This window comes from Cellvibrio fibrivorans, assembly GCF_031457055.1.
Taxonomy (GTDB): Bacteria; Pseudomonadota; Gammaproteobacteria; order Pseudomonadales; family Cellvibrionaceae; genus Cellvibrio; species Cellvibrio fibrivorans.
Genome location: NZ_JAVDVX010000007.1, coordinates 1 through 57,671 on the forward strand (window position 1 = coordinate 1; position 57,671 = coordinate 57,671).

General features: G+C 49.6%; 52 protein-coding genes and 1 pseudogene (1 of these 53 running past the window's edge). 26 read left to right on the plus strand and 27 right to left on the minus strand.

Annotation, left to right across the window (positions count from 1 at the left end):
• The 5 genes from J2X05_RS17210 to J2X05_RS17230 form a co-directional block, all read right to left on the minus strand.
• A partial coding sequence (locus J2X05_RS17210) for a transposase (RefSeq protein WP_310074818.1) occupies nucleotides 1-244 on the minus strand: 244 nt, incomplete at its 3' end.
• 218 nt (nucleotides 245-462) lie between these two features.
• Entirely contained in the window at nucleotides 463-801 is a 339-nt protein-coding gene (locus J2X05_RS17215) for a hypothetical protein (protein WP_310074819.1), read from the minus strand.
• A gap of 602 nt (nucleotides 802-1,403) precedes the next feature.
• Entirely contained in the window at nucleotides 1,404-2,579 is a 1,176-nt protein-coding gene (locus tag J2X05_RS17220; protein WP_310074821.1) for a glycoside hydrolase family 88/105 protein, read from the minus strand.
• A gap of 241 nt (nucleotides 2,580-2,820) precedes the next feature.
• Nucleotides 2,821-4,290: a M12 family metallo-peptidase gene (locus J2X05_RS17225; protein ID WP_310074823.1), complete on the minus strand. Its 1,470-nt coding sequence runs from the start codon at nucleotides 4,288-4,290 to the stop codon at nucleotides 2,821-2,823.
• A gap of 163 nt (nucleotides 4,291-4,453) precedes the next feature.
• Nucleotides 4,454-5,167, minus strand: a complete 714-nt coding sequence (locus tag J2X05_RS17230) for a protease inhibitor BamI-like protein (protein WP_310074825.1) — start codon at nucleotides 5,165-5,167, stop codon at nucleotides 4,454-4,456.
• 374 nt (nucleotides 5,168-5,541) lie between these two features.
• Between J2X05_RS17230 and J2X05_RS17235 the strand changes: the two genes are divergently transcribed.
• Complete coding sequence (locus tag J2X05_RS17235) at nucleotides 5,542-5,943, plus strand: collagen-like protein (RefSeq protein WP_310074827.1); 402 nt, start codon at nucleotides 5,542-5,544, stop codon at nucleotides 5,941-5,943.
• A gap of 126 nt (nucleotides 5,944-6,069) precedes the next feature.
• Here the strand turns inward: J2X05_RS17235 and glyA are convergent, their stop codons facing one another.
• Nucleotides 6,070-7,335, minus strand: a complete 1,266-nt coding sequence (gene glyA, locus J2X05_RS17240; RefSeq protein WP_310074830.1) for a serine hydroxymethyltransferase — start codon at nucleotides 7,333-7,335, stop codon at nucleotides 6,070-6,072.
• Nucleotides 7,336-7,760: 425 nt separating this feature from the next.
• Between glyA and J2X05_RS17245 the strand changes: the two genes are divergently transcribed.
• The 10 genes from J2X05_RS17245 to J2X05_RS17290 all read left to right on the plus strand — a co-directional run bounded on the left by J2X05_RS17245 (nucleotide 7,761) and on the right by J2X05_RS17290 (nucleotide 19,080).
• A complete protein-coding gene (locus J2X05_RS17245; RefSeq protein WP_310074832.1) occupies nucleotides 7,761-8,597 on the plus strand; it encodes a polysaccharide biosynthesis/export family protein in 837 nt (278 codons plus the stop codon).
• 12 nt (nucleotides 8,598-8,609) lie between these two features.
• The gene (locus J2X05_RS17250; RefSeq protein ID WP_310074834.1) at nucleotides 8,610-10,028 is read left to right on the plus strand and encodes a Wzz/FepE/Etk N-terminal domain-containing protein; all 1,419 of its coding nucleotides are present in this window, start codon (nucleotides 8,610-8,612) and stop codon (nucleotides 10,026-10,028) included.
• Entirely contained in the window at nucleotides 10,025-10,957 is a 933-nt protein-coding gene (locus tag J2X05_RS17255) for a chain-length determining protein (protein WP_310074836.1), read from the plus strand. The genes J2X05_RS17250 and J2X05_RS17255 overlap by 4 nt, the downstream gene beginning before the upstream one ends.
• A gap of 11 nt (nucleotides 10,958-10,968) precedes the next feature.
• On the plus strand, nucleotides 10,969-12,264 hold the full coding sequence (locus J2X05_RS17260; protein WP_310074837.1) for a polysaccharide biosynthesis protein GumE: 1,296 nt from the start codon (nucleotides 10,969-10,971) through the stop codon (nucleotides 12,262-12,264).
• Nucleotides 12,261-13,391, plus strand: coding sequence for a glycosyltransferase family 4 protein (locus J2X05_RS17265; RefSeq protein WP_310074838.1), 1,131 nt, complete (start codon nucleotides 12,261-12,263; stop codon nucleotides 13,389-13,391). Before J2X05_RS17260 ends, J2X05_RS17265 begins: the two co-directional genes overlap by 4 nt.
• The gene (locus J2X05_RS17270) at nucleotides 13,388-14,434 is read left to right on the plus strand and encodes a glycoside hydrolase family 5 protein (protein ID WP_310074840.1); all 1,047 of its coding nucleotides are present in this window, start codon (nucleotides 13,388-13,390) and stop codon (nucleotides 14,432-14,434) included. Before J2X05_RS17265 ends, J2X05_RS17270 begins: the two co-directional genes overlap by 4 nt.
• Nucleotides 14,435-14,498: 64 nt before the next feature.
• Nucleotides 14,499-15,680 (plus strand): GumK N-terminal domain-containing glycosyltransferase, encoded by a 1,182-nt coding sequence (locus J2X05_RS17275; RefSeq protein WP_310074842.1) that lies wholly within the window; start codon nucleotides 14,499-14,501, stop codon nucleotides 15,678-15,680.
• Nucleotides 15,677-16,444, plus strand: coding sequence for a WecB/TagA/CpsF family glycosyltransferase (locus J2X05_RS17280; RefSeq protein ID WP_310074845.1), 768 nt, complete (start codon nucleotides 15,677-15,679; stop codon nucleotides 16,442-16,444). The genes J2X05_RS17275 and J2X05_RS17280 overlap by 4 nt, the downstream gene beginning before the upstream one ends.
• 5 nt (nucleotides 16,445-16,449) lie before the next feature.
• Complete coding sequence (locus J2X05_RS17285; RefSeq protein WP_310074848.1) at nucleotides 16,450-17,526, plus strand: glycosyltransferase family 4 protein; 1,077 nt, start codon at nucleotides 16,450-16,452, stop codon at nucleotides 17,524-17,526.
• A 63-nt stretch (nucleotides 17,527-17,589) separates the two neighbouring features.
• On the plus strand, nucleotides 17,590-19,080 hold the full coding sequence (locus tag J2X05_RS17290; RefSeq protein ID WP_310074851.1) for a lipopolysaccharide biosynthesis protein: 1,491 nt from the start codon (nucleotides 17,590-17,592) through the stop codon (nucleotides 19,078-19,080).
• Nucleotides 19,081-19,159: 79 nt separating this feature from the next.
• On the opposite strand, the gene J2X05_RS17295 is transcribed toward J2X05_RS17290, so the two are convergent.
• From J2X05_RS17295 to J2X05_RS17305, 3 genes are read right to left on the minus strand one after another with little or no spacing between them, the layout of a single operon-like run.
• On the minus strand, nucleotides 19,160-19,975 hold the full coding sequence (locus J2X05_RS17295; RefSeq protein ID WP_310074853.1) for a polysaccharide pyruvyl transferase family protein: 816 nt from the start codon (nucleotides 19,973-19,975) through the stop codon (nucleotides 19,160-19,162).
• A gap of 38 nt (nucleotides 19,976-20,013) precedes the next feature.
• Complete coding sequence (locus J2X05_RS17300) at nucleotides 20,014-21,171, minus strand: hypothetical protein (RefSeq protein WP_310074855.1); 1,158 nt, start codon at nucleotides 21,169-21,171, stop codon at nucleotides 20,014-20,016.
• The gene (locus J2X05_RS17305) at nucleotides 21,161-22,618 is read right to left on the minus strand and encodes an undecaprenyl-phosphate glucose phosphotransferase (RefSeq protein ID WP_310074857.1); all 1,458 of its coding nucleotides are present in this window, start codon (nucleotides 22,616-22,618) and stop codon (nucleotides 21,161-21,163) included. Before J2X05_RS17305 ends, J2X05_RS17300 begins: the two co-directional genes overlap by 11 nt.
• Nucleotides 22,619-23,070: 452 nt before the next feature.
• On the opposite strand from J2X05_RS17305, the gene J2X05_RS17310 reads away from it, so the two are divergent.
• Nucleotides 23,071-23,574, plus strand: a complete 504-nt coding sequence (locus J2X05_RS17310) for a M48 metallopeptidase family protein (RefSeq protein WP_310074861.1) — start codon at nucleotides 23,071-23,073, stop codon at nucleotides 23,572-23,574.
• Between the two features lie 72 nt (nucleotides 23,575-23,646).
• Here the strand turns inward: J2X05_RS17310 and J2X05_RS17315 are convergent, their stop codons facing one another.
• The 7 genes from J2X05_RS17315 to minC form a co-directional block, all read right to left on the minus strand.
• Entirely contained in the window at nucleotides 23,647-25,311 is a 1,665-nt protein-coding gene (locus J2X05_RS17315; RefSeq protein ID WP_310074864.1) for a di-heme-cytochrome C peroxidase, read from the minus strand.
• Nucleotides 25,312-25,535: 224 nt separating this feature from the next.
• Nucleotides 25,536-27,077, minus strand: a complete 1,542-nt coding sequence (locus J2X05_RS17320) for a helicase HerA-like domain-containing protein (protein WP_310074867.1) — start codon at nucleotides 27,075-27,077, stop codon at nucleotides 25,536-25,538.
• A gap of 68 nt (nucleotides 27,078-27,145) precedes the next feature.
• Nucleotides 27,146-27,766, minus strand: coding sequence for a YceI family protein (locus J2X05_RS17325; RefSeq protein WP_310074871.1), 621 nt, complete (start codon nucleotides 27,764-27,766; stop codon nucleotides 27,146-27,148).
• Between the two features lie 37 nt (nucleotides 27,767-27,803).
• Nucleotides 27,804-28,454: a 3'-5' exonuclease gene (locus J2X05_RS17330; RefSeq protein ID WP_310074874.1), complete on the minus strand. Its 651-nt coding sequence runs from the start codon at nucleotides 28,452-28,454 to the stop codon at nucleotides 27,804-27,806.
• 107 nt (nucleotides 28,455-28,561) lie between these two features.
• On the minus strand, nucleotides 28,562-28,819 hold the full coding sequence (minE, locus tag J2X05_RS17335; protein WP_310074877.1) for a cell division topological specificity factor MinE: 258 nt from the start codon (nucleotides 28,817-28,819) through the stop codon (nucleotides 28,562-28,564).
• A gap of 3 nt (nucleotides 28,820-28,822) precedes the next feature.
• On the minus strand, nucleotides 28,823-29,632 hold the full coding sequence (gene minD, locus J2X05_RS17340) for a septum site-determining protein MinD (RefSeq protein WP_310074879.1): 810 nt from the start codon (nucleotides 29,630-29,632) through the stop codon (nucleotides 28,823-28,825).
• Between the two features lie 92 nt (nucleotides 29,633-29,724).
• A complete protein-coding gene (gene minC / locus J2X05_RS17345) occupies nucleotides 29,725-30,486 on the minus strand; it encodes a septum site-determining protein MinC (RefSeq protein WP_310074882.1) in 762 nt (253 codons plus the stop codon).
• Between the two features lie 210 nt (nucleotides 30,487-30,696).
• Between minC and J2X05_RS17350 the strand changes: the two genes are divergently transcribed.
• Both J2X05_RS17350 and J2X05_RS17355 read left to right on the plus strand, forming a co-directional pair.
• On the plus strand, nucleotides 30,697-32,319 hold the full coding sequence (locus J2X05_RS17350; protein ID WP_310074884.1) for a DUF3300 domain-containing protein: 1,623 nt from the start codon (nucleotides 30,697-30,699) through the stop codon (nucleotides 32,317-32,319).
• 293 nt (nucleotides 32,320-32,612) lie between these two features.
• On the plus strand, nucleotides 32,613-33,059 hold the full coding sequence (locus tag J2X05_RS17355; protein WP_310074886.1) for a hypothetical protein: 447 nt from the start codon (nucleotides 32,613-32,615) through the stop codon (nucleotides 33,057-33,059).
• 84 nt (nucleotides 33,060-33,143) lie between these two features.
• On the opposite strand, the gene J2X05_RS17360 is transcribed toward J2X05_RS17355, so the two are convergent.
• The gene (locus J2X05_RS17360; RefSeq protein WP_310074888.1) at nucleotides 33,144-36,092 is read right to left on the minus strand and encodes a TonB-dependent receptor; all 2,949 of its coding nucleotides are present in this window, start codon (nucleotides 36,090-36,092) and stop codon (nucleotides 33,144-33,146) included.
• A 155-nt stretch (nucleotides 36,093-36,247) separates the two neighbouring features.
• Complete coding sequence (locus tag J2X05_RS17365) at nucleotides 36,248-37,345, minus strand: site-2 protease family protein (protein ID WP_310074890.1); 1,098 nt, start codon at nucleotides 37,343-37,345, stop codon at nucleotides 36,248-36,250.
• 164 nt (nucleotides 37,346-37,509) lie between these two features.
• Here J2X05_RS17365 and J2X05_RS17370 point away from each other — a divergent pair, with 164 nt between their 5' ends.
• From J2X05_RS17370 to J2X05_RS17380, 3 genes are all read left to right on the plus strand, one after another.
• Nucleotides 37,510-38,340, plus strand: coding sequence for a CvfB family protein (locus J2X05_RS17370; RefSeq protein WP_310074892.1), 831 nt, complete (start codon nucleotides 37,510-37,512; stop codon nucleotides 38,338-38,340).
• A 31-nt stretch (nucleotides 38,341-38,371) separates the two neighbouring features.
• Nucleotides 38,372-39,361, plus strand: coding sequence for a Gfo/Idh/MocA family protein (locus J2X05_RS17375; RefSeq protein ID WP_310074894.1), 990 nt, complete (start codon nucleotides 38,372-38,374; stop codon nucleotides 39,359-39,361).
• Nucleotides 39,362-39,702: 341 nt separating this feature from the next.
• Nucleotides 39,703-42,741 carry a TonB-dependent receptor domain-containing protein gene (locus J2X05_RS17380; protein ID WP_310074896.1) on the plus strand — a complete coding sequence of 1,013 codons (3,039 nt, stop codon included), beginning with the start codon at nucleotides 39,703-39,705 and terminating at the stop codon, nucleotides 42,739-42,741.
• A gap of 65 nt (nucleotides 42,742-42,806) precedes the next feature.
• On the opposite strand, the gene J2X05_RS17385 is transcribed toward J2X05_RS17380, so the two are convergent.
• The gene (locus J2X05_RS17385) at nucleotides 42,807-43,370 is read right to left on the minus strand and encodes a DUF1415 domain-containing protein (RefSeq protein WP_310074898.1); all 564 of its coding nucleotides are present in this window, start codon (nucleotides 43,368-43,370) and stop codon (nucleotides 42,807-42,809) included.
• Between the two features lie 4 nt (nucleotides 43,371-43,374).
• Entirely contained in the window at nucleotides 43,375-43,857 is a 483-nt protein-coding gene (locus tag J2X05_RS17390) for a DUF1456 family protein (protein WP_310074900.1), read from the minus strand.
• Between the two features lie 74 nt (nucleotides 43,858-43,931).
• Between J2X05_RS17390 and J2X05_RS17395 the strand changes: the two genes are divergently transcribed.
• Nucleotides 43,932-44,468, plus strand: a complete 537-nt coding sequence (locus J2X05_RS17395) for a sugar O-acetyltransferase (protein WP_310074901.1) — start codon at nucleotides 43,932-43,934, stop codon at nucleotides 44,466-44,468.
• Nucleotides 44,469-44,538: 70 nt separating this feature from the next.
• Here J2X05_RS17395 and J2X05_RS17400 read toward each other — a convergent pair whose 3' ends face one another.
• From J2X05_RS17400 to J2X05_RS17415, 4 genes are all read right to left on the minus strand, one after another.
• The gene (locus J2X05_RS17400) at nucleotides 44,539-45,201 is read right to left on the minus strand and encodes a DUF4349 domain-containing protein (protein ID WP_310074903.1); all 663 of its coding nucleotides are present in this window, start codon (nucleotides 45,199-45,201) and stop codon (nucleotides 44,539-44,541) included.
• Nucleotides 45,202-45,269: 68 nt separating this feature from the next.
• The gene (locus J2X05_RS17405; protein ID WP_310074905.1) at nucleotides 45,270-46,442 is read right to left on the minus strand and encodes a glutathionylspermidine synthase family protein; all 1,173 of its coding nucleotides are present in this window, start codon (nucleotides 46,440-46,442) and stop codon (nucleotides 45,270-45,272) included.
• A gap of 3 nt (nucleotides 46,443-46,445) precedes the next feature.
• Nucleotides 46,446-47,030: a DUF1190 domain-containing protein gene (locus tag J2X05_RS17410; protein ID WP_310074907.1), complete on the minus strand. Its 585-nt coding sequence runs from the start codon at nucleotides 47,028-47,030 to the stop codon at nucleotides 46,446-46,448.
• Between the two features lie 27 nt (nucleotides 47,031-47,057).
• The gene (locus J2X05_RS17415; RefSeq protein WP_310074909.1) at nucleotides 47,058-47,471 is read right to left on the minus strand and encodes a DUF350 domain-containing protein; all 414 of its coding nucleotides are present in this window, start codon (nucleotides 47,469-47,471) and stop codon (nucleotides 47,058-47,060) included.
• A 193-nt stretch (nucleotides 47,472-47,664) separates the two neighbouring features.
• On the opposite strand from J2X05_RS17415, the gene J2X05_RS17420 reads away from it, so the two are divergent.
• From J2X05_RS17420 to J2X05_RS17435, 5 genes and pseudogenes are all read left to right on the plus strand, one after another.
• Nucleotides 47,665-48,636: an HlyD family secretion protein gene (locus J2X05_RS17420; protein ID WP_310074911.1), complete on the plus strand. Its 972-nt coding sequence runs from the start codon at nucleotides 47,665-47,667 to the stop codon at nucleotides 48,634-48,636.
• 46 nt (nucleotides 48,637-48,682) lie between these two features.
• Nucleotides 48,683-49,222, plus strand: a pseudogene (locus tag J2X05_RS21225) (ABC transporter ATP-binding protein); the annotation flags it as partial.
• A 51-nt stretch (nucleotides 49,223-49,273) separates the two neighbouring features.
• Nucleotides 49,274-49,603, plus strand: coding sequence for an ATP-binding protein DrrA1-3 family domain-containing protein (locus J2X05_RS21230; protein ID WP_445343910.1), 330 nt, complete (start codon nucleotides 49,274-49,276; stop codon nucleotides 49,601-49,603).
• The gene (locus J2X05_RS17430; protein WP_310074916.1) at nucleotides 49,600-50,709 is read left to right on the plus strand and encodes an ABC transporter permease; all 1,110 of its coding nucleotides are present in this window, start codon (nucleotides 49,600-49,602) and stop codon (nucleotides 50,707-50,709) included. The genes J2X05_RS21230 and J2X05_RS17430 overlap by 4 nt, the downstream gene beginning before the upstream one ends.
• 158 nt (nucleotides 50,710-50,867) lie before the next feature.
• Nucleotides 50,868-51,875 (plus strand): choice-of-anchor A family protein, encoded by a 1,008-nt coding sequence (locus tag J2X05_RS17435; RefSeq protein WP_310074918.1) that lies wholly within the window; start codon nucleotides 50,868-50,870, stop codon nucleotides 51,873-51,875.
• Nucleotides 51,876-51,978: 103 nt separating this feature from the next.
• On the opposite strand, the gene J2X05_RS17440 is transcribed toward J2X05_RS17435, so the two are convergent.
• Nucleotides 51,979-52,500: a hypothetical protein gene (locus tag J2X05_RS17440; RefSeq protein WP_310074921.1), complete on the minus strand. Its 522-nt coding sequence runs from the start codon at nucleotides 52,498-52,500 to the stop codon at nucleotides 51,979-51,981.
• A 14-nt stretch (nucleotides 52,501-52,514) separates the two neighbouring features.
• Nucleotides 52,515-52,949, minus strand: a complete 435-nt coding sequence (locus J2X05_RS17445) for a hypothetical protein (RefSeq protein ID WP_310074922.1) — start codon at nucleotides 52,947-52,949, stop codon at nucleotides 52,515-52,517.
• 199 nt (nucleotides 52,950-53,148) lie between these two features.
• Between J2X05_RS17445 and cysK the strand changes: the two genes are divergently transcribed.
• Together cysK and J2X05_RS17455 are read left to right on the plus strand one after the other, a co-directional pair.
• Nucleotides 53,149-54,060, plus strand: a complete 912-nt coding sequence (cysK, locus tag J2X05_RS17450) for a cysteine synthase A (RefSeq protein WP_310074924.1) — start codon at nucleotides 53,149-53,151, stop codon at nucleotides 54,058-54,060.
• Nucleotides 54,061-54,225: 165 nt separating this feature from the next.
• Nucleotides 54,226-54,912, plus strand: a complete 687-nt coding sequence (locus J2X05_RS17455; RefSeq protein WP_310074926.1) for a P-loop NTPase family protein — start codon at nucleotides 54,226-54,228, stop codon at nucleotides 54,910-54,912.
• Between the two features lie 55 nt (nucleotides 54,913-54,967).
• Here the strand turns inward: J2X05_RS17455 and J2X05_RS17460 are convergent, their stop codons facing one another.
• Nucleotides 54,968-56,521 (minus strand): alpha-N-arabinofuranosidase, encoded by a 1,554-nt coding sequence (locus tag J2X05_RS17460; RefSeq protein ID WP_310074928.1) that lies wholly within the window; start codon nucleotides 56,519-56,521, stop codon nucleotides 54,968-54,970.
• Nucleotides 56,522-56,744: 223 nt separating this feature from the next.
• On the opposite strand from J2X05_RS17460, the gene dinB reads away from it, so the two are divergent.
• Nucleotides 56,745-57,671: the 5' portion of a DNA polymerase IV gene (gene dinB / locus J2X05_RS17465; protein ID WP_310074931.1), read on the plus strand. The gene runs 204 nt beyond the window's last position; 927 of the gene's 1,131 nt are visible here — the first part of the coding sequence; the start codon lies at nucleotides 56,745-56,747; its stop codon lies off the right edge, out of view.

Consider the following 57,671-nt stretch of genomic DNA (forward strand, 5'->3'; position numbering starts at 1 on the left):
TTTCGCGGCTGGAAGTAATGCCTTTGGAGTAAGCGAACAGCACAACGCTCAATAAAATAGCCGGGTTATACGCAGGTCGGCCGCCATCTTTATTGCGATAAGCGTAATCAAAGATAGAAAGATCAAGCTTCTCGTGAATCAAGTAGTGAATGGCATGCTCGAAAGTGCCAGGTTGCAACTGATCGCGAAAATTAATCACTACCATTGCGTTTTGATCATGATTGTAAGGAATAAACTTTGGCATAAGCGCACTCCTGTGAGATTGCGCTATTTTAATGAAATTGAATCGAATTGTGGGGTTTTTCTACAGCTTCAACGCCGAGCTAAGCGGCAGTTTTTACGTTGCGGTTTTGTGGAATACTTTTGCGCAGCAAAACCACAAAACTGCGACTTAAAAACTGTCCAGCGCACGAAGTGCGCGGTGCTTGAGCGATTTGTTAGCCTTAGACAAAAATGCACAAACTAGCTTTTTATTTTTCGGTTTTTAATTTTGTAGTAAATGCGCGGCAAATAAAACCACCAAATAGTACCTAACAAGCCATGAATGAAATATGGCGGATATAAAACGTACTCTAGCGTAGGAAATTTTGCCTGCAATGATATTAATGGATTATATAAAACTATATTTAGAATAGAAATCGGGAAGTCAATTACAATCCATACACCCCAAACAAAAATGAAGCTCCAACCTTCGTTGAGGTTAGCAATAGGTATAGATACAAGGATGATAAAAAAATGCAAAGCCGCCATGAGGCAACAAAACTTAAGCATTCTTCTATCTTCACTCGTTTGCATATTCATTACTCAAAGTCCGTGAGGCTAACAGTTTATTACATTGCACCAACTATATAACCCGCAGAAAGTTATTCCAACTAATTTGGTGTAATGCTGTATAACTCCAAAAAAGTGGAGGAACCATCAATCGATTTAGTTCGTACTAAATCAAAGGGTTAACTATCACTCCGAATTAATTATGGAGTTATACGGCACAAGCAATCCTAATTAGTTACCGATCTCATTTGGCTGACTGTCCGCTTTGGTCATAAATCGAGCGCCTTGAATATCGAAACTCAATTTAATGTCATTGTTTCTTTTCCTTGCTAAAGAAAAGAACACTCGCACACATCAAAGCCAAAAAATGACTTCAATTGGAAACAAAACCAATTAAAGAGCATAGCAATATTCAACGTCAGTTTGAATTACAAGCCATTACCGACTCCGAGTTGACAACCCTTCCCTCATCCCTAACTTGCCAACGCTACGGAAAATTCCGTGACTGCTACTACTAACTCCGCTTCTAATAATTGTATTTCGCATGTGATGGACAGGATTGATGGGCACCTTAGGAAACAGACGTCCAAATAAAAAAGGCGGCTGTTGCCGCCTTCCGTTTTTCTTTCATTTTATAATTTGCTTACTTCAGACGCGGCAAGCAATAGTGCGCCTACGCCGTAGAGTTGTGTATCCTCCGGTAATATTTTTTCTGGCGATGCGCCCACCTGCTGAACCCAACCGAGTTTGCCCGTTTTATCGACCGCGCTAGCGAGTCCGTTCCAACCAGTATTTACTGCCGGTAAATATTCTGCTTTTGATAACAAACCATTGTTGATTCCCCAAGCAAGACCAAAGGTCATAAAACCGGTGCCGCTGGTTTCGGGCACATTGAATTCGTCTTTATCCAGAAGTGATGACGGCCAGAAACCGTTGGGTTGTTGGAGCTTGCGCAAACTTGCTGCCATGGTTTTAAATAGGTTTTCGTATTTTTGTTTGCGCGGATCATTCGCTGGAATTTGTTCGATCAATAACGGCAAGCCTGCAAACACCCAGCCGTTGCCACGGCTCCAGAAAATTTTCTTATCGTTTTTACTGCGGCGCTCAAAAAAGCGGCCATCGCGATAAAACAGGTGTTCGTTTTTATCAAACAAATAGTCAATCGTTGCTTGGTATTCTTCATCCACATAATTTAGATACGCAGGATTGCCGGTTAATTTCCCTACCGCTGCCCACACGGGCGGTGCCATAAATAAGGCATCGCACCAGCACCAGCGATGCTGGCAAGTTGCTTCGCCCTGGCCTGTTGGATCGGAGTTGTATTCCAGACTGTGAGTTTTGCGGTTTGCCAAAATTTCTTTAAACACTTTTTGTGTGGGTGCGATCAGGCTGAGATCATTTTTGCGCGCGGCGACTGCGGCGTAGGTGAAACCAATTACTTGATCATCGGCGTGCCAGCTTTTGTCGCCGAGCTTCCATTTATTGGCTTCGCCTTTTATAACCAAGGCTTGCAGATAATCTGCATTCTGGCTGTGCTCAGCCCAGCGATTTAATCCGACAAAAAATGCGCCTTGAATCCAGCCATGCGGGTTTTCGGTGTGGTCGCGGAAGGTGCGTACATAATCAAAATTGTCCATATGCGCCAATTGCCAATCTGCAGCGCGGTTGGCAACGTCGGCAACGGCTTGCGCTGCAGGGATTGTTGCAGCAGGTTTGTGTGCACAGCCACTGATTAGCAACAGACCCAATAATATTGCGCAAACAGTCACGAGGTGCGAGCGAAGGTAATGCAATAAAAAATGGTTCATCCAGATAACTCCTGTGTAAAAGTCCAGGGAATTTATTGTTATGTCAGGTCTGCTATGTGTAATTCAGTTGTGATCACTGATTATGGTTGTGCGGCGATCTTAGGCCAGGCGTTGGTTAAATAGAAGGGCTTTACGGAGTTTTACCTTTCTGCAAAAACAAAAAACCCGGCCAAAGCCGGGTGAAGACAGACCACTAAAACAACTAACAAAAATCAGCTGATGTGCGATAAACGCAGAAGAACTACACCGTACATTTACAGGCTTTCAACGCGGCCTTGTACTCGATTTCCAAGGTTTTTAACGTCGCTAATGCGCTGGTCACTGTTGCAGTCAGCCCGGCAGTTTTGGCTTTTTCCGCTGTAGTTGCAGCAACAGCGGCATTGTAAGCATTGGTCGCTGCATTGGCCGCTGTTGTAGCAGGAGCTATTTGCTGAAATGCAATATTGGCTGCAGTAACTGCGGCACTGATTTGCGCAACCAATGCATTATATTTAGCCACCAAATTGTTATAGGCGGTCAATTTAGATCCTTTGGCCGAAGCAGTAGCAGAATTGTAAGCAGCGAATGCCGTATTTAGTTGGGTTACCAATGGATTCACTTTTGCAACCAACCCATTGTAAGTAGCAACCGCTTTTTCATAATTTTTTGTAGCAGTGGTAAGATTTTTGGTGGCCGTCGTCAGCGTTGTTTTTGCCGCTTTCTCTACTGCAGTTTTTGCACTGATCGCCACTTTGTTTGCGCTTACCGCAGCCACTGCTGCAGAGTGCGCTGTGCGTGCTGCTTCCACCCGGGTTTTTAATGTCGCTGCGTCGACACTGCTAACACTGCTTGCCGAGCTGGAAGATCTGCTGGATGACAAGGCCACGCTGGAACTCGAATTGAGTGAAGAAGATGCAGCGCTGGATACCGAAGCGCCCGCATAATAACTGGCAATTTGTGGTGCAGTAATGCTCAAGGCGTGGCGAGCATCTGCCCCACTGGTGGTATTGGTACGAACCACGCCACAGGGCAAATTGTTTTTGCAAATAATGTCAGGATTGGAAAATTTGTACACTTTGCCAGTCCAGTAATCCACATTAAATTCGCTTTGGTAAGCCATTATTGTAGTAAATGAATTTGCTACTCCGTACCCCAATGCATAATGGAAAACACCACCCACACCATCTTGTTTGCGTGAATGTTTTAAACCCATGTTATGACCCAGCTCATGCGCCGTTACAAAATCTCCACAAGAATTTATTGCGACATGGGCAAACATGTAGGCTTTGTGGCCTGCACTCATGGCACCATTGCTGCCACCTATCCAGGCGATGCCACAACTGCCGTGTGAATTCATATAGGGGCGATACAAAATAACCATGTCCGCTCTAGCCTGTTCGCGTGCAGCGGCAACACCACTAAATGCAGTATGTTGATTGAAAGTAATATTATTCAACGCGGTCTCGGCGTTGTTGTCGTCGGTGTAATCCACCTGCAAGGTTTGGGCAACGCGAATTTCCAAATCCACGCCGCTGTCGGCATAAATTTGATTGGTGACCTGAAAAATTTGGTTGATACGAGTGGTGGGATCACCACCGTATAAATGGGCAGTGCCTTTGGTATACACAACAAGAACATCAATTACGGTGGAGGCTGCAAGCGCAGGAAAAGCGGCGGCTGACAATAATGTGATAGCAGAAGCACGGATAAAATTTTGAATAAAATTTTTCATAGAATTCTCTCGATTGACTTTACTTAAAACCCTCCGTGATTGACAAACTCAGATATAAAACCAAAATTTGCGCGTATCCATTAAAGTTCAACGTGTTGCTTTATTAACTGTGCATAACGACTCCGTCTGATTACAAATAATGAAAAATATGTTTTAAAAAGCACTAATGGTCGTGCGGTATTTCAAGAAAGTCATTAGCGCCTGGATGGGATAATTCAAACTCGGATGGATTTTTGTAAATCCATCCGCTGCCATTAACGGATTCCAATGTGTAACTGCCTTTGGGGGTTGTCACTGTGGCAAAGACCGAGTTGCCACCATAGGTCATCACAACCGGATACTCATCGCCGTGGCCATCCAGATGTCCGCGCCAACTGTAATCACCATTAGGATTCGTACCGCCAGATTCCACATTCACTTGCAATCGCTCTCCGCCGGGCAATATCACACTTGTTTGCTGACCCGCTTCGGGATAGGCAGGATTTTCCATATCGACCGATACCGGTTCATAAACCGAAACCCCACCTGGCAGGGGCATTGCCGGGGTAGCAGCGGTTGCATCTGCCGCGCGCCAGGCGTCGGGCACTACTGCAGTGGTTTCATTCGCCTTTGCCAGCTCAACCGGGGGGACTGGCTTCGCTGCGGCCGGATTCAACGCCTGCTGTGCGCGCGCCAGTTCGCTATTCGCCTTGGCTAACACCGGATTGACAGCAGGATCAGTAGTCAACGGCGACTGCTCATCGAGTGCCAGTTGTAAGCGCTGGTCTGGTTTCAGCAAGGTTTCTTCCCGTGTGATTTGATACACCAAGGCGGCAATCAAAATGGCGCTCACTGCCAGATAAAATCGCTTGATATTGACCGAGGAAGAAAGCGCCATTGAATGGAACCAATTTGCTATCAAAGTTGATTAAAAATAAGTCAATACGTCCAAAAAATCGAGTTTTTATTACCCTTCTATAAAAAATAATCTAATTTGAAGAAAAACTGATAATTAAAGTAATTAAAAATGAAGGTGTGGTTATGAAAGAGAAATTTTTAGATGTTGTAATCGGTGCCACTATCCGATCGCGAGAAAGCTTGGCGACATAAGCACTTCCGTTTTCTCTTTGTTCGCTGGCGCACCGCACTATTCAACCTCAGTGTTTAGACTGCACCCAACTTAAACGAATGTTGTTTACTTCCCAGCGCTGTCCAACAGGTTCTCTTGCCTTGAAAACTGCGGTTTTATCTGACTCATTAAAAAGGCATCCTATGAAACATCCCCTTCTTTTATTAACACTTATTGGCTCCATTGGCCTTGCCGCGTGCGAACGCCAAACAGACACTGTTGTACTCACAGTTCCCGGTCCGGCCGGCGAAAAAGGGGCTACCGGTGATACCGGCAATACGGGTAATACGGGTAATACGGGCAGTAGAGGTGCAACTGGCGTTGAAGGTGTACAAGGAGCAACCGGTAATACGGGAAACACTGGCAATACTGGCGACACTGGCGCAACAGGTGATGCAGGCGCAACTGGCGATACCGGCGCGACCGGAAATACGGGTAATACCGGCAATACTGGTGATACTGGTGCAACCGGAGATACGGGCGCAACGGGTGATACTGGCGAAACGGGTTCAACGGGCGACACTGTAATTGTGGTACCTAATTAATCGAAAACGCTATTGATGCTGGGGTAAGGATTATCACCAGAAACAAAAAGGCAGCCACTTGGGCTGCCTTTTTGTTATCTGAAAAACACCCCAAAGTCACACCTTGGAGCTTTATTTAGCCGGTTATTACTCTGCGTAAACAGGGAATTTCTTGCACAGATCAGACACTTTCGCTTTAACACTGGCGATAACCGCATCGGCGTTACCTGCTTCCAGCGCATCAAAAATATCGCAGATCCAATTGGTCAACTGCACACACTCTGCTTCTTTGAAGCCTCGAGTGGTAACCGCAGGAGTACCTACGCGAATACCAGAGGTTACGAAAGGCGAGCGAGGGTCGTTAGGTACCGCGTTTTTGTTCACGGTGATGTGTGCTTTACCCAAGGCTTCATCCGCATCTTTACCGCTGTAGGATTTGCCTATCAGGTCAACCAGCATCAGGTGGTTTTCAGTACCGCCAGACACAATTTTGATTCCGCGCGACAAGAAAGTCTTGGCCATTGCCTTGGCATTCACCACTACTTGCTTTTGGTAAGCCTTGTATTCAGGAGTCATGGCTTCTTTAAAGCTGACGGCTTTAGCGGCAATCACATGCATCAGAGGACCGCCTTGGCCACCGGGGAATACTGCTGAGTTGAGCTTTTTCTCAATCTCTTCGTTGGCTTTGGCAAGGATGATACCGCCACGTGGACCGCGCAGGGTTTTGTGGGTGGTAGAAGTAGTTACATCGGCAATTTGTACCGGGTTAGGGTAAACACCAGCGGCTACCAGACCGGCAACATGCGCCATATCAACAAACAGATAAGCACCTACTTTATCGGCGATATCGCGGAAACGCTGCCAATCCAATACTTGTGAGTAGGCTGAAAAACCGGCAACGATCATTTTGGGTTTGTGCTCAATCGCCAAACGCTCAACTTCATCGTAATCAACCAGGCCAGTCTCAGGATTTAGACCATATTGCACAGCATTGTAAATTTTACCAGAAAAGTTCACTTTGGCACCGTGAGTCAGATGACCACCGTGTGCCAGGCTCATGCCCAGCACGGTATCGCCCGGTGCGCAGAGTGCAGCGTAAACGGCGTTGTTCGCTTGTGAACCCGAATGCGGTTGTACGTTGGCATAATCGGCACCGAACAACTCTTTCGCGCGCGAAATCGCCAAGGCTTCAGTGACATCTACATATTCGCAACCACCGTAGTAACGCTTGCCCGGATAGCCTTCGGCGTACTTATTGGTCAGCTTGGTGCCTTGGGCTGCTATCACCATAGGGCTGGTGTAGTTTTCCGAGGCAATCAACTCGATATGCTCTTCCTGGCGCTTGCCTTCATTCTGGATGGAAGCCCAGATTTCGGGATCAAAAGAAGCAATAGTTTGGTTTTTATCAAACATAGATAAGTCCTGAGTTGACCTGCGGGCCAAAAAAGCTGGCCGAGGGTATGGATGGGAAGGAGGGAAATTTAGGCGCGCATTGTACACCAGGCGCCCAAAAAGCTGCCACGCAAAAAACTCATGCAGTGTAGCAATTACATTCATGACGACGGTCGCCTATGGAATGCTCCTCAAACACCTACCGTTGAATACCACTATGGCACCAAAAAAGGGCATTAATGGATACTTGATAGAGTTTTTCTCCGATTTCCCACCCTATTTTCACGCCAAATCCCGCATGGAATCTGCGCTGTAGCGCATTTTTACTTTTTTTTAGCGCCATTCCGCCGGATAGGCCTCGCTTTTGCACAGCTCAAGCTGATGACTATTCACACACCGGCTCGCGGGTTCACCCCGAACCGATTCAGGCTTTTTAAGGACAGCATATGGTTTTCCAGTGGTACGGGCAGTGCTACCGACAATTTTACCGATGGACGCTAGGCTTGGTCATGCTGGGGGCGCTAGTACAAGTGCATGCGCAAACAGCCAGCAATGCCAGCTATTTAATTGGCGCCGGCGATGAACTTCGTATCAGCGTGTACGGGCAGCCGGATCTGACTGCGGAAACTCAGGTCAGCGCTGATGGCATGGTGATGGTACCCCTACTGGGCAATTTGCCCATTGCGGGCAAAACCAGCACAGCTGCCGCTGCCCTGATCGCCAATCGCTACGAGCAAGACAACGTCCTTAAAAATGCCCAGGTAAATCTCTTGGTAACCAAATACCGCAGCCAAGTAGTCGCGATTCTCGGCAAGGTCAATAACCCAGGGAAGCTGGTATTGGAAGGACCAACCAGCCTGACCCAGGCGCTGGCCTGGGCGGGTGGCATAGCTGCCAATGGCAGTGAGCGGCTAGTGCTGATGCGCATGGCCCCGGATGGCCGTCAGGAGCGAACGGAATATGATTTACAGCAATTGCTAAATCAGGCAGCAGATCCATCGCCAACGGTGTGGCTGAAGGATGGCGATACACTCTATGTGCCCAACGCCGGGCGATTTTATTTGAACGGCGAAGTCCATACCCCGGGCATGTACAGCCTCGACCGCCCACTCAATGTGCGTCAGGCACTTAGCGCCGGGGGTGGTCCAACAGCGCGCGCCAGCGAGAGCAGTGTGAAAGTGTTCCGCCAGCGGGCAGATGGATCGGTTCAGGAGTTACGTGCCAAGCCCGATGACCGGGTATTGGATGGCGATGTCCTGGTGATTAAGGAAAGCCTCTTTTAACGGGAGCAATATATGAACCCTACTACTCTGATCGGTATTTTGCGTGCACGCCGATGGGCAATTATCGCCACCACTATTGCAGCTCTAGCTGCTGCCCTGCTGCTGATCTTACTCACCCCCAAATCCTACACCGCCGCGACCGACCTGCTAATTGACAGCCGGGGGCTAGATCCTATTAGTGGCCAAGCCCAACCCGGACGTATCACTGGCGGCTATCTGGCAACACAGACCGATATCATCCGCAGCCGCAATGTTGCTATAAAAGTCATCACCGACCTGCGGTTAACCAGCCACCCGGCGATGCTCAAAGCAGTCAAACTCACCGGCGATGCCATCCGCGACCAACGTCTTATACTTAGCTTTCTCGCGCAGGGTCTGGGCGTCACCCCCAAGCGCGATAGCAGCGTATTGACCATCAGCTTCAAGGCGCAAGATCCGGCGCTGGCTGCGCAGCTCGCCAATGCCTTTGCGCAGGCCTATATGATCACCAACCTGGAATTGCGCATTGAGCCCGCCAAACAGACTAGCCAGTGGTACAACCAACAACTGACCGGGCTACGCAATGAATTGATAGAGAAACAAAACCTGCTTTCCACCTATCAGGAGGAGCACAACATCCTCGCCTCTTCGGATCGGCTGGATTTGGAGTCAGCCAAGCTAGCTGACTTGTCTTCCATGCTGATTGCAGTGCAAAACGAGCGTTTGAACTCCCAAAGCCGCAGCGACCAGATTGCCAACACCGCGGCCAATCCCAAAAAAGGCCAATTAGATACCCGTGGGCTGGATAACCCACAAGTACAAAATCTGGCGGCTACTTTGGCGCAAGCGCAAGCGCGCTTGATTGAAGTGGCGCGCCAGGTAGGGGAAAACCACCCGCAATACAAGCAGGCACTGAGTGAAGTAGACACACTGAAAAAACAAATGGATCTTATGCTGGAGCTAATCAGCGGCAGCTTGCAGTCCTCGGTGGAATTATCCCAAGCGCGTGAAGAGCAGCTCAAAATCGAGTTGGCGCGTCAGAAAGAATTGGTGTTACAACTCAGCCGCAACCGCAACGAACTCACCCTGCTCAAACAGGAGGCCGATAATGCCCAGGCCGCCTATGACGCAGCACTGGCGCGCAGCGCGCAATCGCGCCTGGAAAGCCAGATCGCCACTACCGATGTTGCGGTACTCAATAGCGCTACACCTCCAGCGCGCCCAACCTCCCCCAAACCGGCCATAACGCTGGTTTTGGCGTGCGTAGCCGGGCTGTTATTAGGCACCGCAATTGCACTGGGTTGGGAATGGTTTGATCCACGAATCCGCCATCCACTTGACCTTGAACAAGGGCTGGGACTGGTGCTACTCGCACATATCCCTGCAACCTACAACCGTGCTAACTACCGACCCCGCAGAGGCTCTGCTGTATTGAAGGAGGCCAAGATATGAACGATCTCACAGCACAGCTCCTCAATGGCGATGGCCGGCTTGCCCATACCTTGCACTCCAGCAGCATCCCCACTAGCGCCAATCAATCTTCCACTCAAATGGGACCTATGCTGGTGGCGGCAGGCAAACTCGGCCAGAAAGACCTGACGCTAATCCTCGCCTTGCAAAAACGGGAAGGGCTGCGCTTTGGCGAGGCAGCATTAAAGCTTGGACTGGTGCAGGTAGAGGACATCAACTCTATACTCGCCGAGCAATTTGCCTATACACAAACTCCTGCGCAGTCGAGCCAGCTCGACCATCGCCTGAGCGCCCTATTCCAACCCGATAGCCCCCAAGCAGAAGCGCTGCGCAGTCTGCGCAGTGAGTTAATGCTGCGCTATTTCAACAACCAGTCGCAGCGTTCGCTGGCGCTGGTCAGTGCCGAAGATGCCGAGGGTTCGGCGCTGGCAGCCGCCGACCTTGCGATCTGCTTCGCGCAGTTGGGGCTGCGCACCCTGTTAGTCGATACCAACCTGCGTTCGCCCCAACTCAATCGCTTATTGCATCTGCCAGAGCATACGCCCGGTTTGTCTGATTGGCTCGCCAGCCGCACGGCGGTAGCTCCAATCAATATTGCGATGGTGCGCTCGCTATGGGTACTGCCCGCTGGCACGCGCGCGCCCAATCCCCAAGAACTGCTTTCAGGTAAACGTTACCAAGAGCGGCTTGCGGCATTGACGCAGCAGTTTGATATCACCCTAATCAGCACTACTCCCATGGATTCCAACCGCGATGCGCAGATAGTCGCTGCGCAGGCTGGCGCTGCCTTGTTACTCGCACGTCAACACCAGACCCGCTCCCAGGCACTGGCAGCCATTTGCCAAAGGTTGCGTGATCTGGGTGTGCGTTTGTTGGGCGCCGCCATGCTCGGCCAGGTAAAACAGACGTAGGAGACGCTTGTATGAACAACGGGCATCACCTTACGAATCCGCTCCCGTTGGCAACAACTGCTGCCAACCAGGATCAATGGTGGGTGACCGGCATACTGCTCGCCGCGGTGGCCTATCAAGCGGTGTTGTGCCTGCTGAATACCTTCGGTCTGCGCACATCGGTGGCGGTTGTGGGTATGACTGAGGCGTTGATAATGCTCGCTTGCCTGCCCATGCTAGTTCGCCGCCTGCGACCCGGGCTCATCATTATCGGTCTGGTAGCGGTCTCTTATTTCTGCATAGGGGCCATCGCCAGCGGCCAACTCAATCCCAAAACCTTCCGCGACCTTGCCATTCCCCTGTGCTTTTTCTGGTTGGGCTGCAACCTCGGCCGACCGGAGGTGGTGGATCGCGCATTGGTAAGCATTGTTACGGTAGTGCTTGGCCTGGGGTTATTTGAGCTGTTGATGCTCGATACCTACACACGTTTTTTCGATATTTTCAGCTACTACGTCAGCACCGGCAACCTGGCACCCATTACGGATTATGTGCGCGAGAGCAAACTGCAGCTCAACGGCACCCGCCCGGAGGGTATAGGGCGCACGCTATTGCCAGGCCTGCTGGGTAGCCACAGGGTGTCATCGGTATTTCTGGAGCCGGTATCCCTGGGCAACTTCGCCACTATCACTGCTGCCTGGGGGCTGAGCCGCGATCTACGCGATTGGCGCAAAGGCGTGTTTTTTGTGAGCTCAGCTGTGGTGATGATCATCCTGTGCGATTCCCGTTTCGCGCTCATACTAGTGCCCTTAATGCTGCTGACGCGCGTGTTTTTACACGGTGCGGCACTCAATCTGGCCTTGCTCGCTCCCTTCATTGCGATTGGGCTTGTCCTGCTGGTCGGGGTAACCACATCCGAATACGGCGACAACTTTATGGGCAGAATTGCCCTGAGTGGTTGGGCATTGCTGGAATTTGATGTTGAACTGTTGCTCGCCATAACCACACCTCGCTTTTACGGCGACATGGGTTACGCCTACTTGATCGCCGGTTTTGGCCTGCCACTATGCCTGTTACTCTGGTTTAGCATCTGGCTGCAGCCTATGCCCGACGAACGCGGCCGCCGCTTTCGTGCTTTTATCGCACTTTATATCTCACTCATTTTGGCCATCAGTGGCTCTTCGCTGTTTGCCTTCAAGACCTCAGCATTACTCTGGTGCATGCTTGGATGTCTGCTGCAAAACCCGGCGCGCCTGGCCACCCGCACATCGGTGCCGGGCTATGCCACTTCGCTGCCACTTCCCACTCCTAACTACCGAGGTAACCCATGACCGTCAGTGTCACCCATGTGGTACGTCAATATTTACCTTCGATTGGCGGTATGGAGGAAGTCGTGCGTAATATTGCCCGGCACCAGTTGCGCCAAGGGCACAAGGCGACGCGGATAATTACCCTCGACCGCTTGTTCCGCAATACTGACGAACAGTTGCCGGCGCGCGAGCTGATTGATGGTATCGAGGTTATTCGTCTGCCCTATCGTGGCTCCAGCCGTTACCCGCTCTGCCCCACAGTGCTCAAGTATGTTAGTGACAGCGACCTGATCCATGTCCACGGGGTGGATTTTTTTTACGATTTCCTCGCCGCGACCCAATGGTTACACCGACGCCCACTGCTGCTGTCCACTCACGGCGGTTTCTTTCACACCCGCTTCGCCTCTCGCGCCAAACTCGCCTATTTCAACACCGTCACCCGCCTCTCCGCCCATGCCTACAGCCAGGTAGTGGCAACCAGCGCCAACGATGGCCAGCTGTTTGGCCAAATCATGGGGCAGGACAAATTGCAGGTAATTGAAAACGGGGTAGATATCGAAAAGTACGCCAACCAGGGTGCAACAGCGTTACAACCGAGCCTGATCTACTTTGGCCGCTGGTCGATCAACAAAGGCTTGCTACCCGCGTTGGAGCTGTTTGCCGCTCTGCATCGTCAGCATCCAGAGTGGCGTTTCACTATCGCCGGACGCGAGTACGACCACACGGCCGCCGAGCTGCAACAGAAAATCGACAGCTTGGGACTACAGGGCGCAGTGCAATTGGCTCCCAACCCAAGCGATGAAGAAATCCGCCAGTTGATCCGCCAGTCGAGCTACTTCCTCTGCCTGTCACGCCACGAGGGATTTGGGATCGCCCCAATCGAAGCAATGAGTGCCGGCTTAACCCCCATCCTGAGCGATATTCCTCCCTTCCGCCGCCTGGTGGATGAATCCGGCCTGGGCAGCCTCACCGAGCTGGACTCAGCCCCTTCGGCATGTATCAATATGCTCGTGCAACTTCATGCCCAGGGTGATGCGGGTTATCAAGTGCGCCGTGCTGCGGCCATGGAATTTGCCCAGCGCTACGCCTGGCCGCAGGTAGCTGACCGCTATCTGGCACTCTATGAACAACTGGGGCGGCGGCCATGAACAGGTTTGGATGGATTCTTCTGCTCTCGCTGCTGATGCCTTTTGGCGTCTCGGCGGGCTGTTTGGACAACACCCGGCTCACTGGCGTGAATCTGGCCGGAGCGGAGTTCAACAGCAAAAAACTGCCCGGTGTGATCGCCAAGGATTACATCTATCCCTCCAATCAGGAACTGGCCTTTGTCGCCGCTCAGGGCGCCACTATCATCCGTCTGCCATTCCGCTGGGAGCGGCTGCAACCACGGCTGGATCTCGCGTTTGATGCAGCTGAACTCAGGCGTCTGCAAACCACCATCATCCAGGCACAAATGCACGATTTGTGTGTGTTACTGGATGTGCATAACTACGCCAAATACTACAGCGAGCCAATCACCAGCGCCGCTCAACAGGATGCGTTTGTGGACCTCTGGGTTAATCTGGCCAGCGCGCTGGGTAATCCGGATTATGTCGCCCTCGGGCTAATGAATGAACCGGCTTATATCCCGCTGGCCGACTGGGCAACACTGGCCAAACGTACCCTTGCCGCGTTGCGCAAGGCGGGGCTTAGCCATCTGGTGATGGTGGGTGGCGGTGGCTGGAACGGTTTGCACAGCTGGTTTAGTGAGCAAGATGGCGCCTCCAACGCCATAGCGTTTGCCGGGCTCAAAGACCCACTCAAACGCACCGTAATCGAAGTGCACCAATACGCCGACCGCGACTATTCCGGTACCGCGCAAGACTGTTATCCACCAACCCATTTTGACCTACCTTTTGCACGCATCAGCCAATGGGCGCGCGACAACGAACTGCAACTCTTTCTGGGTGAATTCGGTATGGCCGCCACCCAGCCCTGCATGGAAACGCTGGCGTACTTCCTGAAGCTCATGCGGGGGAACGAATGGAAAGGTTGGAGCTATTGGGCCGGCGGCCGCTGGTGGGGTGATTACCCCTTTGCGTTGAATAGCGATCTACTCAACCCCTCACCTCAATGGGCACCCCTGAAAGCCGCATTTTACCGGGGAGGCGATCTAAGTCCGCCACTGCCCCCGAAGGATGCAACAGATTGAACGCCCAGGGTCACCTGCAACCAATGAGTCACCTAAAGATCAACATCACTTTAAGGAGTGCATCATGAACCAGACTGTAAACGCCCCGGCACCTGCGCCTACACCGGCAAACACAGTAACTGCTGCCTCAAAACCCGTTTTTTTGGTGCTCTCCGCCCACGACTACCGCTCCCCGCGCCGGGCGAATATCCATTTTATTACGCGTGAGCTGGCCAAACTCGGCACCACCCGGTTCTTCTCGCTGCGCTACAGCAAGCTGTCGCGCTACACGCATGACCCGCGCCTGTCGCTCGACAATGAGGCCAATCAAATCGGCTTTTATTACGGTGTGGAGTGCTATTTATGGAAGACGCTTTATCACCCATTTAACACCCGCCGCCCCTGGCTACGCCCGCTGGAAAACCTGATGTACCGCCTTTACAGCCGCGGGCGCAATCCGGTCTTGCGCCGCTGGATCCGCGAGGCGGATGTGATTCTGCTGGAAAGCGGTGTAGCGCCGATCTTCTTCGATCTGATCAAGCAGCTAAACCCGTCGGCCAAAGTGCTCTACCGCGCCTCGGATGCGTTGGATACCATCAATGTGGCCGAGTATGTGAACCAGGCGTTTGCGCGCGCCGCGCCGCAGATGGATGCCATCGCCCTGCCATCCAAGGCGTTGGCCGAAGGCATCCCCAGCCGCCACAACCTGGCATTTGTGCCCCACGGCATAGACCATGCCGTGGCGGAGCAGGCCGACCCATCTCCTTATGGTGAAGGCATCCATGCAGTGTCAGTCGGCTCGATGCTGTTTGACCCGGAATTTTTTGTACTCGCCGCGCGCCGGTTTCCGCATATCCAGTTCCATATTATTGGCTGTGGGCAACCAGCACATCCGGATTACGGCCCCAATGTGCATCTTTACGGCGAGATGCCCTTTGCCCAAACCCTGCCCTATATCAAACACGCGCAGCTGGGGATCGCCCCCTATTCCAGTATCAATTTGCCGGTATACCTGCGCGATACGTCCATGAAGTTAATCCAATACGCCTTTTTTGGGGTACCGGCGATCTGCCCGCATTTTATCGCTGCCGATTACAGCAACCGCTTTGGCTATGATTTGGGGGATGCAGACTCCATCGCCGCTGCAATTGAGCGCGCACTTCACCCTGAACAGCCACTGCGCGCCCAACCGGTACTCAACTGGGAGCAAGTAGCCGAGCGCATGCTCACCCCCAATGCCTTTGCCGATACGGAGTTGGTGGTATGAGCCAAGCGGACAAGTACCTCGCCCTCGGCGGTTTCAAGCTGCTGCGCACCACAGGCAATGAGCTTGAACAGCAATTGCAAGGTCATCTGGAGCATGGTGAGCAAACGGCGCTTTTTTTTGCCAATACCAATTTTATTGTGCAATGCCAGGGGCTGCAGGAGCAGATGGCACAGAGTACCTTGATCATCAATGACGGTATCGGGGTGGATATAGGCACCTGGCTGGTACACCGCACCCGCTTCCCGCAGAACCTCAATGGCACCGACTTTATCCCGGCGTTCTTGCACAGTATCCAGCAGCAGGGGCGGGTGTACCTGTTTGGCGGCAAACCCGGTATCGCCCTGCGTGCCGCCCATACCCTGCGCACGGAATTTGGCGTGAATGTGGTAGGTGCCAGCGATGGTTATAGCCAGGGGCAGGACACACAAGCCCTGGTAAACCAAATCAACAACAGCGGTGCCAACGTGCTGCTGGTGGCTATGGGCAACCCATTGCAGGAGCGCTGGATATTGCAGCAGCGCGCTAATTTGCAGGTGAAATTATTGTTTGGAGTGGGCGCCCTGCTGGATTTCCTGGCCGGCGATAAACCGCGCGCTCCCGACTGGATCCGCCGCCTGCGTCTGGAGTGGTTCTATCGCCTTTGCCTTGAACCCGCCCGACTCGCCCGCCGCTACACCCTGGATATCGGCTTGTTCCTAGCCCTCTGTCTGCGCACCGGCAAGCGCACCGGCCAGTACACCAACAGTGGCTCCAGCAAAGGTTAATGGTTATGCGTATTCTCGCCGCACCTGCGTTCAGCAATGAAAAGGTCAACCCCTACAACGCCCTGCTCTATCGCGAGCTGCAAAAACTGGGGGTCGGGGTGGGCGAATATCGCCATACCAAAGCTCTGAAGGAATCAACTGATCTGGTGCACTTTCACTGGCCAGACGGCTATATCAATCAACGGGGATTGGCAAAAACCTGGCAGCGCCTACTGCTGCTGGGGCTGATGGTCTGTGCACTCAAACTCAAGGGCAACAAACTGGTGTGGACAGTGCACAATACCGCACCCCACGACGCCATACGGCCAAAGTTATCGCAATGGTTTATGGGCTGGTTTATCCGCCGCTGCGATGGTTTTATCTTTATGAGCGAGGCAAACAAGGCTGCGTTTTACCAGCGCTATCAACCGCCGGAAAACACCCGCTATGCAATAATCCCCCACGGCCACTATCGCAGCTGCTACCCACCGGCCATGGACCAAGTGGCTGCAAAACAGAAGCTGGCGCTGAACACCAAAAAGAAGGTGCTGCTATTTGTGGGCATGATAAAGCCCTACAAAAATATTCCCGGATTGATGAAAGCGTTCAATGAAGCCCATCTGGGCGACTATCAATTAGTCATCGCCGGTACGCCCGACAGCGATGCCTTGCGCGCTGAGCTGGAGACACTCAAAGGTGCTAATACCCGCCTGTTTTTGCGTTTTATCCCCGACAGTGAACTGAACGTGTATATGAGCGCGGCAGATGTGGTGATCCTGCCCTACAAAGCGATCCTTAACTCGGGTGCGCTGCTGCTGGCACTCTCGTACAACCGGCCGGTGATAGCACCACATATGGGGGCGATTATCGACCTGCAAAAAAACCTCGGCCTGCAGTGGATTTACGGTTACGCCGGGGAGCTGACACCAAGCTGCCTGCAACATGCACTGGTCGCGCTGGAGCACAGCACGCGCCCGCCCATCTGCCCACTCGACAACTACAATTGGGATAGACTCGCCGCCAGCACCCTGGATTTTTATCGCCAACTCACCGCTCCACCAACTGACACTGCGGAAATACCGGAGGCTGGCAACTCGCGCTGATTGCCCGGCGCATAGCCAATCGTCCCGGATCAATCTCCCTATAGCCACTGACCTAAGTAGCCCATGAGCCTGAAAAAAAGTTTTGGCAAAAGCACCCTCTGGATGAGCGCCGCGGCAAGCGGCAACAGCCTGATCAGCTTTGTGATTTTTATTATCCTCTCGCGCCTGCTGGCGCCCGAAGAAATCGGCTTGGTGGCTTTTGCGCTGATTGTGGTGGAGTTGGGCAAGATCCTTGTGAATGCCGGGCTGCCACAAGCAATAGTGCGCTATCCCGAGTGGGATGAACGCTATGCCGCCACCTGTTTTTATCTCAACCTGCTGCTGGCCGCGCTGGTGACACTGCTGGTGTTTTTTATCGCCGCACCCGTGATCGCCTACTACTACGACGCGCGTGCAGAACTGCTGGTGCAAGTCTTGTCGATAGTGTTTTTACTGGAAGGCGTAAAGGCCGTGCACGAGGGGAAGCTCAAACGCGAATTTAATTTCCGCGCCATCGCTTTACGCACTGTGGTTGGTAGCCTGTTCGCAGGTTTGGTGGGCGTGGTTCTGGCGTTCCAGAGTTATGGGGTGTGGGCACTGGTCTGGCAGCAATTGCTCAACCAACTGGTAGTGACGCTGGTGACCTTGAACAGCGCCCGCTGGCTACCCGGCTTGCAATTTTCGCTCGCCCACGCGCGTGCCCTTCTGGCCTTTTCCACACCACTGACGCTGGCGCAGATGATCAGCAACTTCGCCTCCAAGATTTATGAAATGCTGGTCGGCCTGCTGCTCGGCCCAGCCGCACTGGGGTTTTTCCGTGTCGGTGGACGGGCGCTGTTTATCCTGCAGGAAATTGTGCTCAAACCCTTTGAACAGACCCTGCTACCGGCATTAGCGCGCATGAGCGAACGGGAACAGCGCGCCCAGGGAACCCTCCGGGTGATGCGCATGAGCGCCTATTTTACTTTCCCGATTTTTTTTGGTGCAGCTGCTTTGGGGCCAGAATTTATCCAGCTCGCGTTCACCGAAAAATGGGCACAAAGCGGCCAGGTGATGACATTGTTGGCACTGGGTATAGCGCCGTTGGTCATAGGCTATCAGGTCAACGCAGCGCTCACCGCAGGCGGACATTCACAGCGGGTAATGATCCTCGCCAGCATCACTTTTGCACTGAATTGCCTGCTCGGATTTCTGTTGGTGCCCTACGGGATAGTCGCAGCGGCAGCCGGTTTTGCCCTGCGGACTTACCTCAGCATTTTCTTCAATATGTATTTTTTCAAGCAGGTATTCGCGGTGGATATCAGCCGGCAACTGCGTACTATCGCGCCCACTTTTGCAGCTTCACTGATGATGCTGGGAATAGTGCTGCTCGCCAAATACACCCTGCCTGGCGACCTTGCCCTGGGGGTTCGCCTGTTGCTGCTGGCGGGTTTGGGCGCACTGAGTTACGTCGCCCTTATGTCCAGTATCTTCCGGCAGGAGACCAAACATTTTCTTGGCGAAAGCGCCGCTATGGCTCCAGCCAGAGCAAAACCGGTAATCAATTATTTACAGCGGTTACTAAGGTTGGTGTAGACGTGATGTATAGGTTATTGGCGGGACCAAAAAACTAACTCCCGCCCGCGCGGGAGTTCAGAGACAAGATAAACTCAATTTATCGCCATAGCTGCAGTGGAAACGCATTCAGCAATGGCTGATGATCAAAGCGCAATCCGGGCATCCCGCCCATCTCCTTCCCCTCGTCAATGGAACTGGCAAATTGCAGCTCTGACTCAAGCCTGCCGCTCCCCAGATAATAATCCTTGTACTTGAACGGATCCTCCGTCTGCGACAGGCGCACGTAACGTGCAGGAATTCCGTAAGCCTCAGCGATAATCAACCCATGTAACGAACTGGCCAGCACCAGTTTGGCTTGCAGGATCTGCTCAATCACCCTATTCCACCCCTGTAATGGTGAAATAACATTTGGGGTGCCATTTGGCAGGATCGACAAATCATGGAGATTGGGCACAAACACATAATCGCGCTGGGGATTGGGACTAAAACGTCCCTTGAACAAATGCGGCACCAACAGTGCCGGGTCACCGTAAACTTCCGGCACCACAAAGCCGCGGCTGCGCAGAAACTCCCCGGTTAAAGGCCCGCGCACAGCATGCACATTGAGCTTCCGGGATTTGAACATCGACTCTGGCACCTTGCCATTCCAGCCGCTACCCCAAATGTGATCGCCATCGGTACTGTTTTGCAAGATCGAGCCTATCGCCAGCAGACGCGCACATTGGCTCACCTCCTGATCCAGACTCAATCCCTGCAGTGCCAGCAGTTGGCGTGTCACAATTTCGGCGAGATGATCACCAAAATTAATGCGTCCGTCTTTGGGCATCCAGTTGTAGAGATCCACATAGGGGAATGGTAAACGCGGCTTCAACTCGGCCGGTGTCTCCAGATAAGCAGCCAGACGTCTAAACATAGGTACTCCTTTAAGCAATCAATGCATCAAACAATATCTTAGAAAACCAGCGTCAGCCCCAGGCTGGCCAGTGCATAGTCATAATCTCGGTAAAACAGTGGCGATTTGCGATCCACCCACTGGCTATCGAGGCGAATATTGAGCAAATCAGAGAAACGGTAGGTCAGCGTCAAGGGACTAACTGCCGTGATGGTTTCAGCACGCGCCGGTTCCATCAAACGCTGGAGGTAAGTCTGTTCACTATAGGCAGCATCCATGCTGAGTAACCATTTGGGCGAAGGCTCCCAGCTCAGTGCAAGTTTGCTGGTGCGCACATCCGCCGGTGAATCTGATGTTTCACCAACAGCAGGTTCACTCTGGCTGTAGCTGAGTGAAAAGCTGAGCTTTTCGCTGACTGACCAGCCCAAATCTACCAGCGCTTGAGTACCAGTGCCGGCGTTGATCTCTCCTTCGCGCTTGAAGCGTCCCAGGGTAAATCCCAATTGCGTCTTGCGCGTGAGTGCCCAGTTACCTTCTAACTCCAACTGGCGATAATCAAAATCCAACACGCGTAAATCACCAGGCACCAAGTGAACATACAAGCGTTCACCCTCGCGCAAGCGCACATTTAATGAAGATTTATTGGGTGTGTTGTAAGTGCCAGCCACAAACCATTCATCTTCATCAAAATCCAGAGATTCGCGCAGGTCATTGGAATGAGTCTGCGTTGCCTGCCGGGCGCCGACAGTAATGCCAAGATGTTTGCGCGTACCGAGAGTCAATTGGCCAGTAAAATTATTAAGTGAAACTACATCTTTATCGGCAAATTCCAATCGATCTACCGCATAGGCATCACGCGTCCAATTCACCGAGGTTTTAATGCGTGAACTCCAGTCACTGCGCCAACTGGCATTGCCTTCAACAAAATCGACATCCAGATCATCACGCTGCGTGTACTCATAGCGGTTGCCACTCACACCAAGCGAAAAATCCTGTTTACTCAATCGCTCATTTAGTGCGAGCGAAACTACGGAGCGAGTGTAATGCTCTGAATCCACATCAGCGCTGCGCGCAAAATTACTGTCCCAGTATTCTTGCGCGCCCACCGAAAGGGTAACGCGATCGGGAGCTGCGACGGTTGCCGGTGCAAGTGGTGCTATAACCATCCATTGCAGCAAACGCAGCCATTTTTTTTTTGCACACACATCAATAAACATTCTGTCCGACGAAACCCTTGAAAATAGTTTTCCATAAAATTTTGATATCCAAAATCACCGACCAATTGCGGATGTATTCCAAGTCATAAGCAATACGGCCAGACATTTTGTCTAACGTTTCGGTCTCACCGCGAAAGCCATTCACTTGCGCCAACCCGGTAATGCCAGGCTTCACTTTATGACGCAACATATATCCTTTAATTTGGCCACGATAAAATTCGTTATGTGCAACGGCGTGTGGACGCGGGCCAACAAGCGACATACTACCGGAGATCACATTAAACAATTGCGGCAACTCATCGAGCGATGTGCGACGCAAAAAATTTCCGTAAGGCGTAATACGTGGATCCGCACGCTTTGCTTGTGCAACATTAGCGCCATCTTCACATACCGTCATGGAGCGGAACTTCCACACTTTGATGCGATCGCCCCCCATGCCGTAACGAGTCTGTTTGAAAAAAATGGGCCCAGGCGATGTAATCTTTACACCGACAGCAATCAATAACATAGGAATCGCCAGTACCATTAAAATACCCAGCCCCAGCACTAGATCCTCCAAACGTTTCGCCCAGCTGTTATCCACCAGCGGCGAATCGTAGATACTCAGCGCAGGAATGCCCTGCAAACAAGTCAGGCGCGAATGTAACAAGTCAAAACTGAATACGTCGGGAATCACGTAGGGGGAGACTGTCGTATCGGCCAAGCGATCAATCACCGAATGCATACGCAACTCCGCACGCATAGGGAGCGCCACGAAAACAATATCAATCTTGCCATCGTGCGCATCCTGATACAGTTGTTCCAGACCGCCTTTCACTTCAATGTTCTTTCCAAACAGGCGGCGCCCCACATCATTGCTAGGTGCCCGGTCGTCGTAAAAACCAGTCACCTTGTAACCCAACCAAGGCATAACAGACATGGAATTAATTAGCCGCAGACCCAAATCATTAGCACCTACAATCGCAACTCTGCGCGGTTCAGTAGGCTTTGCACGCAGTTTGGCCAGCAACAGCCGCCGCCCGATATGCATCGCAATCATCACCCCGGGGGTTGTTACGAACCAGACAGATATCGCCAGTAAACTCAATGTCGTAAATGGATAAACTACTACCAGTGACAAAACCAAGAACAATAAGGTAGCAAACCACGCGAGGAATAAACGAATGGATAAATCAATCATCGAGTGGCCACGCCACAAATAATACACTTCATTACTCTCGGCAAAAAAACCGAAAATAATCACCGCGCTAATAGCAAAGCCGGTGTAAATATTATTCCACTCTAACCCCAATAATTTGAGGCAACCCCACAGCATAAATACGATGAGGGCGCTATCGAGCGCGCGAAATAGCGCAAGTATTTTCGAATGATGGAAGCGAACCACAGGCGGTTCACTTGATAAGCCAATGGGATTGACCGCAACGCCTTCTACCGATAAATCGCTCATTACTACCTCCATGCGAATCACTCATGAGTAAAGTACGAATATGCAAATAAATTACTAATAGGTAAATTACGTTTTTAGCAGCGGGAGGTGAAACGACACATGAAGTTTTAGCGAATACCCTTCTGCTGCATATTTAGTCAAAGCATTTATCAGGCCAAGAATTAATCTACCTACGCTGATTAACGACTTTTCGCTAAAAGCGCACACACAGAATGTGAAAAAAATCCTGCAGAAAAAAGTCGCACTCGATAAATCCACTAATCGAACGCATCATGGTTACCTATTTTTCACAATGCAGACATCAAGCGCCCCACTTTAATGCAGTGAACGCCCTAAAATGCACTGATGAAAACAACCTGGTATTGACCCTAAACCAATAACAACCTTTATAATTGCCGCCTATAGCCATTCGCCATACGGTTATTCACGTACCCAGCGACGCATAGGTCAGCATGTCACATTTGAAATATCTCACCGGCTACCCCACCGAAACCCTGCAGCAAGTCCAGCAAATCGTCGCAGAAGGCCGCCTTGGCGAAGTATTACTTAAGCGCTATCCACAGATTCACGATGTACGCACCGACAATGCGCTCTACCAGTACACCCAAAACATCAAAAGTGAATATATGGGCAAAACCCAGCCCCTGAGCCGGGTGGGCTACGACAGCAAAATAAAAGTTATTCAACATGCACTCGGCCAACACCATTACATTAGCCGGGTACAGGGAGCCAAATTAAAAACCGTTAATGAGATTAAAATCGCTAGCGTGTTCCGCACCGCCCCGGAAGCCTTTTTAAAAATGATAGTCGTGCACGAATTAGCGCATTTCAAAGAAAAAGAGCATAACAAAGCCTTTTATCAACTCTGCCGGCATATGGAACCCAACTATCATCAGTACGAATTTGATTTGCGTTTGTATTTAACGCAGTTGGATTTATTTGGAGGGATTTATTGATGCTGTAGTAAACAGAAAGCGTATGCCTTCTGTTTACTAACAAGCGGTTACATTTGTGTAAATTTTGCAGAATTATAAATTTTTTACATACTCTACCAAGGCCCACCGCTCCTCATCATTGAGTTGGGTGCCATATTCATGCCCCGCATTAGAATTACCGAGCAGGCGGGTATCGAAAAAACTGGTGTTAGGCGCCGCGCTATAAACATGTCCCACTTTTACCAAATCCAATTCAATGTTACCGACATAAAATGTTGCTGGCCGCTGTTCCGCCGGCAGTAACAAATCATAAATGCTGGGAACTGAACCATTATGCAAATAAGGTGCAGACGCCCAGATACCGTTGATGGGGCGAGCCTTATAACTGTTAAACACCGTTTGCTCGGGCGGTGCATCATTGGAACGATATTCTTTAAACAATGCCTTGGTGGTTTGCCATGGTTGGTTAAAGAGTGCGCCAGTTGCTACATGGGTGACCAAGTCCAGCGGCGAGGTTTCCGCAGGGAGTTTGTCGCCAAATAACACCATGGCTTTATCGCCTTCCAACAGACCGCTTTTCACTTTGTGCTGGATAAAATTTTCTGCCATTAACGGATCAGTACCCACTTCTTTATAGTGGGTTAGTACTGCCTGCAACTTACGTTTTCTATTAGTTGGATCAACAATGCTGTGGCATTTCAAGCAATGCTGATCATAGAGTTTTTTACCAACAGCAACTTTTTCTGCATCAAGAGCTCCGGCAATTTCTACCGGCCATTGCGGTGCGACGAGCTGATAAAAATCTCGCTGTATATCACCGAGATTACTGATGCGAATTGATGATTGATAAGTGAGTTTATCTTTGGATACTGAGACAATACCGTAAACCGCGAGTGCCGTAATCGCATTTTGAAATAGTGGCCCCGGTTCTTTATTGGGCGCCGATGCATTCCACTGTACGATGTTTAAATGCGATGCATCCCACAATACCGGATAGCTGGTAGGCGCATTGGGTGCGCGAATATTTTCGGGCATATTGAGTGCTTCAACGGCAATCGCATTAAAAATTTGCCCAAATGCGTCCAGCCGCCCGTGCCCGTAGGGGACCTCGGTTGCATTAACAGCGTAGTGTTTTTCCAATTCTGCAATGCGAGTTTGCAATTGGGTTTTCAGCAGTTGTGGTGTCAGTGTTGCGCTTGGTTCACTGGCAATGACTTGTTGGGAAAAACGAGAAAACTTTTCATTGTCAGTGAGCGTTGCTTTTAGTGCGGCTAGTGTTGCCTGCTCAAATTGTGTGTAATCAACCAACGCTTGACCGCCATCAATGCGAATACGTTTGCCGTGAATCCTGACTTGCCCGGTATGGCAAAATGCGCACGTCATACCTAGAGCATCACCATTTTTTTTATCGCTATCGCGTACCAGTCCAACTGGTAATCCATCTGGATTGTATTGGTCTGCAATGGTAGAAATAAAACCCATTGCAGACAGATAATCATTATCGCGAAATGAGCGGGAATTATCAGGCTGCTCCAGCGCGAGAAACCAGGCGTAGGGAATAAATCGGGAACCAAAAGAAGTGAAGGATAGCGTTTGGCGGGTATGATGATCCCAGCCCTGATCTAAATAAATCGTATCATCCTCAACGGGTTTTGTAGCCTGGCTGGCAGCACCATAAAGAAGAAGGCTCAAGAAAAAGCAGTTTAACATCGGCATTAACATGGAGGATTGCCCTCCTATGCTTGTCATTTTTTTCATGCTGCATCCTCAACATTTTATGACTGCACCTGACCATCCATTGAAAAGTGCAGTCTTATTTGACATGACGAATGCTGAATTTTCCTTGCTGTTTTACGTTTTGCTACCCCACATTAACGGTTAAATGACCCAAGTAGATCCTGTTTTATTTCGCCAGAATGTTTTACTTGGCCGGAATATTTACTTCACTATAGCCGATGAATCCGACAATAACATTACGCGGCCTAACGCCGTCCGCCTAACAGCGACCCGAGGATGCCGCGCACGATTTGTCGACCAAGGCTACTGCCTATCGCACGTGCTGCACTTTTGGCAAAGGCATCTACCGCCGTTGCACGCTGTGCACTTGTGCGCTCCGCTTGCTGCTGTGCGCGCGCCTGCTCTTTCTGTTGTTGCACCTGCTCCTTTTGCTGTTGTTTAAAAATTTGCTCCTGCTCAACACGCAACTGCTCCTGGATTTTTTGTTGCTGCTCGGTTTGTGCTTGCTGGGCAACACGCCCTTTTAAAATTTCATACGCAGACTCACGGTCAATTATTTGGTTATAAATCGCCTTGTAAGGTGAGCGCGCCATTACCTCGGTGCGCTCCTCATCGGCCAAGGGGCCAATACGCGATGCAGGCGGCGCAACCATCACGCGCTCAACCGGTGTGGGTGAACCCTTCTCATCCAATACCGATACCAATGCTTCCCCTATACCCAACTCAGTGATCACCGCTTCGGTTGAAAATGCTGGATTGGGGCGAAAAGTTTGCGCCGCAATTTTTACTGCTTGCTGGTCTTTGGGTGTGTAAGCGCGCAGCGCGTGTTGCACGCGGTTGCCCAATTGGCCGAGCACTGTATCGGGAATATCGGCAGGGCTTTGGGAGATAAAATAAATACCCACGCCTTTAGAGCGAATCAAGCGCACGACTTGTTCAATTTTATCGACCAATAATTTAGGCGCATCGTTAAACAGCAAATGCGCCTCATCAAAGAAAAATACCAATTTGGGTTTATCGGCATCGCCCTGCTCAGGTAAATTTTCAAATAATTCAGAAATTAACCAGAGTAAAAATATCGCGTAGAGTTTGGGCTGGTTGACAAGGGTGGTGGCATCGAGAATATTGATGACGCCAGTACCTTCAAGAGTGATTTGCATCAGGTGATTTAGATCCAGCGCCGGTTCACCAAAAAATTGATCTGCACCTTCTTGCTCCAACATCATTAACCGACGTTGGATGGCGGCGATGCTGGCCTCGCTGATACCACCGTATTCATCCTCCAATGTTTTACGTTCGTCCTTCATCCAATTGAGCATGGCTTGCAGGTCTTTTAAATCCAGCATCAACATGCCCTGGTCATCGGCAATTTTAAACGCGGCGTAGAGCACACCGGTTTGGGTTTCGTTGAGATCGAAAAAATTCGCCAATAACAGCGGGCCAAAATCTGAAATAGTGGCACGTACCGGATGGCCTTTTTTTGCGTACAAATCCCAAAATACGCAGGGGAATAAGCGTTGCTGGTAATCGGTAATATTCATCAGCTGCACACGCTCATCCACTTTGGAGTGTGGCTTGCCGGCTTTGGCTAGGCCGGACAAATCGCCTTTAACATCGGCCATAAATACCGGCACACCGGCTTTGGCAAAACCTTCGGCGAGCACTTGCAAGCTCACAGTTTTACCCGTACCCGTTGCACCAGCGATCAACCCGTGGCGATTCGCCATACGCAAGTTCAACTGTGCTGATTGAGCGCCGTTGCCGCCAATAAGAAAGTGAGTGGTCATAACAACTCCTGAAAAATAATCGTTTTTATTACTGTTGAACTATTTTTTGTCGAACCAATGTTGTTAAGCTAATTTTTTTGAAACTCAGCAAAGACTTCAATTGCCACTGCATCACCAATCGCGGGAATTAAATAATCCACACCAAACGTCGAGCGGTTAAAGGTGCTGGCAGCAGAGAAACCTAACGTATAGAAGCCGGTAAGCATATTGTTAGCGCCGCCATTAAAGGTAACAGTTAAATCAATTGGTGCAGTCACGCCATGCAGGGTTAATTCACCGGCAAATACCGCAGAGTTTTGATCGAGCAAGTTGACGCTGGTGGTTTTGAAAAACGCTTGTGGGTATTTTTCAGTATCGAGCCAACTGCTACCGCGCAAGGTCTCTTCCAAATCGGGATTATTCGCATCGATACTGGCAACATCGATTATCGCCGACAATTTAGCAGCGGCAATATTAGCAGGATCAAACTCCAGCGTTGCATCGACTTTATTAAAACGGCCCACAAACGTAGACAAGCCCATGTGGTTGATTTTAAATAAAACAGCGACGTGGGTTTGATCGAGCTGGTAAGAACCTTTTTCCAATTGCACTATGCCAGTTTTTACATTGGGCTTGATGAGCGTGCCACAGCTGACCAGAAGCAGTAGGATAAAAATGGCGGCGGCGGTTTTAATAAAATTGTGTTGCATTGCAGATCAACTCCTTCGTATTCATAACCAGTCTTGATTAGATAACTGGAGATTTAACCTTGTGTTTTGCATAAAACTGACGCAATTGGTGCTTGGGCGTTTTAGTCAGTGTATGCATAAAGCCAAATGTGAGTTCATCAAACTCATGCTGCTCGCGTAACTCGGCCAATAAACTCAACCATAAATGCGCTGTGACTTCGGCATCTGCCAAGGCGCGGTGGTAAACGCCATCGCTGGGCAAATTTTTATACTGCGCCAGAGTTGCCAATTGATGGTTGGGGGCATTTTGAAAGATGCGGCGTGCGGCTAATAAACTGCAGGCAATACCCGACGAACACTGCTTTTTAATACGACGAAATTCCGCGCGCAGAAAGCGCTCATCAAAACTGGCGTTGTGTGCAACCAGATTGCGGCCGGCGATAAAATCGTAAAAATCGCTCATTACTTCAGTGTTACTACGCGATTCTTTAATCATCGCATTGGTAATGCCGGTGAGATTCTCAATAAATAGTGGAATGCGTACACCGGGATTCATCAACTGCTGAAAGCGGCCGGTAATTTTTCCGTTTTCAATCAGCACGGCGCCAATTTCAATTGACCGATCGCCCATATCAGGTGAGAGACCGGTAGTTTCAAAATCGAATACTACCAATTGGTCAGCAGGCAAGGAATGAAAATCAATATTCATAAATCAAAGCCAGATGGATAACAAAAAATGTAGTGCAATAAAAAAGGGATGCACCAGAGTCGGCGCATCCCTTTTTTCCTGCTGCGTGGGTCATGCAGCATAACGCTTTAATCCGGCAAGGTAATATTCAATTCCAACACCGAACAGTTATCGGAATTGTCGAGATTAACTGTGACCTGATCGGATTCGATATGGATATATTTACGGATCACCGCAATAATTTCTTGCTGCATCTGTGGCAGAAAATCCGGTTGGCTTAAATTGCGTTTGGTGCGCTCGTGCGCAACGATAATTTGCAAACGCTCCTTGGCGACCGAGGCCGACGAGGGCGCACGTTTTTTGATGAGGAAATCCAGAATACTCACGGCTTATACCCCCAGCAAACGCTTCAGGAAACTTTTCTTTTCCGCTTCAAGGAAGCGGTGTGGTATTTCTTTACCGAGCAGGCGATCAACGGCGTCGTTGTAGGCTTGTCCAGCTGGTGTGGTTTCATCCAGAATCACTGGTGTACCCTGGTTAGACGCTTTTAATACCGCTTCTGATTCCGGGATTACACCGAGCAATGGGATTGCCAGAATCTCTTCCACATCATTCACGCTGAGCATTTCGCCCGCTTCAACACGCACAGGGTTGTAGCGAGTCAACAACAAATGTTCTTTGATCGGTTCCAGATTTTGTTCTGCTCGGCGCGATTTACTTTGCAGAATACCGAGGATGCGATCCGAGTCGCGCACCGAAGACACTTCCGGGTTGGTCACAACAATCGCGATGTCGGCAAAATACAATGCCATCAATGCGCCCTGCTCAATACCGGCAGGAGAATCGCACACAATAAATTCAAAATCTTTGGCAAGTTCGTTAATGACTGTTTCAACGCCTTCGCGGGTCAATGCATCTTTGTCGCGGGTTTGCGATGCGGGTAATACGTAAAGACCTTCAGTGCGCTTGTCTTTGATCATCGCTTGATTCAGGGTCGCTTCACCTTTAATCACGTTGACAAAATCGTACACTACGCGACGTTCGCAGCCCATGATCAGATCCAAATTACGCAGGCCGACGTCAAAATCGATAACCACAGTTTTATGGCCGCGCATCGCCAAACCGGTGCTGATTGCTGCGCTGGATGTGGTTTTGCCCACACCGCCTTTACCTGATGTAACAACGATAATCTTGGCCAAGGGAAGGCTCCTGTAAAATATTCAATGTCTAAAAAAATAACATCCAAAAAATAAACAATAAATGGATGCAGAAATTTATTTACTCACCAGGCTTAATTACTGACAAGGGCTTCGACAACAACCTTTTCGCCCTTAAGAGAAATTTGCACCGGCTTTTTTAACAGTTCTTTGGGCAGTGAATCCTGCAGTACAAAATTACCGGCGACCGACACTAATTCGGCTTCCATTTGCTGGCAAAAAATACGCGCGGTTTCATCGCCTTTTACGCCGGCCAACGCGCGACCACGTAAAGTGCCGTAAATATGGATATGGCCATCGGCCAGTACTTCAGCCCCTTCACTCACTTGCGCCAGCACAATCAAATCTGCACCTTCAGCGTAAATTTGCTGGCCGGAGCGCACCGGGCGGGTGACGACTTTACTCTGCCGCTGAACCAGTCGCTCTTCGATCACGGTTTCGACCACCGTCTCCACCACGCGTTCGATCACTGCCTCAACTGCCTGGGGTGCCGCTTCCTGTTTTGGCAGTTTAAGCGCGCGTTCGCTGGGGGTCGGCAGCACTGCCAGACCGGTCTTATTAACTGCCGCTAACAATACCTCAGGTACGCCGCTAAAACCTAGTGGTTGTAAATCCAGTTCGCGGCAAATTGCCAGCAAATCCCCGAGTTTTTTCAGGCTTTCAGGGTTTTCCAAACGGTCGAGATTGATCAACACCGGGGAGTTATTGAAAAACTGCGGCGCCTGGACGACCTTTTCTTTTAACTCAGCCAACAAGCTCTTGGGCTCGTAGCGGACAATCGCCAGCACCACCACGGTAATAGCACTGCCTTTTAACTGAAAATTCACATCGATCATGCGCTACTCTCTATTACCCGGCGTATCGGCGCCATGTGTGTTTTGGATGGATATCACAAAAGTGCGCCATTATCGGGGCACCACCTGATTAGTCAAGCAAGAGTCTGCGCCTAGTTCAGCTCTTGTTAAGCGCCAGGCTCCTATAAATGAACCATTGGCACCACTCCGCCCTCTGAGAGGGTAATAACCGGTATCCGAGCGAGAACCATCATGACTAGCCAGCTTCTGCAACGCCCAGGAAAACTTGCGTTAACGATCAGCCTGCTGCTGCCATTACTGGTGGGTTGCACCACCACCCAGGCAGTGGACCAGACGAGCTATAGCACCACAGCGGCACAGGCCAGCTTTAGTGAGGCGCAACTGGACTCACTGCTGGCCCCCATCGCCCTCTATCCGGATACCGTGCTCTCACACGTTCTTATCGCCTCGACTTACCCGCTAGAAGTGGTCGAAGCTGACCGCTGGGCGCGCAACAACAGTCGCTTGAAAGGCGATGATGCTGTCAATGCTGTTGATAACCAGGATTGGGACCCGAGTGTTAAAGCGCTGGTCGCCTTCCCCGATATTTTGCAGCGTATGAGCGACGACCTGGATTGGACCCAACAGCTGGGCGATGCCTTCCTTGCCGATGAAGAGCGGGTGATGGACAGCATCCAGAAACTGCGCAACCGCGCTTATGCCTCAGGCAATCTCGATAAATTCGAGCATGTACGTGTAGTGCGCGAAGATAAAGTCATTGTGATTGAGCCTTCGGTCGAGCGCGTTGTCTACGTGCCCGCTTACGATACCCGCGTGGTCTATGGCAACTGGTGGTGGGCGGATTATCCACCGGTATATTGGCATTACCCTAGCAGCTATGTGTTTGTATCCGGCTTTTACTGGGGACCCCGCGTTAATATAGGCCCGCGCTTTTATTTCAGCGGCTGCCACTGGCGCGATCGCCGCGTTGTTGTAGTTGACCATCACCACCATCACGGCCACCGTTTTTACAATAGCCGCAGCGTGGTTCGTCACAGCAATGCCAGACATTGGCACCACAATCCGGTGCACAGACGCGGCGTTGCCTATCACGATAACCACACCCGCGAGCGCTTTCACAGCCCACGCGAAAGCTATCGCGACACCCAACAGTATCGCGCCAGCCTGCGCGACAACAATGGCAATCGCGGCGGTTACCTTGGCGAGAATCGCGGCAATGGCCGCATCGCACCCAATGCTGCGCGCGACCAACGTCAGGGGCGCGATGATCAGGCGGTACAACGCTTAGAGCGCCGTCAAGCCGGGCAAATCACGACTAACAGGGCCAACGTGAACAGCGATAGAGCCGTGCAAAGCCCCCAACCGCGCGCAGAACAATTGCGCGAGCGGATGAACAACCGCAACGGGCGCGATCTGGGCAATGTCCAAAGTCGCGAACAGGGCAATCGTACCGAGCGCCAAAGTGGTGATGTTCGTCAGATAGAGCGCAGACAGCAGACTGAACAGGGCGAAAACCGCAACAGGGAAAATCGTCTTAACAATGAGCGCAGCAACCGCGTCGAGCGCACCGATGTGCAACGCGCCCAATCGACAGAGCGCGTGCAACGGACAGACCCACGTATCCAGCAAGCACAGCAGCATAACCGAGTTGAACGCCCGACCATTCAACGTATCGAACGTGCCCAACCGGTTGAACGCCCACAAGTTCAACAAGTCGAGCGCCGTGAAGCCCCGCGGGTTGAACGAGTGGAGCGGATGGAGCGCAGTGAGCGCCCGCAACGTATCGAGCGCACAGGCGGGGGCGATTCAGATCGTGGTGGCCGCACTGAAATGCGCGGTGGTCGCGAACGCTAGCATTATGAGTAACCCTAATAGCCCCAAACCGACACTTGGCTTGGGGCTATAACTTTTTGATAACTCCTAAACCAACTTCCCGCCTGTCCATTACGCGTTCAAACTTTTATACTACTGCAACATTCATCCGCCACACTCCATTAACAACCCCGCGTATTACATAGAGCCCAATTTTGTTTATGCAGAAAATCGCACCCCTAATCCGCGTTATAGCCGCAGTAATATTGGTCAGCAGCCTTTTCGCTTGTAGCAGTAATAAAATTGTTAAGCAGGCAGATGCCTGGCCCAGCGACATGCCATCCCGCGCCTATTTCCTCAAAATCTATGAGGCAGATGAGGCCAATAAAAAAATCCAGACCAAAGAGGAATACCTCACCTGGATTGTGCGCTTTTACAGTGGCTGGGAATTGTATCGCCGCGGCTGGATCAAAATGACCAACGAATTGGTGGCCCAGGTAGAAGACCCAAGCCAGGTAAAAGAAATTCGCTACAAAATAAATCGCATCGGCCGACTGGTATCTGGCGAGTGGGCGAAAAAAGCGGATACGCGCACGATTTATTTGCGCCATGTTTCCATCTGGGGCAATGCATTACTCGAATCTCTGGATCGCAATGAAGCCCTGCCGCTCATCAACCGCGTTAATCAGGATGTCGATGATTTACTCGCGCACAGAATCAAGGCCGATGTCATTACTGCCGAGCGCTACTTCCCTGCTGACGAAGATGATCCGTTTTTATAGCAAGTATGTTTAATCAAGAATGACGACCGTTAACAAATAATCCCCGGCCAAAAACCGGGGATTATTTTTATCCGTCACAAATATTTACCACGCCCAATTCACACCCAACTTCAAGGTTGTTGGCGGCCCGTTAAAGGTGCCGTTAGGCTGCGCAAAATTGGCTGGCAAATTCTCGCCAGCTCCACCAAACCAATCCTGATAACCGCCGTGATTCACCGCATTGGTGACATTTAAAATATCCAGGCGCAAAGTGATATAACTATCCTGAGCGATCATACCCGTCGCAAATTGTTTGCTAATAGCAACATCCAATTGTTTGTAACCGAGAAAGCCATCGCCATCCGGTTGAAAAGTATTGTATCGGCAAGCATTCCAACCCGCGCGGCAATCCGTACCCTGATAGGTTTTTACACTTTCCAGATTTAATTTTGCCGACAAATCAAAACCATTCGGCAAATCAAAGAGTGCGGCAATCACCAAACGATGCTCAGGTACCGAGAGCGAATCGTGCCAACCGTAATCGTCGATATCCGGATAATCCAGCGCAAAAACCTCACCCGCTTTGCGTCTGTCCTGCGCATCGGTGTAGGTGTAAGCAACCGTCATCCCCCAATAATCATCGCCTTTGGGTTTATCCAATTTGATGTAGAGTGAATCGGCTTTGGATTCCAAGGCATTCATGCCGATCAAGCCGTTGCTGTAACCGGGAATACCAAATGCCCATGGCTGTCCCCACGAACTGCCCGGTTCAAAAAAACTGCCATCGGGGCGACGATTCATCAGCATCCATACAAAACCATCTTCGCTTTTGATATGCGACAAACTGAATTCAGCATCCCAATCTCCCAAAGTGCCGCGCACACCTAAACTGAATTGATCCGAATAAGGTGTTTTTAAATCGTTATTCACCAAAAACACTTCGCGCCCTGCACCTGAATTTGCATAGAGCAATTCATCCAGCCCTCGCGCCGTTAAATATTTCGGATCCCATGCCACACAATTGCTGGCAGCAGGGTCGCAATTATTTTGCGGATCTTCTGAATCAAAATTGACACGATAGGTTGGGAAAGTGGCCTTGGTCGCTTCCAGTTGCAAGTTATCAAATAAATTGCGATCAAACGCGCGGCCGGCTCCGCCAAATAAAACCAGATTATTATCGGTGCCTATGTCATAACTAAAACCCAAACGCGGTTGCCAGGCATCTTTGAATGTATCGCGGTTACTGCCAGTGCTGATGTAATCATCGACATTGATATTGGAATTGTCGAGGTTGCTCCAGCCACGCAGCGCAGTCACTACAGCATCAGGCGTTTTATAATCCAGATACGCATCGGACTCTTCATAATCCCAGCGCAAGCCTGCATTAATCGTCAAACGTTCGGTCGCACTCCAGTCATCCTGAAAATACAAGCCGAGTTGTTTGTTATCCGCCACTGCAGCACCATTGCCAATACCGGCCAAAGGTGCGCCCCACTCCACCATATAAGGCTGCGTCCATGAATAATCGATGTTGTAACTGTATTGCGGATTAAACGGCTGCTGCTCCACCGAGGTTAATTCAACTTCCTTATATTTAATGCCGGTTTTTAATTGATGGTTTGCCAAGGCAATGTAAGTGAAATCTTCTTGCAGTGCCCAACCGGATTGGCTTTTTTCCTGATAGTCACGCCCTGCACCCGTGCTCAATACCAGTTGTTTACCCGCATTCAATAAAATAGTCCCGTTACCCAGAGTATGCGGGCGCGGATTAAAGGTGTAATCCTCATAGGTGATACGCGCATCATTGAGCCAATTATCGGTGCGCCAGTTGTGGCTGAGCACAACGCGGGTTTCTTCATTATTTTTATCTGTGCCAAATTCGAGTGGCCGCTGCCCACCTATACCGGTTAATTCTGTCTCATCTCGATACTTGGCAGTCAGCTCGATTTTTTGCGCATCATTGATCACATAACTCAATTTACCGAAATACAGATCCTCCTCAAAACTCGCACTAACGCCGCCCAGCTTGGCTTGCACATTAGCGGGCAACTTATTCACATCATAACCGGCACCCACAACGACATCGCGCGGATCGCTATTACTTTTACCTTCATAGGCAAAAAAGAAATGCAGCTTGTCCTGAATAATTGGCCCACCGACATTAACGCCATACTGTATTTGTTGGCTGGGTATTTTTTTATTGTCCTTTAACTCATTTGGATTTTTTTCACGCATACCTTCATCAGAGTAATCGTAAAAAAATCCACCGTGAAATTCATTTGTACCAGAGGCTGTGACTGCGACAATCGCTGCGCTACTGAGTTGGTCGTACTCCGCGGAATAGTTCTGCGTGATGACTTTGTATTCTGCAATCGCGGATTGTGGGAAAGGGTTACCGCGACTGGCGTCCTGCCCGGTTACGCCACCGCGCAAAACATAATTTTTTTGCCCGACACCATCGATAAAAATATTGATTGCATTCGGACTCTGGGCACCGCCCTGGATACTGGTGCTGCCATCCTGCCCCTCGTTAAATTGCACGCCGGGCGCCAAATCCGCAAACGCCAAAAAATTGCGCGTGGTTTGCGGTAGGGATTCAATCTGCTCCAGCGAAATATTGGTACCGATTTCACCACCCAAGTTGTAATTCACCTGAGTGCCTAGCACTAGCATTTCCTCTACCGGTTGTTCAGGGTTCGCCTTGCCAAGCTCAATATTCAGATTGACTTTCTGTCCCACACGCAAATTAATTTGTTGCTGCTCTTGAAGATTTTTTCCTGCAATTGCCAAGCGGTAATCGCCTGGCGGCAACCCGGTAAATAAATATCCCCCATTGGCTTGGGTGACGACCTTATAGCTGTGGCCATTAGCGATATTGACCGCGGTAACCTCTATGCCCGCTGTAGGTTTGTCACTCACTTCAATAATACCGGACAAACTGGCGCTGCCAATTTGCGCATACAACACACCACTGAATGATGTCAGTGCGATAGCACTCATAACAGAGGCGAGAATTTTTTTAGCGACGGGATTTTTCCAAAGATGTGCGCGCATAAGCGTTTCCTTTTCTTAATTATTGAATTAGCCGGCATTTCAATATTTAACTAACCGGCAAGGCCATTAGCCTCATTCAAGTTTAGATCAGAAAACAAAAAAGGCTCACCGTACGGCGAGCCTTTTGCACCAAATAAAAAATGTCATTTAGATGATTAAGATGCCAACACCTTGAGCGCAATTTCCGAACCGGGCAAACCGTCCTGTGCGATCAACATAATCATGCCTAAAAACATCGCGACGACTACCAAATACCAAAGCACTGAAAACCAAATGCCGTAGGTTTTGAGCGGGGTAATATCTTCTGCCAAACCAACGCGCCAACCCGCCACAATATCAATCACACCCAATACAATAAAAAAGGTGATGAAATAAAATCCAAGTTTCCATGCCAAGACAAAACACGCCGCCGAGATCGCAAGCAACGCAACCAAAGCTAAATAATTGCGTCCGGAAAATACCAGTGATTTCACCACGCGCCCGCCATCGAGCGGATAGACAGGAATTAAATTAAATAAATTTAACAGCGCACTGGTGGATGCAACCAAACCGGCAAAATGGCTATCGGTAACAAGATACACAATATAAAACGCCACCGTCATTATCAAACCATACACCGGTCCCATCATGGAAATGTACACATCCTGCCAGCGGGTCTTGGGCATATCGCCCACCGCAATGCCACCCACAAACGGAATTAAATACATACCTTTGGTGGGCAGGCCAAATTTTTTCATTGCACGCAAATGCCCATATTCATGGAACACCAACACCGCAATTAATGCGAACGCAAATTCCAACGTAAACATCACGCTATATACAGCAACGGATGCAGCCAGGAGCGCAACCTTAACAACCTGCACTGCTTTCAATAATTTAAAGGCAACCAAGCCAATCGATAACCAGGAATTGGGTTTTGTTGGTTTATTCATCGGCATCGCCAGTTGTTCGGATTGCACTTGGGCTTCGCTAAAAGACTCTTGCTGCGCAACCGATACTCGTGCAGCAGCCTCAATCACCCGCTCACCATTTACCCACAATTCATAATTGACATCGGCCGCGCGCATATTGAGCACATAGATCAATTTCACTTCACCCAGGTCATCCAATACAAAACTATGCTCACTGGTAATACCAAAATTGCGCTTCTGCGATACCACCACAGTATCCACTGCAACCTGCTCCTCCCCGCTCGCCGGGGTTGCATCGACACTAAACACACGATTGGCATAATCAAACGAAAATAACTGCATAAATAACGACTCTAAACTGATACAAAAAATCAAAAACCAACAGGACTATAAACAAAACCAAGGGGCCGCGGGAGTTTTACTGGCCTTAACCCACCCTTGCTAATAAACTGTGCACTATTGATGCAACCGTCTTATCTGCACCTAACCGCGAGAATGAGTTCAGTATGTTACAAATTGGCCGACAAAACCGCTTAACCATCGTCAAACACACCGATTTCGGCATTTTTCTAGATGGTGGCAAGTTTGGCAACATATTATTACCCAAGCGCTATGTTACCGAGGATATGAAAATCGGTGGGATTTTGGATGTGTTTATCTATCTGGATTCCGATGACTGCATTATCGCCACTACCCTCACACCCAAAGCCATGGTCGGAGAGTGCGCCTTTCTCGAAGTAAAAGAAGTCAACAACGTCGGCGCGTTTCTGGATTGGGGTCTACCAAAAGATTTGCTGGTGCCCTACGGCGAACAACACAAACCCATGGAAGCTGGCCGCTCTTACGTAGTGTGTATTTATCAGGATGAATACACCGGCCGCATTACCGCCTCATCGCGCCTGAGCCGTCACTTGGAAGAGCGCGCGAGCGGGCTGAGTGTAAAACAAGCGGTGGATTTAATTATTTGTGGCCGCAGCGATATGGGTTACAAAGCCGTCATCAACCACACCCATTTGGGTTTGATCTTCCGCGACGAAGCTTTCCGCACACTGCTCTACGGTGAAAAAGTCAAAGGCTATATCAAAAGTATCCGACCCGACCGCAAAATCGATTTAAGCCTGCAAGCGCAAGCGCGCGACAGCAAAGAAGATCTGGCTGAAAAAATTCTTGCCGATTTGCAGCGCCAGGGCGGCACTTCTTATCTGACCGACAAAAGCGAACCTGAATTAATTTACAAAGTATTCAATGTCAGCAAAGGCAATTACAAAAATGCCCTCAGCTTGCTTTATAAGCAGCGTAAAATTTTGATTGAAAAAGATAAAATTACGTTAGTGTAGAAATGAAAGTGAAATAGAGATGGAGAAGAAGATGGGGGCTGAAAAAATCATTCGCTGGGGCATTATTGGTGTTGGTGATGTCTGTGAACTAAAAAGCGGCCCCGGGTTTTATAAAGCACCCAATTCACAACTCGCGGCGGTAATGCGCCGCAACGGTGAAAAAGCCAAAGATTTTGCGGCCCGCCACAATGTAGATTCATGGCACGACAATGCCGAAGCACTGCTCACCGATCCCAACATCACCGCCGTTTATATCGCCACACCACCGGCACAGCACAAAGACTACGCAATTGCCGCATTAAATGCCGGCAAGCATGTGTACATCGAAAAACCTGTCTCCCTTAATGCCACCGAATGCGATGCGATTATCGCGGCAGAGAAAACCAGCGGCAAAAAAGTCAGCGTTGCGCATTATCGCCGCTATGTGCCCTGCTTTATGAAAGTCGGCGAGTTGATTCGCTCTGGTGCAATCGGTCAGCCACTAATGGTGCAGCTGGATATGCTGCAACCCGCAAAATCAAAAATTATTACTGAAACAGATGATAACTGGCGAGTGAATCCTGCCCTGTCTGGCGGCGGATTATTTCACGATTTATCACCACATCAATTAGATTTAATGATTTATTGGTTTGGATCAGTAGTGCAAGCAAGTGGTTTTGGCTACAACCAACGCCGATTTAATGCAGCTGATGACTGCGTGCATGGGTGGGCAAAATTTGACAGTGGCGTAGTTTTGCAAGGCCGCTGGCATTACGCCGTGGCTCAGGCGCAAACTCGCGATCTGTGCGAAATTATCGGCACAACAGGTAAACTAACCATTAATTTTTTTGGTCAACAAGTTATTCATCTAACCAACAGCGATGGCGAGCAGGAAATTATCGTCCCCAACCCACAACATATCCAGCAACCGATGATTGAACAGGTCAATAATTATTTTCGCGATGAGCGGGATAATCCCTGCAGTGTGAGTGAAGCAAAAGCGGTGATGGAATTAATTGATTGTTTTAGCAGGCCTATCTAAACAAAAAATAATTTATAAAAAACAATCCCCCTCCCTGGCGTTTTTACTCCTCTATTTTAAATGAAATTTTAAGCGACAAACTGGTTTGTCGCTTAATGATTCACACTGGCACCTCTGTTCGCAATGATAAAATTGCGCGCAATAATTAATCCTTGCTTGTGCGCAACATCACACAATCTCCAATCTTTTCTACGGCAGGCTTCTTGCTAGTCACTCACTGAAGAAACCACTATACCAATGGAAACCCGCTTCAAAAAAATTAGTAAGCGCATCGCGCAAATCAATTTGCCTGGTGCACTTCCTGAGCCCATTCAGCCAGACAGAATGCTTAAGGAGATATGATGTTTACTAAAACTGTTTTGCATCAAGCGATTCAATTACTAGCAAATTCTTTCACCAAGTATGTGTTACCTATTAGCAGCGTAATGCTGCTAGCCAGTACTCCTACCCTCGGCCAAACATCAGCTGAACCTGCTGCCGATGAAGTTGAAGAACTTGTGGTGGTCGGCTCGCGTATACGCCAAACAAATCTCAAAACTATTTCCCCAATTAAAATGATGACGCGGGAAGACGCCGCTGCAGCCGGATTAAATTCCACAATGGATCTGCTGCAATCAAATGTACTTACAGGAGGAACATCGCAAATTAATAACGCTTACGGCGGCTATGTGACCGATGGCGGCCCGGGTGCCAATACAATTTCTTTGCGTGGTTTAGGTGCAAGTAGAACTCTGGTGCTCATTAATGGGCGTCGTGTTGCACCATCAGGCACGCAAGGCGCAGTAGGCACTGCAGATTTGAATGTATTACCAACCGCAATGATTGAACGCGTAGAAGTGTTACGCGATGGCGCTTCCTCGATTTATGGATCTGATGCTGTCAGTGGAGTCATTAACGTCATAACACGTGAGCAAGTTGAGGGATTCGCCATTGAAGGTGACTTCAACTACCCCACCGAAGACAATGGCGAACAAATTCGCTTATCAATAACTGGCGGCATGAATGAAGAGAGACTTTCCCTCTCTGGTTCTTTCGATTATTACGAGCGAAAACCTCTCACCTTGGCAGACAGGGATTGGACTCGTTGCAACGAAGATCTTTTTCGCGACCCTGTAACAGGCGCTTCCGATGATTATATTGACCCACGCACCGGCAAATCCAAATGTTACCCAGCCACTGCCTCTGGCTCGAATGGGGTGACGGTCAATACCATTGGCACACAGGCAGTAACGGCAGCCAACTGGAGCACACTTGGCCTTAACGGCCCGGTTGTCGGAGGCCCGGGATCTTCAGGAACAACCTTTACGCGTTTTCGTCCAAACCCGGCAGTAACAACCGGGTTGATTGGTTATGAGGGCGTTGGCGGCGGCAGCAACAGTATTAACGTACGTGATACTTTTGAGCCGCGTATGCTCAATGAAGATTTAATTTCGCCCGCAAAAAACTACACGGGCTTCCTGCAGAGCAAGTATGAACTGGAGTCACTTGGCAACGCCGAAATCTATGCTGAACTATTGGCATCACGACGCGAGTCAAACCAAACGGGCTATCGCCAACTCTCGCTGGATTATCGTCGCGGTAGTCCACTAATCCCCGCGGAGCTTGCATACGGCAACTTTGGTGCAGATCAGGGAACCAGTGGAGGTGAACGCGTTGGTGTGCGCGCGTTCATCGGCTTTGGCAATGACAGCAGCGAGCAGAATGTCGATTTTTACAAACCCACTGTTGGCCTGCGCGGAGACCTCGAGTTTTTGCCCGACTGGCGCTATGACCTCTACACCAGCTACGCAAAATCCGACGCAACCTACGAACGCAATTCATTTCTTATTGATAAATTAACCTATGCCAGTGATGCCGTAACGGCAACCAGCGCAGTAGATTCAAGCCTGGTGCGCGACGGTCTCACTTGCGAAATCAATCTCACTGATCCCAATGAAAAATGCATTCTTCTTCCACGCTTAACGGCAGCTGTTGTCGGAGGAAATTTGCCACAGGATTTTAAAGATTATATTTTCCAAAACACCCAAGGCTCCACTGAATACGAGGAATCTATTTATAGTGCCATTATTGATGGCCCTCTTTTCAATGTTCCTGCAGGGACAGCGCAAGGAGTATTTGGTATTGAACATCGCCGCATGGAGCTCAAAGACCAGCCCGATGAAAATAGCATCGCGGGCAATCTCTATAATCTGAGCATTGCGACTCCTACGTCCGGTGAGGATGACGTCAGCGAATACTATACCGAGATTCAAATCCCGATCTTAGCCGATGCAAGATTTGTTAAAGAGCTTACTATTAATGGCTCAGTTCGCTACACGGATTATGATTCTTACGGTTCAGATGACACCTACAAAATGGGCTTTATTTATTCACCTACGGATTGGGTATCGGTCAGAGGATCACGCGGAACATCCTTCCGTGCGCCGGCACTATTCGAGCAATTTCAAGGGCCGACTAGCGGTTTTCGTCCGGCATCTATTGACCCCTGTAATGACTATGGTAGTGATGGGGTAAATCCAAACCGAGTCATTAACTGCACACAGGAATTACCGGGGCAGCCAGAATTTCAGGCAACTCAAGGTGTTGAAGTATTTAGTCTGGGCGGTGCGGACGCCGGATTATTTGCGGAAACATCAGAGAACACCAGTTACGGAATTATTTTCGATCCGGCAATTTCCGACACCACAGGCTTGAGTATCACTATTGATTATTTTGATATTCAAATTGATAACGGCGTACAAAAAGCAGGAGAAGATGAAATTCTTGATCGCTGTTACGATTCTGCCGAGTTTGCTGAAGATCGAGGTCTATGCAGATTAGTCACACGTGACCCTGTTACCAAACAACTTACCGTGAACGATGCCTACACCAATCTGGCTACAGAAGTGGTGCGAGGGCTTGATATCAGCACCGACTTTTCACAAGACATCGGACCCGGCAGCCTGTTAGTCAATCTGAGCGTGACGCGCTACTACGAGCAATCATCAAGACTTTTTGCAGACGAACCAATAGAAGATGTGAACGGAAGCCTGGAAAGTCCCGAATTCGGTGGCTCAGGGGAAATAGGCTATGCGCTTGATAACTGGAAATTTCTCTATGGTGTGGAGTGGATTAGCAGCATGGACGGTTACAAAGAAGCTGACGAATTACCAGAAGAAAGTTTTTCTGATTACACAGTGCCAAGCTATCTGGAACATCGCATCTCCGCACGCTTTCAAGCAGACTCTTGGAAAACAACCTTTGGGGTCCGCAACCTAACCAATGAAATACCTCCACAAATTTCAGCAGGCTACTTTAATCGCGTAGGTACAGCACCACTCTACAGCGGCTATGATTATATCGGCAGAGAGGTTTTTATTAATTTTCAAGTGCAGTATTAAAGCGTAATCAACGTAGTGAGCAAGGGATTGCTCATTGCGCTGATAGAAATATTCACAGAATTCAGCTAGCGCCCAAAAAGATACGGAAACAACTTCTGTTTTTCTTCTGCGCTTAGACTTTCCACCCGCGTCTTATTCACTTCTGGTATTTCTTCCACATCTGCAAAATACTCCAGCGCTTTTTCCAAGCTGGCTTCACGAATAATATGCAAGATTGGATAAGGCGCGCGATTGGTAAGATTTTCGGCATCATCCGGCTCGGCGTGAGCAAAACAATACTGAGGATGAAAGGTGGCGAGTTGATAAACGCCAACCCAACGATTGCGCTTGAGTAATTGATTCGTCCAATTTAAAAATTGGTTGTAATCAAAAAAATCCTGTAAATGATGAGGAACAATAACCAACGTCGTTTCTATTTCACTTGCTGGTTTTTGGTCGAGCAATTCCATTTCCTGCTGCAAATCTTGCAGGAGCTTTTCATCACCAGTAGCAGCACTGACAAAAAAGCGCACGCGGTTTTCGCGGGTTGGTTTGCCGGAAAAGGGGCAGAGATTTAACCCTATCACCACCTCATTTAACCAGCGGGCGACATCACCTATAACCTTCGTGTCAGCAGCAGGCGCGCTCATCTGATTAAACTCCGGCTTTTTTCTGCTGCAGAAGTTTTCCAATACCCTCAATAAAATCCAGCACCAACTCATCACCGCAGGCTTTGTAATGTTCATGCCCGGCTTTGCGGAACAATGCCGCGAGATCCGATTTGGTTAGCTCAATAGTTACCAGCTTGAGTGCATCGCGCAGATCCTGCTCATGCAATACAAATGCAATGCGCAACTTTTTCAGCACATCGTTATTGGAAATCTTGGCGTGCTTCTCAATGACTTCCGCAACAGCATCGGCTTTTTTACCGCGCTCCTGATCAATCAAATTATTCAGGAAAATAATCAGAATGTATTCCGGCATAGCTTCAAAGCCGGGTTGGTAGTCGGTCTTCAGTAGATTCGCAACGTCTTTATCACTCAGGTCTATATCCGATGGTGCAAACAATGCCTGGATTTGTGCGGTATCCAAGGGTAAAGATTGGGTAAGTTTGCGAAAAATATCATTCGTTCTCATGGGTCTTGCTCTATGATTGCAGCTGGGTTTTACGGCATTCTACCCCAAAATATCCTCCGCACGAGAGCTAATCCATGAATCCCTTTATTGAAGTAAACCCCTTTGAACCCGAATTGGCCGCAGGGCGCAAACGCGCCAAATTGCTCTGCCAACAGCTCAATGCACTGCGTGCCGACCAAACCAAAGCGCGCAAACCGATTTACCAACAACTATTCGGCCAAGTATCCAGCGCTTATATAGAACCCCATTTTTTTTGCGATTACGGTAGTAATATTTTTCTGGGCGAAAAATTTTATGCCAACCACAACTGCGTCATTCTGGATTGTGCTGAAGTGCGCATTGGCGACAGAGTTATGTTTGGCCCCAATGTACAAATTTATGCCACCACCCATCCACTCGACCCGGTTGAACGCGCGACCGGTAAAGAATTTTGTGCAGCAGTGACAATTGGCGACGACTGCTGGATTGGCGGTGGAGCGATTATTTTGGCGGGCGTGACGATTGGTAAAGGTTCAGTGATTGGTGCAGGGAGTGTAGTAACTAAAGATATTCCGGAGGGGGTTGTTGCGGCAGGGAATCCCTGCAAAATAATCAAACATATAACCACTTAAGCCAGAAACAAAAATTGATTACAAAGAAAGGACAATAAAAAACTTCATTGTCCTTTTTGCACACAGCATGTCACTCAATAACAAACAGTGTTTTCATACCCCAGTAAAGTCCACCAAAAAGATAACCTAGCGGCCCATAAGTCGTTTGCTTACCTATGTGAACATCAATGGCAGAATAAGTTATCTGATTTTTCAACGAGTTAATACGTCCCTCAATGGAATCTATATCAGACTGAATTCTAGTCAGTTCAGTTTCTATCGCAAGCACATCTTTGACATCCACCGCTTTGGCGAGCAACGCGCGAAATTTATCGCGCAATGCATGTAGATTTTTTAACCTGGCCTCGACATCGATCATTTCTTCTGTAACGTCTTTGGCATTAATAGATTTTGAAACTAACTTTCCTTTTGAGCTCAGCTCCGCCATTACAGACTCAAGCTTTGACTCTGGAACCTTAGCCTTTATAGAGACCGACTCTTCATTGTAATTACTTACAGAATCAATAATACCCAACTCTCTCGCGATAATTAGCTTTATCTCTTCGGTAACTATATGCGGCTCTTTCGCTTCCAATCGTACTGATGCGGTTTTAATAACCAAGCGCTGGATATCTTTTTGGTAGTGCGATGAATCAAAGCTAGCCGACTCGGTAGATTTATTGTCACTTGAAGAGCAACCTACCAACACCAATATTCCTACAACAACAGACACCAAAAAACCGAACCGGCTCATTTGACTTCCTTTTTGAATTAATGTGTTAAACAAATATACAACCAGATTTATTAATCTTGGCTTAACATCTAATCCAAAATAATATGCGGCAAAAACCGCGAAGTATCTTTAGTGATAAGTGACTCATCTTCACGGATACAAATTCCCGCTGCGCTATCACCTACGATCCAACTACCGAGCATCGCGTAAGTATCGGCGTTGCGATATTCATCGCGATATTTTGGTAGTGCATGCAATGCCTGACGGACATAATTACCATCAGCATAAGGACCTGCTGCAGAAATTTTTTCACCGCTCGCGGTAATTAAATCTACGTTGGCGCCCTCGCGCGAAAACAAGGGTTTGCGTACCCAGCCTGCGCCGAGTGGTTCACTCGCTGCAGTTTCAAAAAATGCGGGCAATAAATTCGGATGATTGGGATAGCGTTGCCAGAGCAGCGGTAAAATACCTTTGTTGGACAACAGCATCTTCCACGCTGGCTCGATCATTTGGGTATTGGCAGCGGTAATCGTGCGTGCAAAATCCTCCTGCACCATAAATTCCCAAGGATACAATTTGAATAAACCTTTTATCGGTTGATTATCCAAATCGACAAACTGTTCATTTAGGTCGCCAATATCTTCCAATGCGATATAGCGAACATTCACGCCTGCTTGCGCGGCCATATCCATTAAATAATTGACCGTGCCGCGGTCTTCGATATTGTCGCGTACGCTGGTGAAATAAAATGGTTGAGGTAAATTTAATTGTGCAAAGGCTTGTTCGATTTTGTCGTGCAGGGAATTAAATTGATCGGCGCGCTCGGGTAATACACCGTTTTTAATTTGATCTTCCAACCACACCCACTGGAAAAATCCGGTTTCAAATAACGAGGTAGGGGTGTCGTAATTTAATTCGAGTAATTTGGCAGGGCCAGTGCCGTCGTAGACCAAATCAAAACGGCCATACAAATGCGGCTCGCCTTTATTCCAGGAGTTCCAGATATAACTCCAGAAATCGCGCGGGATATTGAGCAGCGTGAGCATTTCTTCACTGCGGGTAATATCGCCGACCATATCCATGGTCATTTGATGCAATTCTTCGGTCGGCGCTTCCAGATCATCTTCAATTTGCTGCAAACTGAATTGGTAGTAAGCGGTTTCATCCCAATAGGGTTCACCGTCGAAGGTGTGGAAATTAAAGCCAACTTCTTCGGCGTAAGCGCGCCAATTAGCGCGCTCGGCAACACTGATACGTTTCATCCATTAACCACCAAAACTATTGCGCGCAGCCGCTTGTTGGCCGAAACCACCGCGACGAACCACTTGACCGACTTGCGGTTTTACTTGCGAGGGTTTCAGCGAGATAGGGCCAATACCACCGGCGACGGGTGCGTTGGTTGCCGTGCGAAAAGTGCCGCGGTCATCGCGCGATTTGTACAGCGGCTGCGTGGGCACATTAGTTCCAGCTCCTGCACCGGCAGCAGCGGGCTGTTGGAAGTTACTGCCGCCGCGATTCAACATTTGCCCGGCCAGATAACCCATCATCATCGGCATAAATACACTCCCGCCCGATGTCGTTTGCTGTGGCGCGGTTTCGCAATTGCCCGCACCAAAATCTACTTCGCATTCTTCTTTGTTTAAATATTTTGGCGCAACTTGCGGATGCAAGGCTTGTGCAGCCGCGTAATCGGCCTCGCACTGGGCGGCACTATTTAATGCGGCGGCGCTACATTCACTCGGGTCGGTAAATACCATCGCCTGTTCGCGCTCTTCGCCACAACCGGCAAGCAACAATGTGGCAACAGGTACCATCAATACTAATGCGGCTTTTTTACTGCGTTTCATCATTCAACTCCACAATCAGTTATCGATAAATTAATAGGACATGCACGCGGCATTAATTAAACCCACGGCAATTGCGAGCGTTGCAGCAAAAATACCGGATGCCATTTCACCATTGTCGATGCGCTCGGATAATTGTTTAAGTACTACGCGCAACGTAACAAAAGTAAGAATCTGTACAACCAGGGCAACTGCGCCCCATACCGCACAATCAAGCAGTGACTGCGAGTGTGTAATCGCACTGGACAGCGGCAATGCGAATCCAATAATCGCACCACCAAATGCAAGTGCTGCCGCAGAATTATTGGCGCGGATTAATGCCAGCTCCTCATGGGGTGTCATCCAGGTATAAATACGCACAAAAATCAGGACTAATACAATTGCCACCGCAAAATAAGCGAGAAAAGGTGGAATGCCATTAAGCGATGTAAGCGTGGTTGCAAGCATGGAGATTTCCCCAGTTGGTAAATTGACGAATGGTAAATGAAAACTGGCGCGATTCTGACACAAAAGCTTACTCAGCTCTATCTTGCTGGATGCACCCAAACCACCTATAACGGTTAACAAAGTTTAATCGGCATCTGGCACTCTCATTACTATGGGGGCACACTCTCCGCTATCCATAGCTCAGGGATTATTTATGAAATCAGCTTCGTTTTACAGCTTGCGTCTTTGCCTGCTGCTGGCACTGGCCGCACAACTCATAGCCTGCAGTGACAACAACGCTCACCTCGCGCTCGGCACCCTGGAGCGCGACCGCATAGTGCTCAAAGCGACCGCCGCCGAAATTATCACCCAACTCCCCATTGCCGAAGGCAGCGATGTCAAAGCGGGCGATTTACTGCTGCAGCTGGATGATCGCCGCCAACACGCACTGGTCGCCAAGGCCGATGCCAATCTCGCCAGCGCGCAGGCCAATCTCACCAAATTGCAAAACGGCGCGCGGACGGAAGATATAGCCGCTGCGCGCTCGCAAGTAAAAGGCGCAGAAGCGCAGTTAGTTGAAGCGCAAAAAACCTTTGCCCGCGCTGAAACATTGGTGAGCAAAAAACTAGCCGGTGCCGCCGAGTTGGACAGTGCCCGCGCTAAACGCGATTCGGCGCAAGCCAATCTCGATCAATCCCACGAGAATCTGTTGTTACTTACCAACGGTACCCGCGAAGAAGATTTGCAGCAAGCCGAAGCGCAAGTTGCGCTCGCCAAAGCTGCACTGGAGCTGGAGCAATACAATCTGGGCGAATTGAGCATCCGTGCCACCAGCGACGCACGATTGGATCACCTACCCAAACACTTGGGCGAGCGCACCAGCATCGGTGAAGCGGTAGCAACCCTTCTCGATAAAAACGCGCCCTACGCGCGAATTTATGTCCCCGAAACCCATCGCCTGAAAGTCAACGCAGGACAGGAATTGGTGATCCATATTGATGGCCTAGAGCAGCCCCAAACCGGCAAGCTGCGCTGGGTTTCACAAGACCCGGCCTTTACGCCCTACTTCGCACTTAACTCCACCGATCGCGCCCGCCTTGTGTATTTAGCCGAAGTGCAACTGCCCGCATCCGCCGCCAATTTGCCGAGCGGTTTGCCGGTACAGGTTGAACTGCCCCATGATTGATTTAAAAGAACCGCGCGCTCAAGACTGGGCGATAGAAACCATCGGCATGACCCGTCGCTTTGGCGATTTTGTCGCAGTAGACCAGCTGGATTTACGCATTCCTCACAAAACCATTTACGGCTTCCTCGGCCCCAACGGCTGTGGCAAATCCACCAGCATGCGTTTAATCACCGGCCTGCTCACGCCGAGCGCGGGGAGCGTGCGTGTATTGGGAATGGATATTCCCGAACAAGCGGAATTACTGCGCCGCCGCCTCGGCTATATGACGCAAAAGTTTTCGCTGTACGACGATTTAACCGTACAGGAAAACCTGCGCTTTATGGCGCAGATCTACAACCTTGAAAGCCGCAGCGTAAAACAGTTGATCGACAGCCAGCTCAGCCGCTATCAACTGGATGAACGCAGAACCCGTCTCGCCGGTGCACTCAGCGGCGGCCAGCGCCAGCGGTTGGCACTCGCGGCCGCGACCTTACATCAACCGGAATTATTGATCCTCGACGAACCCACCTCCGCCGTAGACCCAGAAAACCGGCGCGATTTTTGGGAAAAATTGTTCGACCTCTGCGATAGCGGCACTACCATTCTGGTCTCTACCCATTACATGGATGAAGCCGAACGCTGCCACGGTTTGGCAATTATGGAGAGCGGAGTGAAACGCGCCGATGGTGCACCCGCGCAATTGATGCGCGAGCTGGGCGCCCGGGTGGTTGAAATCGATGGCGAAAACCTGCGCTTGCTCAAGCAACAATTGGGGGAATTGCCGGAAGTGGTATCTACCGCGCAACAGGGAACGCATCTGCGCGTATTGATCAAAGAAGCGATTGAGGATCCGGAAACCTGGTTGCGCAGTGTGCACCCCGAATTAGTTGCCAATCGCCAGATACACACGGTACGCCCGAGTCTGGAAGACGTGTTTGTCCATTGCACCGGCAGCAACGCGGTGGATGGCCATGGAGCGCGGCAATGAATGCCCTCAGCCAAAGCCTGCAGCGGATCGGTGCAATTGTGTTTAAAGAGTTGCGCCAGCTGACGCGCGACCGCCCTACTTTCGGCATGATTGTGATGGTGCCCTTAATCCAACTATTGCTTTTCGGTTTTGCCATCAACACCAATGTGCGCGACCTGCCCGTCGGCGTGGTGGATTTGAGTCATACCCAGACTGCCCGTGCGTTGGTGAGCGACCTCACAGCCACGCAAGTGGTGAGTTTTACCGAAACCTATCAAACCCCCAAGCAGGCGGAAGATGCGATTCGGCGCGGCCATGTCCACGCGGTACTGGTGATCCCCGAAGATTTTGGCCAACGGCTGCAAGACCAACGCCCGATAGCCCAGTGGCTGATCGATGGTTCCGATACCATGGTCAGCAACGCGCTGCTTGCGCTGCAACAAATGCCCTTTGCCAGTGGTTTTGAGGCGCAGCCCAGCGCGCGCAAAAACACCTTTGAGATCGCGCTCTTCTTTAATCCTGAACGACGCTCAGCGATTAATATCGTGCCCGGGCTAGTGGCTATTGTGCTTACCATGACCATGGTGATGTTTACCTCGGCGGCGCTGGTACGCGAGCGCGAGCGCGGCAACCTGGAATTGCTGATCACTACGCCGGTGCGCTCCAGCGAGATTATGATCGGCAAAATCGTGCCCTATATTTTTGTCGGCCTGATTCAGGTGTCGATTATTCTCGGCCTCGGCCATCTGATTTTTGATGTGCCGATCAATGGCCGGCTGGATCAGCTGGTCCTCGGCGTCTTCGCCTTTATCAGCGCCAGCCTCACGCTTGGCCTGCTGGTTTCCACCATCGCCAAAACCCAATTGCAGGCGATGCAACTCACTGTGTTTTTGTTGATCCCTTCAATCCTGCTCTCGGGTTTTATGTTCCCCTACGAGGGTATGCCTGAAGCAGCGCAGTGGATTGCCGAAGCGCTACCCGCGACTCACTTTATTCGCATGGTGCGCGCGATTGTGTTGCGCGGCGCAACGCTGGAAGATTTGCAGCCAGATTTATGGTGGCTGATCGGGTTTACCGTGCTTGGGGTGATAGCAGCAGCAAGCCGGTTCAAAAAGCGACTGGATTAACCGGCTTATTCCAATTAATCCATGCGGTGGGAAGTTTTCCAATTTTTACTTATAACAAATAAAAACAAGCAGGAAATTTTTTATAACAATCAGCTTGAGATTGAGCATAAATCAACCTAAACTGCACAGCATTGATTTATGTGAACTGGTTCGCACTTATGCTCAAGTATGTTTCTGCCGTTTTAGTCTTGGTCACCGCCACGCAAGCCAGCGCGATTAATATCGATCTGGGCCCAGCGGCTGGCTACAACCTCTTTATTAAAGAGAACTTCACCCAACCGGGGGCTGACTCCCAAGGCAAAATCGCCATTGGCGGTAACGCCAATATCGGCCAATACGACGTGGGTGTGAACTACGAGCCAGGTACATGGCGCGACGGCAAACAATTCTGGACTGAACCCGGCAAGTATTCTGATGTGTTAGTGGTGGGTGGCAATCTGACCACCACCCAGTGGGCCTGGGGCAACGTCAAAGGCAATCTGATTCTGGGCGGCAAACTCACCGAGGGCTCCAGCAAAAATGCTGTGTTGGGCAGTACCACAAAAGCTACCCCGATTGATTTCAACTCTGCCTTTAACCAGTTTACTGAGCTATCCAAAGAACTGGCGGGCCAATCCAATACCGGCGGCTTGGAATTTAAATACAACAACTGGCTGATTCTGGATGGCACCAGTAACAACGATGTGTACGTTGCCAATATCACCGGCCACCAGTTGGCAAAAGCGACCGATCTAACCGCAACCGGGCTGGATAAAAACGATACGCTGGTCATCAATGTCAGCGGCAAAAATATTAAATTTGACTCGCTCAACTACGGCAAACGCGAAGGTTTTGATCCATTGAATATGGCGGCCAGTAATATCCTGTACAACTTTTTTGAAGCAGAAAAAATCACTTTTGAAGGCGGTATCAAAGGCAATATCCTCGCCCCCAATGCCGATTTTACTTTTTTACAAGGCGATTTGAGTGGCCAGGTGATTGCAAAATCCTGGACCGGGGGCTGGGGAGCACAAGCAAATTTATGGGATGGTTTTTTTGTACCGCCGGATCTGCCTGAACCTCCGAAGACACCTGTTAGTAATGTATCTGAACCCTCTGCTCTACTGCTGTTGTTCTGCGGATTGCTGGCATTGGTAGTCATCCGCAGTAAGAGCCAAAAAGGCTAAACAGTTAGTATCACCAAGACTTTAGGTTTCATACCACACACAAACAAAAATGCCCAAGCAACTTGCTTGGGCATTTTTGTTTGACTGCAAAAGCCGTTTTAAATCACAGTTCCAGCGTAGCAATATCCTTAAGTGCAAGCTCGATATTACTTCTGATTGCACCTTCAGTAGCCAAACGCAAACGCTCTACACCAGCAAATGCTTCGCCAGCACCTGTGGTATGTTGAGAGTTGATGACTTTGCGCCAAACGATGTTATCGTCAGCCACTTTTCTCAACTTCCAGGCCAAGTCTGTTTTAACGGTAAAACTGAAACCCATTGTTGGTTGGTTGACGGTCAAAATAGAGGCGGATAATTCGTAATCTGCACCACCCACCTTAACCAGTTGCTTAAAAGCTTTGGTTTTCAGGATGGTTTCTTCTATTGCTGTTTTCAGGTCAGCATCAGCCACACTGGATTTACCAAGCGCGGATGTGTCTTGCCCACCAGCTACATTTACGCTAACCGAATAGGGTTGAATTTTCCCGGGTACGTAATCTACAGGTACCATAGCAACAGGGTTGGTTGGTGAGGCGCAGCCGGTAAATAATAGCGAAGCACAGAGTAATGCGATGAGACGGTACATTATTTGCCCTCGCCTTAGTTAGTTTGTTTTTTGTATATATTAGTGATGACTTCATCCACCATTTTTTCCGGTGACAATCGAGTCAGCGAAGTATGCATGGAATAGCCTTTGGCGATGGGGAACTTATCTTTAGGATCTTGCATAACAACGGTAAGTTCAATCATGTACATGGTGATATCCCACATCCACTTGTCAGTATAAGTCACCAACGCATCAACCTGAGCAGGGGCACTAGCGGCATTACCGGTAGTGGCTTGTTTGCCAATCGCCGACAATTTTTTAGTGATGAGCTCATTCACACCACGATCATCACCATCCAACTTAACGACATAGAAGGAGTTTATCTTGCTGAGATCCTGATCGGGAAAAATCTGCGCATCCATCTTGTTAACAGCACATCCAGAAAGAAAACTAACGAAGAGAAAAGTAAATAAAATGCGTATCGACATTTTTTAAAGCTCCGTGCAATTATGTTATTTGATTGACGTTGGCACCTTTACGCCAACCGCAGAATGCTAACATACGCGCCAGAGCTGAGCCATATTTGTCTACTGACCAAACCGCTCAATTGTTCGACCCTATTAATGAAAGAACATCGACCCGACAAATAGCTTGTCTAAACCAAGCCTAACTTAAAAAGGAATACCTATGAAATTCGATAATATTCTCCAAACCATTGGCAACACGCCACACGTCCGCATCAACCATTTATTCCGCAGCGATATCGAAGTCTGGATGAAAGTCGAGCGCTTCAATCCAGGCAGCAGTATCAAAGACCGCATCGCGTTGGCGATGGTTGAAGATGCGGAAGCCAAAGGCTTGATCAACAAAGATACCCTTATTGTTGAACCCACTTCCGGTAACACCGGCATCGGCCTCGCACTCGTTTGCGCGGTAAAAGGCTATCGCCTCATTCTCACCATGCCGGAATCCATGTCGGTCGAGCGCCGCAAAAACATTAAGGCCCTGGGCGCTGAATTGGTGCTTACCCCGAAAGAGCTAGGCATGGGCGGCTGCATCGCCAAAGCCAATGAAATACTGGCCGAAAATGACAACAGCTGGATGCCGCAGCAATTCAACAACCCTGCAAATGTGGAAGTTCACCGCAACACCACTGCGCAGGAAATTCTTAACGATTTCCCGGAAGGAATTGATTACATGATCACCGGCGTAGGCACTGGCGGTCATATCACCGGTTGTAGTGAAGTGTTGAAAGAAAAATTCCCGCACTTAAAAACCTTTGCCGTAGAGCCGGAAAAATCCCCCGTCATCAGCGGCGGCCAGAAAGGCTTGCACCGCATCCAGGGAATCGGTGCCGGTTTTATCCCGCAAGTATTAAATAAAGAAGCCCTCGACGGCACCATCCTCGTGAGCGAAACCGACGCGTTTGAAATGGCTCGCCAATGCGCGTTGAAAGAAGGGATTTTTATCGGCATATCCTCCGGCGCAACCCTCGCTGCAGTCGCGCAGAAACAAGCCGAGATGAAACCCGGCAGCCGCGTAATTATTTTCAGTTACGATACCGGTGAGCGTTATTTATCGATTGAGGATTTGTTTTAAGTAATAAATCAAAAAAGCAGTATCAAGAGGGCGCAACACATTGCGCCCTATTTTTTATCAGCCCACAAAAACCAGCCCTCTTTTAGGGCGCATAAAAAATGTCACATCGCATGTGTTACAGTCCCACCACAAGATCCCTCTACAGCTCCCAACAAGGAAACAGCAATGAGTAATGTGCATTTTATCGGTGGCGAAAAAGGCGGGGTTGGCAAATCTATGACCGCGCGGTTATTGGCGCAGTATTTGATCGACGCAGAAAAACCTTTTATCGGCTTGGACTCCGATCAATCTCACGGGACTTTTTCACGCTTTTACAGCGAGTTTGCATCGCCCTTAATTGTTGACGATTACGATAGCCTCGATCAGCTGATTATTCTCGCGCAGGAAAATCCCGGCAGCGATTTGATTGTTGATTTAGCAGCACAAACCTCCACCCGCTTGGGCAAGTGGATTGACGAGAGCGATGCGCTCGCACTGCTGCAGGAGTTGGGCAGCCAAGTCTTTTTATGGCATGTGATGGATGACGGTGCAGATTCCGTGAATTTATTAAATGGGCTGCTCAATCGTTACCCGCAGGATTTTATCAAGATTGTGGTAGTCAATAACTTAGGCCGCGGAGAGTGTTTTGAACACTTTGAGCAATCAACTACTTACCAAAAAGCAAAAGACCGCAATGCGATTTTTATAACACTGGCAAAACTACAACCGCAACTCGCGGCGCGTATTGATTTTGCCAACACCAGCTTTTGGGCGGCAGCGAACAATACGGATGTAATGAACATTATCGAACGCTCGCGTGTGCGAGTGTGGCTAAAAAATAATTATGCGCAGTTTGATAAATTGTCCCAGTAAAAAATACCAAAAAAAATGGGCGCACATTGCGCCCATTTTTTTGTCTCGGTAAAACTTATTCTACTGCAACAACTACCACTGCTTTAGCTGGAATCTCCAACGCCAGTTTTCCATTTTTGGCTTTCGCTGAGTAAGCTGCTGGCTTAATCGTCTCTGGCGCTGCGAAGGTATTGTGTGCATCCATTGCTGCTGCAGTTAACACCTGGCCGCTCACACCATTCACTGTTATACCCGCCAAATTAATATCAACGGTTTCCGCCTTGTTGGGGTTGGCGTTAACCAAAGCGATATACACTTTGCCATCTTTCGCACGCGCTGCTGTTGCACTCACTGCAGGGATTGAAGCACTGCCCAGCGTGTATTGCGGTACATTTTTCAGCTCCAGCGGCAAAGATGTAGCCCCCTGGAATGGAATGTACATTTTGAATACATGATAAGTCGGAGTCAGAACCATTTTTTCCTTGTCCGTCAAAATCATTGCCTGCAATACGTTCACCATCTGCGCGATGATACTCATGTGCACACGGTCAGCGTGTTTGTGGAAAATATTGAAATTCAAGCCAGCGACAATCGCATCGCGCAAACTGTTTTGTTGATAGAGGAAACCTGGATCATCATCACCAGTTACGTCGTACCACGTGCCCCACTCATCCACATAGAAACCGACTTTTTTCTCAGGATCATTTTTATCCATCACTTTTTTATTGTTGACAATAAACTGATCCATTTTCAGTGTGTTGACCATGGTGGACATCCACTCGGCCTCAGGGAATTTAAGTGCGGCGCCTTTTACTGTCCAATCGCCTTTCGGCAGTGTGTAATAGTGGAAACTCACTGCATCCATTCGCAACGCCCAATTCGGTTTTACATTGGCAGTGAGATGATCTGCCCAACTGGTGTCGTCAGTGTGGCCGCCGCTGGCAATCAAAATCGGTGTGTTGTCTTTCGGCGTTTTGAGGAAGCTGGCGTATTGCTTGTAGAGATGAGTGTAGAACTCGGGGGTCATATTGCCGCCGCAGCCCCATGCCTCATTACCGATCGCAAAATAATGCACACGAAAAGGTTTATCGCGGCCATTTTTGCGGCGCAGTTCAGCCAGGGTCGATTTGCTATCCGAGGTCATGTACTCCAGCCACTCTGCCATTTCCTGCGGAGTACCAGTTCCAAGATTACCGTTGACGTAAGCTTCAGCGCCGAGCATTTCCACCAGATCAAAGAACTCATGGGTACCTACGGCGTTATCTTCTATCACCCCCCCCCAGTTGGTGTTCACTCGTGCAGGGCGCTTATCGCGCGGGCCAATACCCTCGCGCCAGTGATATTCATCGGCAAAACAACCGCCCGGCCAACGCACCAGCGGTACCTGCAAATCTTTCAGCGCACCCACTACGTCGTTGCGCCAGCCTTTGGTATTGGGGATTTTGGATTTGGGGCCAACCCAAATACCTTCGTATATTCCGCGCCCCAAGTGCTCGGCAAATTGGCCATAGATGTTTTTGTTGATGACCGGACCGGGCTTGGTGGTATCGACACTGACCTGAGTGTCAGCCAAGGCGGTAAAACTGAGGCTCAGGCCAAGTGCGGCGATGAGCGGCTTGATAGCTCGCATGGATGTCTCCTATTTGTTGTTATGGTGTAGTAATTACGCTGTACAACAGAAAGAATAGCCCTTGTCAGATCATATTGTCATACAAGTTAACCTAATTTTACCCATAGACACCTCCTCTTACTGCCAAGCCATGTCAGCGGAATCCGTGATCTTTGCTTCAACCAGCTGCCACTCACCAAATACTGTGTTTAAATACAGCATCTTTACAAAAACATTATTCCCCATGCGCAAAATTATTCATTGTGATGCAGATTGTTTCTTCGCAGCGGTCGAAATGCGCGATGATCCCAGCCTTGTCCATCGCCCGATTGCAGTGGGCGGCAGCAGTGATCGGCGCGGCGTAATCTCTACCTGCAACTATGAAGCGCGCCGCTATGGCGTACATTCGGCCATGCCCTCTAGGACCGCAAAACGCCTGTGCCCGGATTTATTAATCCTGCCCACGCGCATGGATGCCTATCGCGAAGCTTCGGCAAAAATGCGCGATATTTTTTACGAATACACCGAGTTAGTTGAGCCACTCTCGCTCGATGAAGCATTTTTGGATGTGAGCGATACTAAAACTCACCGCGGTAGCGCCACCCTAATCGCACAAGAAATTCGCCAACGTATTAAAGATGAAATCGGTATCACAGTCTCCGCCGGTATCGCCCCCAATAAATTTCTCGCCAAGGTCGCCAGCGACTGGAATAAACCCAACGGGCAATTTGTTATCCCACCGGAGAAAGTTCCGGCATTTGTTGCGCAACTACCCGTCAAAAAAATTTATGGCGTCGGCAAAGCCATGGCTGCAAAACTGGCGGAATCCAATATCTTTACTTGCGGCGACCTGCACAAATTTTCAATCTTTGAGTTATCGCAGCGCTACGGCCAAATGGGTTCACGCCTCTATAAACTGAGCCGTGGAATTGATGAGCGCGAATTAACGGTAGACAGACGCCGAAAATCTCTCAGTGTGGAAAATACCTTCTCACAGGATCTTCCCAGATTGGAAAACTGCCTGCACGAATTACCACCACTAAGCCAACAACTGGCGATACGCTTGCGCCGTGTCGATGATGACTACAAAGTGGTAAAACTCTTTGTAAAACTTAAATTTTCAGATTTCAGTATCACAACCATCGAGCGTAGTGCCAGTGCGGTGTCTTTA

What these genes read in the sequence shown, in the direction of transcription:
- J2X05_RS17235 (WP_310074827.1), top strand. Translation starts at nt 5,542, where the DNA reads ATGAAACATCCCCTTCTTTTATTAACACTTATTGGCTCCATTGGCCTT.
- J2X05_RS17385 (WP_310074898.1), bottom strand. Translation starts at nt 43,370, where the DNA reads ATGAGCGCGCCTGCTGCTGACACGAAGGTTATAGGTGATGTCGCCCGC.
- J2X05_RS17250 (WP_310074834.1), top strand. Translation starts at nt 8,610, where the DNA reads ATGAACCCTACTACTCTGATCGGTATTTTGCGTGCACGCCGATGGGCA.
- J2X05_RS17225 (WP_310074823.1), bottom strand. Translation starts at nt 4,290, where the DNA reads ATGAAAAATTTTATTCAAAATTTTATCCGTGCTTCTGCTATCACATTA.
- J2X05_RS17285 (WP_310074848.1), top strand. Translation starts at nt 16,450, where the DNA reads ATGCGTATTCTCGCCGCACCTGCGTTCAGCAATGAAAAGGTCAACCCC.
- J2X05_RS17305 (WP_310074857.1), bottom strand. Translation starts at nt 22,618, where the DNA reads ATGAGCGATTTATCGGTAGAAGGCGTTGCGGTCAATCCCATTGGCTTA.
- J2X05_RS17315 (WP_310074864.1), bottom strand. Translation starts at nt 25,311, where the DNA reads ATGAAAAAAATGACAAGCATAGGAGGGCAATCCTCCATGTTAATGCCG.
- J2X05_RS17445 (WP_310074922.1), bottom strand. Translation starts at nt 52,949, where the DNA reads ATGTCGATACGCATTTTATTTACTTTTCTCTTCGTTAGTTTTCTTTCT.
- J2X05_RS17355 (WP_310074886.1), top strand. Translation starts at nt 32,613, where the DNA reads ATGCCATCCCGCGCCTATTTCCTCAAAATCTATGAGGCAGATGAGGCC.
- J2X05_RS17405 (WP_310074905.1), bottom strand. Translation starts at nt 46,442, where the DNA reads ATGAAACGTATCAGTGTTGCCGAGCGCGCTAATTGGCGCGCTTACGCC.
- J2X05_RS17430 (WP_310074916.1), top strand. Translation starts at nt 49,600, where the DNA reads ATGAATGCCCTCAGCCAAAGCCTGCAGCGGATCGGTGCAATTGTGTTT.
- J2X05_RS17455 (WP_310074926.1), top strand. Translation starts at nt 54,226, where the DNA reads ATGAGTAATGTGCATTTTATCGGTGGCGAAAAAGGCGGGGTTGGCAAA.
- J2X05_RS17220 (WP_310074821.1), bottom strand. Translation starts at nt 2,579, where the DNA reads ATGAACCATTTTTTATTGCATTACCTTCGCTCGCACCTCGTGACTGTT.
- J2X05_RS17290 (WP_310074851.1), top strand. Translation starts at nt 17,590, where the DNA reads ATGAGCCTGAAAAAAAGTTTTGGCAAAAGCACCCTCTGGATGAGCGCC.
- J2X05_RS17255 (WP_310074836.1), top strand. Translation starts at nt 10,025, where the DNA reads ATGAACGATCTCACAGCACAGCTCCTCAATGGCGATGGCCGGCTTGCC.
- minC (WP_310074882.1), bottom strand. Translation starts at nt 30,486, where the DNA reads ATGATCGATGTGAATTTTCAGTTAAAAGGCAGTGCTATTACCGTGGTG.
- J2X05_RS17260 (WP_310074837.1), top strand. Translation starts at nt 10,969, where the DNA reads ATGAACAACGGGCATCACCTTACGAATCCGCTCCCGTTGGCAACAACT.
- J2X05_RS17310 (WP_310074861.1), top strand. Translation starts at nt 23,071, where the DNA reads ATGTCACATTTGAAATATCTCACCGGCTACCCCACCGAAACCCTGCAG.
- J2X05_RS17400 (WP_310074903.1), bottom strand. Translation starts at nt 45,201, where the DNA reads ATGAGCCGGTTCGGTTTTTTGGTGTCTGTTGTTGTAGGAATATTGGTG.
- J2X05_RS17360 (WP_310074888.1), bottom strand. Translation starts at nt 36,092, where the DNA reads ATGCGCGCACATCTTTGGAAAAATCCCGTCGCTAAAAAAATTCTCGCC.
- J2X05_RS17270 (WP_310074840.1), top strand. Translation starts at nt 13,388, where the DNA reads ATGAACAGGTTTGGATGGATTCTTCTGCTCTCGCTGCTGATGCCTTTT.
- J2X05_RS17280 (WP_310074845.1), top strand. Translation starts at nt 15,677, where the DNA reads ATGAGCCAAGCGGACAAGTACCTCGCCCTCGGCGGTTTCAAGCTGCTG.
- J2X05_RS17365 (WP_310074890.1), bottom strand. Translation starts at nt 37,345, where the DNA reads ATGCAGTTATTTTCGTTTGATTATGCCAATCGTGTGTTTAGTGTCGAT.
- J2X05_RS17395 (WP_310074901.1), top strand. Translation starts at nt 43,932, where the DNA reads ATGAATCCCTTTATTGAAGTAAACCCCTTTGAACCCGAATTGGCCGCA.
- cysK (WP_310074924.1), top strand. Translation starts at nt 53,149, where the DNA reads ATGAAATTCGATAATATTCTCCAAACCATTGGCAACACGCCACACGTC.
- J2X05_RS17390 (WP_310074900.1), bottom strand. Translation starts at nt 43,857, where the DNA reads ATGAGAACGAATGATATTTTTCGCAAACTTACCCAATCTTTACCCTTG.
- J2X05_RS17460 (WP_310074928.1), bottom strand. Translation starts at nt 56,521, where the DNA reads ATGCGAGCTATCAAGCCGCTCATCGCCGCACTTGGCCTGAGCCTCAGT.
- J2X05_RS17380 (WP_310074896.1), top strand. Translation starts at nt 39,703, where the DNA reads ATGTTTACTAAAACTGTTTTGCATCAAGCGATTCAATTACTAGCAAAT.
- J2X05_RS17410 (WP_310074907.1), bottom strand. Translation starts at nt 47,030, where the DNA reads ATGATGAAACGCAGTAAAAAAGCCGCATTAGTATTGATGGTACCTGTT.
- J2X05_RS17350 (WP_310074884.1), top strand. Translation starts at nt 30,697, where the DNA reads ATGACTAGCCAGCTTCTGCAACGCCCAGGAAAACTTGCGTTAACGATC.
- J2X05_RS17320 (WP_310074867.1), bottom strand. Translation starts at nt 27,077, where the DNA reads ATGACCACTCACTTTCTTATTGGCGGCAACGGCGCTCAATCAGCACAG.
- J2X05_RS17275 (WP_310074842.1), top strand. Translation starts at nt 14,499, where the DNA reads ATGAACCAGACTGTAAACGCCCCGGCACCTGCGCCTACACCGGCAAAC.
- J2X05_RS17420 (WP_310074911.1), top strand. Translation starts at nt 47,665, where the DNA reads ATGAAATCAGCTTCGTTTTACAGCTTGCGTCTTTGCCTGCTGCTGGCA.
- J2X05_RS17325 (WP_310074871.1), bottom strand. Translation starts at nt 27,766, where the DNA reads ATGCAACACAATTTTATTAAAACCGCCGCCGCCATTTTTATCCTACTG.
- J2X05_RS17330 (WP_310074874.1), bottom strand. Translation starts at nt 28,454, where the DNA reads ATGAATATTGATTTTCATTCCTTGCCTGCTGACCAATTGGTAGTATTC.
- J2X05_RS17415 (WP_310074909.1), bottom strand. Translation starts at nt 47,471, where the DNA reads ATGCTTGCAACCACGCTTACATCGCTTAATGGCATTCCACCTTTTCTC.
- J2X05_RS17435 (WP_310074918.1), top strand. Translation starts at nt 50,868, where the DNA reads ATGCTCAAGTATGTTTCTGCCGTTTTAGTCTTGGTCACCGCCACGCAA.
- J2X05_RS17265 (WP_310074838.1), top strand. Translation starts at nt 12,261, where the DNA reads ATGACCGTCAGTGTCACCCATGTGGTACGTCAATATTTACCTTCGATT.
- J2X05_RS21230 (WP_445343910.1), top strand. Translation starts at nt 49,274, where the DNA reads ATGGAGAGCGGAGTGAAACGCGCCGATGGTGCACCCGCGCAATTGATG.
- J2X05_RS17370 (WP_310074892.1), top strand. Translation starts at nt 37,510, where the DNA reads ATGTTACAAATTGGCCGACAAAACCGCTTAACCATCGTCAAACACACC.
- J2X05_RS17375 (WP_310074894.1), top strand. Translation starts at nt 38,372, where the DNA reads ATGGGGGCTGAAAAAATCATTCGCTGGGGCATTATTGGTGTTGGTGAT.
- J2X05_RS17245 (WP_310074832.1), top strand. Translation starts at nt 7,761, where the DNA reads ATGGTTTTCCAGTGGTACGGGCAGTGCTACCGACAATTTTACCGATGG.
- J2X05_RS17440 (WP_310074921.1), bottom strand. Translation starts at nt 52,500, where the DNA reads ATGTACCGTCTCATCGCATTACTCTGTGCTTCGCTATTATTTACCGGC.
- J2X05_RS17230 (WP_310074825.1), bottom strand. Translation starts at nt 5,167, where the DNA reads ATGGCGCTTTCTTCCTCGGTCAATATCAAGCGATTTTATCTGGCAGTG.
- glyA (WP_310074830.1), bottom strand. Translation starts at nt 7,335, where the DNA reads ATGTTTGATAAAAACCAAACTATTGCTTCTTTTGATCCCGAAATCTGG.
- J2X05_RS17300 (WP_310074855.1), bottom strand. Translation starts at nt 21,171, where the DNA reads ATGTTTATTGATGTGTGTGCAAAAAAAAAATGGCTGCGTTTGCTGCAA.
- J2X05_RS17295 (WP_310074853.1), bottom strand. Translation starts at nt 19,975, where the DNA reads ATGTTTAGACGTCTGGCTGCTTATCTGGAGACACCGGCCGAGTTGAAG.
- J2X05_RS17215 (WP_310074819.1), bottom strand. Translation starts at nt 801, where the DNA reads ATGAATATGCAAACGAGTGAAGATAGAAGAATGCTTAAGTTTTGTTGC.